This is a genomic window from Paenibacillus solisilvae (genome assembly GCF_042656405.1).
Taxonomy (GTDB): Bacteria; Bacillota; Bacilli; order Paenibacillales; family Paenibacillaceae; genus Paenibacillus_Z; species Paenibacillus_Z solisilvae.
Genome location: NZ_JBHSOW010000005.1, coordinates 1 through 56,550 on the forward strand (window position 1 = coordinate 1; position 56,550 = coordinate 56,550).

At 48.4% G+C, this 56,550-nt stretch carries 54 protein-coding genes, 8 pseudogenes and 1 riboswitch (1 of these 63 only partly in view); of the genes and pseudogenes, 19 read left to right on the plus strand and 43 right to left on the minus strand.

Annotated elements, in window-relative coordinates; all coding sequences use genetic code 11:
• Nucleotides 1-3,296, minus strand: a 3,296-nt coding sequence (locus ACFPYJ_RS00400; protein ID WP_379186057.1) for a DNA polymerase III subunit alpha, incomplete at its 3' end; no start/stop codon positions are given.
• 132 nt (nt 3,297-3,428) lie between these two features.
• On the opposite strand from ACFPYJ_RS00400, the gene ACFPYJ_RS00405 reads away from it, so the two are divergent.
• The 3 genes from ACFPYJ_RS00405 to ACFPYJ_RS00415 all read left to right on the plus strand — a co-directional run bounded on the left by ACFPYJ_RS00405 (nt 3,429) and on the right by ACFPYJ_RS00415 (nt 4,715).
• Nucleotides 3,429-3,755 (plus strand): YtrH family sporulation protein, encoded by a 327-nt coding sequence (locus tag ACFPYJ_RS00405; protein ID WP_379186058.1) that lies wholly within the window; start codon nt 3,429-3,431, stop codon nt 3,753-3,755.
• A gap of 3 nt (nt 3,756-3,758) precedes the next feature.
• Nucleotides 3,759-4,274 carry a hypothetical protein gene (locus tag ACFPYJ_RS00410; RefSeq protein ID WP_379186059.1) on the plus strand — a complete coding sequence of 172 codons (516 nt, stop codon included), beginning with the start codon at nt 3,759-3,761 and terminating at the stop codon, nt 4,272-4,274.
• 147 nt (nt 4,275-4,421) lie between these two features.
• Entirely contained in the window at nt 4,422-4,715 is a 294-nt protein-coding gene (locus ACFPYJ_RS00415; RefSeq protein ID WP_379186060.1) for a YtpI family protein, read from the plus strand.
• Between the two features lie 32 nt (nt 4,716-4,747).
• Here ACFPYJ_RS00415 and ACFPYJ_RS00420 read toward each other — a convergent pair whose 3' ends face one another.
• Both ACFPYJ_RS00420 and ACFPYJ_RS00425 read right to left on the minus strand, forming a co-directional pair.
• A complete protein-coding gene (locus ACFPYJ_RS00420; RefSeq protein ID WP_379186062.1) occupies nt 4,748-6,073 on the minus strand; it encodes a DRTGG domain-containing protein in 1,326 nt (441 codons plus the stop codon).
• Nucleotides 6,074-6,206: 133 nt separating this feature from the next.
• A complete protein-coding gene (locus ACFPYJ_RS00425; protein ID WP_379186064.1) occupies nt 6,207-6,542 on the minus strand; it encodes a YlbF family regulator in 336 nt (111 codons plus the stop codon).
• A gap of 232 nt (nt 6,543-6,774) precedes the next feature.
• Between ACFPYJ_RS00425 and ACFPYJ_RS00430 the strand changes: the two genes are divergently transcribed.
• The 6 genes from ACFPYJ_RS00430 to ACFPYJ_RS00455 are packed head-to-tail and all read left to right on the plus strand — an operon-like array spanning nt 6,775 to nt 13,498.
• Complete coding sequence (locus tag ACFPYJ_RS00430; protein WP_379186065.1) at nt 6,775-8,142, plus strand: YheC/YheD family endospore coat-associated protein; 1,368 nt, start codon at nt 6,775-6,777, stop codon at nt 8,140-8,142.
• A gap of 20 nt (nt 8,143-8,162) precedes the next feature.
• Nucleotides 8,163-9,374, plus strand: a complete 1,212-nt coding sequence (locus ACFPYJ_RS00435; RefSeq protein WP_379186066.1) for a YheC/YheD family endospore coat-associated protein — start codon at nt 8,163-8,165, stop codon at nt 9,372-9,374.
• Nucleotides 9,371-10,744, plus strand: a complete 1,374-nt coding sequence (locus ACFPYJ_RS00440; RefSeq protein WP_379186067.1) for a YheC/YheD family endospore coat-associated protein — start codon at nt 9,371-9,373, stop codon at nt 10,742-10,744. Before ACFPYJ_RS00435 ends, ACFPYJ_RS00440 begins: the two co-directional genes overlap by 4 nt.
• Nucleotides 10,744-11,898, plus strand: coding sequence for a YheC/YheD family endospore coat-associated protein (locus ACFPYJ_RS00445; RefSeq protein WP_379186068.1), 1,155 nt, complete (start codon nt 10,744-10,746; stop codon nt 11,896-11,898). Before ACFPYJ_RS00440 ends, ACFPYJ_RS00445 begins: the two co-directional genes overlap by 1 nt.
• Before the next feature lies 1 nt (nt 11,899).
• Nucleotides 11,900-12,337 (plus strand): GNAT family N-acetyltransferase, encoded by a 438-nt coding sequence (locus ACFPYJ_RS00450; protein WP_379186070.1) that lies wholly within the window; start codon nt 11,900-11,902, stop codon nt 12,335-12,337.
• Nucleotides 12,338-12,349: 12 nt separating this feature from the next.
• A complete protein-coding gene (locus tag ACFPYJ_RS00455; RefSeq protein WP_379186071.1) occupies nt 12,350-13,498 on the plus strand; it encodes a YheC/YheD family endospore coat-associated protein in 1,149 nt (382 codons plus the stop codon).
• Nucleotides 13,499-13,540: 42 nt separating this feature from the next.
• Here ACFPYJ_RS00455 and ACFPYJ_RS00460 read toward each other — a convergent pair whose 3' ends face one another.
• Nucleotides 13,541-14,194: an HAD family hydrolase gene (locus ACFPYJ_RS00460; RefSeq protein ID WP_379186153.1), complete on the minus strand. Its 654-nt coding sequence runs from the start codon at nt 14,192-14,194 to the stop codon at nt 13,541-13,543.
• A 489-nt stretch (nt 14,195-14,683) separates the two neighbouring features.
• Nucleotides 14,684-14,788, plus strand: a riboswitch (guanidine-I (ykkC/yxkD leader).
• 98 nt (nt 14,789-14,886) lie between these two features.
• Between ACFPYJ_RS00460 and ACFPYJ_RS00465 the strand changes: the two genes are divergently transcribed.
• A complete protein-coding gene (locus ACFPYJ_RS00465) occupies nt 14,887-15,210 on the plus strand; it encodes a hypothetical protein (protein ID WP_379186072.1) in 324 nt (107 codons plus the stop codon).
• A 1-nt stretch (nt 15,211) separates the two neighbouring features.
• Here the strand turns inward: ACFPYJ_RS00465 and ACFPYJ_RS00470 are convergent, their stop codons facing one another.
• From ACFPYJ_RS00470 to moaA, 11 genes are all read right to left on the minus strand, one after another.
• On the minus strand, nt 15,212-16,339 hold the full coding sequence (locus tag ACFPYJ_RS00470; RefSeq protein WP_379186154.1) for a phosphodiester glycosidase family protein: 1,128 nt from the start codon (nt 16,337-16,339) through the stop codon (nt 15,212-15,214).
• 600 nt (nt 16,340-16,939) lie between these two features.
• Nucleotides 16,940-17,509, minus strand: a complete 570-nt coding sequence (locus tag ACFPYJ_RS00475) for a manganese catalase family protein (RefSeq protein ID WP_379186073.1) — start codon at nt 17,507-17,509, stop codon at nt 16,940-16,942.
• Between the two features lie 65 nt (nt 17,510-17,574).
• On the minus strand, nt 17,575-17,835 hold the full coding sequence (locus ACFPYJ_RS00480) for a spore coat protein CotJB (RefSeq protein WP_379186074.1): 261 nt from the start codon (nt 17,833-17,835) through the stop codon (nt 17,575-17,577).
• On the minus strand, nt 17,835-18,062 hold the full coding sequence (locus tag ACFPYJ_RS00485) for a spore coat associated protein CotJA (RefSeq protein ID WP_379186075.1): 228 nt from the start codon (nt 18,060-18,062) through the stop codon (nt 17,835-17,837). The genes ACFPYJ_RS00480 and ACFPYJ_RS00485 overlap by 1 nt, the downstream gene beginning before the upstream one ends.
• A 390-nt stretch (nt 18,063-18,452) precedes the next feature.
• Nucleotides 18,453-19,805, minus strand: a complete 1,353-nt coding sequence (locus ACFPYJ_RS00490) for a hemolysin family protein (RefSeq protein ID WP_379186076.1) — start codon at nt 19,803-19,805, stop codon at nt 18,453-18,455.
• A 27-nt stretch (nt 19,806-19,832) separates the two neighbouring features.
• Entirely contained in the window at nt 19,833-20,969 is a 1,137-nt protein-coding gene (yfkAB, locus tag ACFPYJ_RS00495; RefSeq protein ID WP_379186077.1) for a radical SAM/CxCxxxxC motif protein YfkAB, read from the minus strand.
• Between the two features lie 172 nt (nt 20,970-21,141).
• Entirely contained in the window at nt 21,142-22,257 is a 1,116-nt protein-coding gene (locus ACFPYJ_RS00500; RefSeq protein WP_379186078.1) for an HD-GYP domain-containing protein, read from the minus strand.
• A 138-nt stretch (nt 22,258-22,395) separates the two neighbouring features.
• Nucleotides 22,396-23,244, minus strand: a complete 849-nt coding sequence (locus ACFPYJ_RS00505) for an undecaprenyl-diphosphate phosphatase (RefSeq protein WP_379186079.1) — start codon at nt 23,242-23,244, stop codon at nt 22,396-22,398.
• Between the two features lie 39 nt (nt 23,245-23,283).
• Nucleotides 23,284-24,741, minus strand: a complete 1,458-nt coding sequence (locus ACFPYJ_RS00510) for a bifunctional metallophosphatase/5'-nucleotidase (RefSeq protein ID WP_379186080.1) — start codon at nt 24,739-24,741, stop codon at nt 23,284-23,286.
• Between the two features lie 24 nt (nt 24,742-24,765).
• The gene (locus tag ACFPYJ_RS00515) at nt 24,766-25,245 is read right to left on the minus strand and encodes a hypothetical protein (RefSeq protein ID WP_379186081.1); all 480 of its coding nucleotides are present in this window, start codon (nt 25,243-25,245) and stop codon (nt 24,766-24,768) included.
• A 17-nt stretch (nt 25,246-25,262) separates the two neighbouring features.
• A complete protein-coding gene (gene moaA, locus ACFPYJ_RS00520; RefSeq protein WP_379186082.1) occupies nt 25,263-26,264 on the minus strand; it encodes a GTP 3',8-cyclase MoaA in 1,002 nt (333 codons plus the stop codon).
• A gap of 107 nt (nt 26,265-26,371) precedes the next feature.
• Here moaA and ACFPYJ_RS00525 point away from each other — a divergent pair, with 107 nt between their 5' ends.
• From ACFPYJ_RS00525 to ACFPYJ_RS00535, 3 genes are all read left to right on the plus strand, one after another.
• Nucleotides 26,372-27,109: a molybdenum cofactor biosynthesis protein gene (locus ACFPYJ_RS00525; protein WP_379186155.1), complete on the plus strand. Its 738-nt coding sequence runs from the start codon at nt 26,372-26,374 to the stop codon at nt 27,107-27,109.
• Nucleotides 27,110-27,215: 106 nt separating this feature from the next.
• Nucleotides 27,216-28,244, plus strand: a complete 1,029-nt coding sequence (locus ACFPYJ_RS00530; RefSeq protein WP_379186083.1) for a ThiF family adenylyltransferase — start codon at nt 27,216-27,218, stop codon at nt 28,242-28,244.
• Between the two features lie 201 nt (nt 28,245-28,445).
• Nucleotides 28,446-29,501 (plus strand): HD-GYP domain-containing protein, encoded by a 1,056-nt coding sequence (locus ACFPYJ_RS00535; RefSeq protein WP_379186084.1) that lies wholly within the window; start codon nt 28,446-28,448, stop codon nt 29,499-29,501.
• A gap of 87 nt (nt 29,502-29,588) precedes the next feature.
• On the opposite strand, the gene sufB is transcribed toward ACFPYJ_RS00535, so the two are convergent.
• The 6 genes from sufB to ACFPYJ_RS00565 all read right to left on the minus strand — a co-directional run bounded on the left by sufB (nt 29,589) and on the right by ACFPYJ_RS00565 (nt 35,525).
• Nucleotides 29,589-30,986 carry a Fe-S cluster assembly protein SufB gene (gene sufB / locus ACFPYJ_RS00540; RefSeq protein ID WP_379186085.1) on the minus strand — a complete coding sequence of 466 codons (1,398 nt, stop codon included), beginning with the start codon at nt 30,984-30,986 and terminating at the stop codon, nt 29,589-29,591.
• A gap of 38 nt (nt 30,987-31,024) precedes the next feature.
• Nucleotides 31,025-31,453: a Fe-S cluster assembly sulfur transfer protein SufU gene (gene sufU / locus ACFPYJ_RS00545; protein ID WP_379186086.1), complete on the minus strand. Its 429-nt coding sequence runs from the start codon at nt 31,451-31,453 to the stop codon at nt 31,025-31,027.
• On the minus strand, nt 31,440-32,666 hold the full coding sequence (locus ACFPYJ_RS00550; protein ID WP_379186087.1) for a cysteine desulfurase: 1,227 nt from the start codon (nt 32,664-32,666) through the stop codon (nt 31,440-31,442). Before ACFPYJ_RS00550 ends, sufU begins: the two co-directional genes overlap by 14 nt.
• On the minus strand, nt 32,663-33,973 hold the full coding sequence (sufD, locus tag ACFPYJ_RS00555; RefSeq protein WP_379186088.1) for a Fe-S cluster assembly protein SufD: 1,311 nt from the start codon (nt 33,971-33,973) through the stop codon (nt 32,663-32,665). Before sufD ends, ACFPYJ_RS00550 begins: the two co-directional genes overlap by 4 nt.
• Before the next feature lie 20 nt (nt 33,974-33,993).
• Nucleotides 33,994-34,773 carry a Fe-S cluster assembly ATPase SufC gene (gene sufC / locus ACFPYJ_RS00560; protein ID WP_379186089.1) on the minus strand — a complete coding sequence of 260 codons (780 nt, stop codon included), beginning with the start codon at nt 34,771-34,773 and terminating at the stop codon, nt 33,994-33,996.
• 146 nt (nt 34,774-34,919) lie between these two features.
• Nucleotides 34,920-35,525 carry a DUF1802 family protein gene (locus tag ACFPYJ_RS00565; protein WP_379186090.1) on the minus strand — a complete coding sequence of 202 codons (606 nt, stop codon included), beginning with the start codon at nt 35,523-35,525 and terminating at the stop codon, nt 34,920-34,922.
• Between the two features lie 169 nt (nt 35,526-35,694).
• Here ACFPYJ_RS00565 and mtnK point away from each other — a divergent pair, with 169 nt between their 5' ends.
• Nucleotides 35,695-36,912 (plus strand): S-methyl-5-thioribose kinase, encoded by a 1,218-nt coding sequence (gene mtnK, locus ACFPYJ_RS00570; protein WP_379186091.1) that lies wholly within the window; start codon nt 35,695-35,697, stop codon nt 36,910-36,912.
• 21 nt (nt 36,913-36,933) lie between these two features.
• A complete protein-coding gene (gene mtnA, locus ACFPYJ_RS00575) occupies nt 36,934-38,001 on the plus strand; it encodes an S-methyl-5-thioribose-1-phosphate isomerase (RefSeq protein WP_379186092.1) in 1,068 nt (355 codons plus the stop codon).
• 86 nt (nt 38,002-38,087) lie between these two features.
• Here the strand turns inward: mtnA and ACFPYJ_RS00580 are convergent.
• The 11 genes and pseudogenes from ACFPYJ_RS00580 to ACFPYJ_RS00630 all read right to left on the minus strand — a co-directional run.
• Nucleotides 38,088-38,288 (minus strand): annotated as a pseudogene (locus ACFPYJ_RS00580) (YunC family protein); the annotation flags it as partial.
• Nucleotides 38,289-38,364: 76 nt separating this feature from the next.
• Nucleotides 38,365-39,477, minus strand: a complete 1,113-nt coding sequence (locus tag ACFPYJ_RS00585; protein ID WP_379186093.1) for a site-specific integrase — start codon at nt 39,475-39,477, stop codon at nt 38,365-38,367.
• Nucleotides 39,478-39,588: 111 nt separating this feature from the next.
• The gene (locus tag ACFPYJ_RS00590) at nt 39,589-39,771 is read right to left on the minus strand and encodes a helix-turn-helix domain-containing protein (protein ID WP_379186094.1); all 183 of its coding nucleotides are present in this window, start codon (nt 39,769-39,771) and stop codon (nt 39,589-39,591) included.
• Nucleotides 39,772-40,427: 656 nt separating this feature from the next.
• Nucleotides 40,428-40,825: pseudogene (locus ACFPYJ_RS00595) on the minus strand (transposase); the annotation flags it as partial.
• Between the two features lie 202 nt (nt 40,826-41,027).
• The gene (dnaB, locus tag ACFPYJ_RS00600) at nt 41,028-42,395 is read right to left on the minus strand and encodes a replicative DNA helicase (RefSeq protein WP_379186095.1); all 1,368 of its coding nucleotides are present in this window, start codon (nt 42,393-42,395) and stop codon (nt 41,028-41,030) included.
• The gene (locus ACFPYJ_RS00605; RefSeq protein ID WP_379186096.1) at nt 42,361-42,732 is read right to left on the minus strand and encodes a replicative helicase loader/inhibitor; all 372 of its coding nucleotides are present in this window, start codon (nt 42,730-42,732) and stop codon (nt 42,361-42,363) included. Before ACFPYJ_RS00605 ends, dnaB begins: the two co-directional genes overlap by 35 nt.
• A complete protein-coding gene (locus ACFPYJ_RS00610; protein ID WP_379186097.1) occupies nt 42,719-43,462 on the minus strand; it encodes a DnaD domain protein in 744 nt (247 codons plus the stop codon). The genes ACFPYJ_RS00605 and ACFPYJ_RS00610 overlap by 14 nt, the downstream gene beginning before the upstream one ends.
• A 54-nt stretch (nt 43,463-43,516) precedes the next feature.
• Nucleotides 43,517-43,750, minus strand: coding sequence for a hypothetical protein (locus ACFPYJ_RS00615; protein ID WP_379186099.1), 234 nt, complete (start codon nt 43,748-43,750; stop codon nt 43,517-43,519).
• Nucleotides 43,751-43,764: 14 nt separating this feature from the next.
• Nucleotides 43,765-44,097, minus strand: coding sequence for a hypothetical protein (locus tag ACFPYJ_RS00620; RefSeq protein WP_379186100.1), 333 nt, complete (start codon nt 44,095-44,097; stop codon nt 43,765-43,767).
• A gap of 133 nt (nt 44,098-44,230) precedes the next feature.
• Entirely contained in the window at nt 44,231-44,560 is a 330-nt protein-coding gene (locus tag ACFPYJ_RS00625) for a DNA-binding protein (RefSeq protein ID WP_379186101.1), read from the minus strand.
• Nucleotides 44,561-44,686: 126 nt separating this feature from the next.
• A complete protein-coding gene (locus ACFPYJ_RS00630) occupies nt 44,687-44,923 on the minus strand; it encodes a helix-turn-helix domain-containing protein (protein WP_379186102.1) in 237 nt (78 codons plus the stop codon).
• 173 nt (nt 44,924-45,096) lie between these two features.
• Here ACFPYJ_RS00630 and ACFPYJ_RS00635 point away from each other — a divergent pair, with 173 nt between their 5' ends.
• Nucleotides 45,097-45,495, plus strand: a complete 399-nt coding sequence (locus ACFPYJ_RS00635; RefSeq protein WP_379186103.1) for a helix-turn-helix domain-containing protein — start codon at nt 45,097-45,099, stop codon at nt 45,493-45,495.
• Nucleotides 45,473-46,063 (plus strand): ImmA/IrrE family metallo-endopeptidase, encoded by a 591-nt coding sequence (locus tag ACFPYJ_RS00640; protein WP_379186104.1) that lies wholly within the window; start codon nt 45,473-45,475, stop codon nt 46,061-46,063. The genes ACFPYJ_RS00635 and ACFPYJ_RS00640 overlap by 23 nt, the downstream gene beginning before the upstream one ends.
• A gap of 545 nt (nt 46,064-46,608) precedes the next feature.
• Here ACFPYJ_RS00640 and ACFPYJ_RS00645 read toward each other — a convergent pair.
• Nucleotides 46,609-46,758, minus strand: a pseudogene (locus ACFPYJ_RS00645) (group II intron reverse transcriptase/maturase); the annotation flags it as partial.
• A 316-nt stretch (nt 46,759-47,074) separates the two neighbouring features.
• On the opposite strand from ACFPYJ_RS00645, the gene ACFPYJ_RS00650 reads away from it, so the two are divergent.
• Nucleotides 47,075-47,644, plus strand: a complete 570-nt coding sequence (locus ACFPYJ_RS00650; RefSeq protein WP_379186105.1) for a site-specific integrase — start codon at nt 47,075-47,077, stop codon at nt 47,642-47,644.
• A gap of 291 nt (nt 47,645-47,935) precedes the next feature.
• Here the strand turns inward: ACFPYJ_RS00650 and ACFPYJ_RS00655 are convergent.
• The 9 genes and pseudogenes from ACFPYJ_RS00655 to ACFPYJ_RS00695 all read right to left on the minus strand — a co-directional run bounded on the left by ACFPYJ_RS00655 (nt 47,936) and on the right by ACFPYJ_RS00695 (nt 54,005).
• A pseudogene (locus ACFPYJ_RS00655) lies at nt 47,936-48,316 on the minus strand (relaxase/mobilization nuclease domain-containing protein).
• A 260-nt stretch (nt 48,317-48,576) separates the two neighbouring features.
• The gene (locus ACFPYJ_RS00660; protein WP_379186106.1) at nt 48,577-48,732 is read right to left on the minus strand and encodes a plasmid mobilization protein; all 156 of its coding nucleotides are present in this window, start codon (nt 48,730-48,732) and stop codon (nt 48,577-48,579) included.
• 194 nt (nt 48,733-48,926) lie between these two features.
• Nucleotides 48,927-49,072, minus strand: a pseudogene (locus tag ACFPYJ_RS00665) (excalibur calcium-binding domain-containing protein); the annotation flags it as partial.
• A gap of 54 nt (nt 49,073-49,126) precedes the next feature.
• Nucleotides 49,127-49,552, minus strand: a pseudogene (locus ACFPYJ_RS00670) (stalk domain-containing protein); the annotation flags it as partial.
• Nucleotides 49,553-49,654: 102 nt separating this feature from the next.
• Nucleotides 49,655-49,837 (minus strand): annotated as a pseudogene (locus ACFPYJ_RS00675) (stalk domain-containing protein); the annotation flags it as partial.
• Nucleotides 49,838-50,535: 698 nt separating this feature from the next.
• Entirely contained in the window at nt 50,536-51,489 is a 954-nt protein-coding gene (locus ACFPYJ_RS00680; protein ID WP_379186107.1) for a carbon-nitrogen hydrolase family protein, read from the minus strand.
• On the minus strand, nt 51,486-52,319 hold the full coding sequence (locus tag ACFPYJ_RS00685; protein ID WP_379186108.1) for a uroporphyrinogen-III synthase: 834 nt from the start codon (nt 52,317-52,319) through the stop codon (nt 51,486-51,488). The genes ACFPYJ_RS00680 and ACFPYJ_RS00685 overlap by 4 nt, the downstream gene beginning before the upstream one ends.
• Nucleotides 52,312-53,664, minus strand: coding sequence for an NADPH-dependent assimilatory sulfite reductase hemoprotein subunit (locus ACFPYJ_RS00690; RefSeq protein ID WP_379186156.1), 1,353 nt, complete (start codon nt 53,662-53,664; stop codon nt 52,312-52,314). The genes ACFPYJ_RS00685 and ACFPYJ_RS00690 overlap by 8 nt, the downstream gene beginning before the upstream one ends.
• On the minus strand, nt 53,637-54,005 hold the full coding sequence (locus tag ACFPYJ_RS00695; RefSeq protein WP_379186109.1) for a hypothetical protein: 369 nt from the start codon (nt 54,003-54,005) through the stop codon (nt 53,637-53,639). Before ACFPYJ_RS00695 ends, ACFPYJ_RS00690 begins: the two co-directional genes overlap by 28 nt.
• A gap of 380 nt (nt 54,006-54,385) precedes the next feature.
• On the opposite strand from ACFPYJ_RS00695, the pseudogene ACFPYJ_RS00700 reads away from it, so the two are divergent.
• A pseudogene (locus ACFPYJ_RS00700) lies at nt 54,386-55,797 on the plus strand (aminotransferase-like domain-containing protein).
• Nucleotides 55,798-55,875: 78 nt separating this feature from the next.
• Here the strand turns inward: ACFPYJ_RS00700 and ACFPYJ_RS00705 are convergent.
• Nucleotides 55,876-56,550, minus strand: the 3' portion of a protein-coding gene (locus ACFPYJ_RS00705) for an HAD-IIB family hydrolase (protein WP_379186110.1). 69 nt of this gene lie beyond the right edge of the window; 675 of the gene's 744 nt are visible here — the last part of the coding sequence; its start codon lies beyond the right edge, outside the window — the gene reads right to left on this strand; it ends in the stop codon at nt 55,876-55,878.

Here is a 56,550-nt window from a genome sequence, read left to right on the forward strand (position 1 = left end):
GGCGCGGACTGCGCCGCCGGCGCCGCCGGCGCTGCGGCGCGCGGCGAACGCGCGCGCGCCTGCCGCTCCAGCCGCCGGACCTGCTCCGCAAGGTCCTGGTCCGCGCGGTCAAGCGGGACGACGTCTTCGACGAGCAGCTTGAAGTCGTCGTCCTGATGCTGCACCGTTGCCTGAAGAATCACCAGGCTGCCGGGGCTTAGAAGCGCCGCGTGCCGCTTCCACGATGTCGGGAAGCTGACAGCCTCCACACGCAGGATGCGGTCCTCCACTTCGAGGAAGGCCATCGCCTGCCCTTTGCGTGTCGTAAACGGCTTCAGTGAAACGACCATCCCCGCAACGAGCGCATTTCCGCCTTCCGGCGCCTCAGCAAGATCCACAATACGATCAAGCGGCAGCGACTCCAGCAGCGATTCATAATCATCCAAGGGATGGCCGGACAGGTACAGTCCGATCAGCTCCCGCTCCAGCGCGAGCAGCTGTCCTGTCGTGAAGGGCTGAACCTGCGGCATTTCGATGTCCCAATTCCGAACTTCATCAAAGCCGAACAGCTCAATCTGAAGCTCTTCCCGCTCCTTGCGCCACTTGAGTGCCGCTTCAACGGTTTCATCCAGAACAGCCACGAGCTGAGCGCGGTGCTGTGCAAGATTGTCACAGGCTCCAGCTTGGATAAGCGACTCCAGCACACGTTTGTTAACAACGCGCAGATCAACCCGCCGGCAAAGATCGAGCAGGCTCTCAAAAGGCCGCTCCGCCCTCTCCCTCAACATAGATTCAATCGCTTGAGCGCCTACATTTTTGATTGCAGCAAGGCCGAACCGAATCGCCTCGCCAACCGGAGTAAACGTAACATCGCTCTCATTCACATCCGGTGGAAGCACATGAATGCCCATCCGTCTGCATTCATCGACATACTCCGCCGTCTTCCTCTGATTCCCCGTCACCGATGCAAGCATCGATGCCATGAACGGAACGGGATGATTCGCCTTCAGCCAAGCGGTCTGGAACGCAAGCACGCCATAAGCGGCCGCATGCGCTCTTGGAAACCCGTAATCGGCGAAACGCACGATCATATCATAAACGCGGTTTGCTTCCGCCGCCGTATAACCCTGCTCTATACTTCCTTGCACAAAATGAGCGCGCTGTTCATCGAGCACCTCGCGCTTCTTCTTCGATACGGCCCTGCGCAGCAAATCCGCTTCTCCCAGCGAGAAGCCCGCCATGGCAGATGCAATCTGCATGATTTGCTCCTGGTAGACGATAATGCCATACGTATCGGCAAGAATCGGCTCCAGGGACGGATGCGGATATTCAATCTCCACCGCGCCATGCTTGCCTTGAATATATTTCGGAATAAACTCCATCGGACCCGGCCGGTACAGTGCAACGACGGATACGATATCCTCGAAACCCGTCGGCTTCAAATCGCGCAGCACACGGCGGACGCCGGTCGACTCAAGCTGGAAGATTCCTGTCGTATCGCCCCGCGTGAGCATGTCATAGGTTGCTTTGTCGTCATCGGGAATATAGCGGAAGTCAACTGTAATGCCATGCTGACGCTTCACCCAGTTCAATGCCCGCTCTAGAATGGATAACGTGCGAAGCCCGAGAAAGTCCATCTTAAGCAGGCCGACGGCTTCCAGATTCTCCATGGAATACTGCGTTAGGGCCGTATTCTCCCCTCCCGCCTGCAGCGGGACATAATGGGTCAATGGCTCACCGGATATAACAACCCCTGCCGCATGCGTCGAAGCATGCCGCGCCATGCCTTCAACCTTCATCGCCATCCGAAGCAGCGCCCCGGTCTTGGGCTGACGTTCCGTCGCTTCCCGGAGCTCGGCACTCGTGCGGAGCGCTTCCTCCAGCGTGATGCCCAGTTGATTCGGGATTAGCTTAGCGGCACGATCCACTTCCGCGAAAGGCACCGCCATTGCTCTGCCCACGTCACGAACGGCAGCCTTCGCAGCCATCGTACCGAAAGTAATAATCTGTGCGACATGCTCCTCGCCGTATTTGGCCGATACATAGCTGATAACTTCATCACGCCGTTCATCGTTGAAGTCGATATCGATATCCGGCATGGAAATCCGCTCCGGATTGAGGAACCGCTCGAACAGCAGCTTATATTTAATCGGATCGACATCCGTGATATTCAGCGTATAGGCAACCAGGCTTCCTGCGGACGAACCCCGCCCGGGTCCCGTGCGAATCCCCTGTTCATGGGCAAAACGAATGAAATCCCATACGATCAGGAAGTAATCGCTGAAGCCCATTTTCTCAATAACAGACAGCTCATAGACCAGCCGCTCTATCGTACGTTCACGAAGGCTTGGATCCGCTGTCCACTCCGGACTTCCGGCATAACGGGCCTCCAACCCTTCATGACAAAGCGCGTTCAAATAAGCAGCAGAGGTCATTCCCGCTGGAATGGGACCGAATGAAGGCAGCAGAGCGCGGCCAAACGTCAGCTCCAGCGTGCATTTCGCTGCGATTTCTGCCGTACGGGAAACCGCCTCCGGCGCCTGACGGAACAGGAGCTCCATCTCTTCGCCGCTCTTGAGATACATCTGGTCGCTCATCATTTTCATCCGGTCATCATCTTCGATCGTTTTTCCTGTGCCGATGCTGATCAGCACATCCTGCATGTCAGCGTCAGCCGGCTCCAAATAATGAACGTCATTGGTCGCCACAAGCGGGATACCGGTCTCGCGGGATAGCGCAATCGTACCGATCAATACTTTCTTCTGCTCCAGCAGGCCGTGATCCTGAAGCTCCAGGTAGAAGTCGTCCCCGAACATGCGCCGGTACCTCAAGGCAGCGGCCCGCGCCTCCTCTGCCTTGTCATGCAGCAGATGCTGCGCAATTTCGCTGCCGAGGCAGGAGCTTAGACAGATCAAACCCTCCGCGTGAGCCTCCAGCGATTCCAGATCGATGCGAGGTTTGTAGTGGAAGCCTTCCAAATGTCCGATGGAACTCAGCTTCATCAAGTTCCGGTAGCCCGTCTCATTCTTTGCCAGCAGAATAAGATGATAGGTTGGATTATCTTTTCGGGCGCCCTTATCGAACCTGGAGCCCGTTGTAAAATAAACTTCACAGCCAATAATCGGTTGAATACCCCGTTCAAGGCAAGCTTTATAGAAAGGCACGGCGCCGTACATGACCCCATGATCCGTCAGCGCAAGCGCCTTCATTCCGTGCTCGGATGCCCGGGCCACCAGGTCCCGGATTCGAACGGCTCCATCAAGCAAGCTGAATTCGCTATGAACGTGTAAATGTACAAAATCGTGACCGCCGCTCATCGCTCTCATTCCTTCTTTCCGCAAAACCATCATTTTATACTAGTTTATCATATTGGCCCCCCGCAAGCCCATAGAATGAGTAATGGAGAGGACGGGCTTCTCTTCTAATCTTCCAGGCAGGTGATCCTATCGATGGATTCTTTTATCTCTAAGGCTGCGCTTGATTTCTTTATTGCCTTCGGGGTCGTATTCGGCGGCGCCATGCTGGCTGGAATCGGTTCCGTATTCGTATTCGCCCCCCCAGCCTACATGATGATAGATACAGCATCCAGGCTGAAGATCTGGGCGCTTGCAGCGGCAGTAGGCGGCACAATTGACCCGATGAGAGTGATTGAGAGCAATATGATAGAAGGGCAGCTCTCCCCGGTTGCCCAGCAAATCGGCTTTATTATCTGTGCTTTTCTGGGGGCCCATACGGGTACCGAGCTTGTAAAGTGGCTCTGTAAGGGGGCGGTATGACCGATGCGCGTCCCCCCTTTCGAGCGCTACTCGAAATTAACGCAGGCTGTTGCTTTCATGGTGGTCGGCGGTATTATCGGATCGATCGTCTACCATTCTTTGTTCTTTATGAATTTCAATGCGCTTGTTAATATGAACCGGGAGCTCGAGGATACGATTATCGAATATGAAGAGCGTATTCAAAAACTGAATCAATTTAAGGATCAGCATACCGTGATCAAAATTGTCCTTCCGGTTCTGCTGGATAACAAAGAGGAGAAAGAGGAAAAAAGCCTGATGAGCGAGCTGACCAAATCCGAGCTGAAGAAACGACTCAAAACGGAGCTGGGCGTCTTCGTCGGCTCTAGTATTTATAAAATCGACTCTAATGCCGAGATGGCCAGGCTGCTGCTGAATAATAAAATATATACCGATGTGAACGGCAAGGATTACCGCATTGAAATCAAGACGATGCTTATGGTCGAAAACGTGCTCCGGGTATGGTTTAAGGCCGTGGAGCTGAAGCTGAGAGTGAACTGAATTTACCCATTGTCCGTTCTTACCAAGGCAGCCGCGGTTGCGCAGCGATCCCCTCAAGCGGAGCCTTAAAGCGACTTCGCCTATCGCTTCCAAACATGGTACAATGGGTGCTGAAACTTTCACTGTGAAGGAGCTGCATCGCAGACTATGTTAATTGTATTGCACTGGATATTGGTTGTTCTCATTGTTGCCGCTTCGCTGGTTTCCGTCACCTTCAGCTTCAAATCCCGCAGGTCCTCCGACGGGCGCATGCGTGGAATTTATGCAGCACGCATGAATATGAGCATGGGTGCGATGCTTATCCTGGTTGCCGTCTTCATGATGCTTGCTTACAGCGGCTCAACGGTAAAAGTCATCATCGGTGCACTGTTTATTGTGCTCGGACTGTTCAACCTGTTTGCAGGCATGCGCAACCACAGCGTGTATACCGCTATGAAGTAAACGGCAGCTCTATCTCCCTTGCCATTCGAGATTTAGAAAGGATCAATGAGCTGCACCGTAAGCATCGCTTTGGCGGCAAGTCCGTTCGGATCGGCAAGCTCTATCTCGAGCTTGGCGCTTTTGCGGCTCATTTCCAGCAGTTTCGGATGAATCGCAACTTCGCTTTCCAGCTGCACGGGGCGCACGAAATACGTCGTCATGCTTTCAATGACATGGTCCCGCTTACCAATCTCCCTTACGAGTCCGCGTGCAGCCTGCGTCATCAGCGTCACTAATACCCCTTCGGAAATAATGCCGAATATCCCCGACATCTGCGGTGTAATCCGCCCCTTGTACAGCCATTCGCTGCTGTGATGCGCCGGTACCTTCGCAAATCCCGCACTGATTAAGTTATCAAAGGTTTCGCCGCTCTCCTGCTGCTTGCCCGCATACCGCAGCGCTTCCAGAACTTCTGCGCGGCTGATAGCCGCGAGCAGCTTCCTGTTCTTATCCACAATCGGCAAAAAATCAATCCCTTCCGCAGCCATCGTATGGGCCGCCGAGGCGATCGGGATATTCGGTGCCGCCGTAATGGGATGGCGCGTCATCAGCTTATCAATGAGCTGGGTATCCGGCGCGCCGGCCGCATCCTTCGTTGTCATCATCCCTACGACGCGCCCCCGATCATCAAGTACGGGAAAGACTGAGCCGCCGACACGGCGTGATAAATCCTTAAAATCGGCATTGGTTTCGCCAAGCCGCATCGTTTCGACAGGCCTGCTGTAGGTAACGATATCTTCAACAAGCATAATTTTCTGCCTGATCAGCCGATCGAACATGGCCCGGTTAATCATCGAAGCCACGGTAAAGGAATCATGCTTGGAAGAGATGATCGGCAGTCCGAGCTCATTCGATAGATGCTTCACCTCTTCATTGGTCCCGAACCCTCCCGTTATAAGAACGCCGGCGCCTTGTTCAATCGCACAGCGGTGCGCGCCCTGCCGGTTTCCGACAATGAGGAGGCTGCTGGCATCGATATAGCGAACCATTGCATCCAGCTCCATGGCGCCGATAACGAATTTATGCAGCGTCTTATCCAGGCCGGCAGCGCCTCCGATGACTTCACCTTCAACGATGTCCGCTACCTCCCCGAAGGTTAACCGGTCCACAGAGCCCCTTTTCTTCCGATCGATCCGCACCGTTCCGATTCGTTCCTTCGTACTGACAAGCCCCTGCATCTCTGCTTCTTTAATCGCCTTGTATGCTGTTCCCTCGCTCACACCGAGTTCTTCCGCCATGGTTCGCACAGACAGCTTCGTACCGATCTTCACCTGCTGGATATACTGTATCAGCCGCTCATGCTTTGTTGGGCCCTCCATCTCTTTGCCTCCTGCAGTCATGCCCGTCACTCCTATCCGCGCCATCATTTATGATCTCATTCTAACAAAAGAAACGGCCTTCGTCCGCTGGTTTCGCGAATAAGGGCCGTTCTTGGCAAAGATGTATGAGCGGTTATTCCATAATCGTCCGCAGCGATTCCGTCACGATTTTGGTTACATCATCAAAAATCGTGCTGAACCGTCTCTCTGCTTCAAAGGTCCGGTTAAGCAGCGGATTCATCGTAACGACCTCATAGAGCTTGTTCATCGTCTCCATCTCTTCAGGGGACGGCTGCTCACCTGCCATCATTTTTTGCTGAAGCACGGTTTGCTTGTCGCGAAAATCATCCATCATCCGCTTTGCCTCAGGATCATTCCTGGCAGCTGTGAGCGCTGCCTTCAGCTCCTTCGCTTCTTCCGTTTCTTTCAGTGCGTTTGTCAGCTCATAGGCTCTATCATATACGTTCATTTGTCGGTTCTCCTTCTGCAGCTTAGGGTGCTGTTCGCCCAAATATTGGATGGCAATTATGCATTGCATCAATGAAGTACATCCCTGCTCCGTTTCTTTTCTGAAAAAGAGGCCGTGTCCGCCAATCACCAAGGTATAGATGTCCTCATATGATGAAGTAATTCGTGTCAAAAACCTAGAGGCAGCTACAGGCTTTACGTCGTCATCCTCCAGCTTGGAAGGAGATTCGTCGATGCTGAAATCGAAAGTCGCCGTTCAGGTGGTCAGCTCAGGCATCTTGCAGGATGATGTGATCATGCTCGGCGAGGCTTATTTGAAACAATGGAAAATTCCGCAAGGGCAGCCCCTAACGCTCAAGTTCGGAGCCCTTCGCCAACCGGTCAAAGTGGTGCCAGTAGAAAAGTTTGACGGCATGCGGATCGGCCAAAGCTTAGCCAGAAGAATGGGTCTTTATGCAAGCACCACTCTGCGCATTCAGTATCGCAGCGAAACCTCAATACTCGCGCTGGGTCCTTTAATTGGCGTCCTCATCAGCCGGGATGATCCGGGGATGAAGGAGCGGCCATTCGGGTCCATCACTATGTTCTGCAAGGAACTTGTCGACGCCTGCGCGGTACAAGGGGCTCACGTTTATTTCTTCACCCCAGACCATATAACGGGCAACAGTAATACCGTCGAAGGTTGGGTTTATTCCGGAGGCTGGCGCAAAACGGCGGTGCCGGCTCCAGATGTTGTCAACAACAGGCTTACATCACGTAAGCTCGAGAATAAACCCAGCGTACAACATTTTATCAAAGAAGTAAAATCACGCCATAACACCGCCGTTTTCAATGAAAAGTTCCTCGATAAGCCGGAAGTATTCGAAGCTCTGGTCAAGGACTCCGCAGTCGTGAAATATTTGCCAGAGTCTCATGTCCTGCGTAATTTCACGATGCTCAAGTCGATGTGCTCCAAATACCCAAGCGTGTTCCTCAAACCGGTTCGCGGCAGCCTGGGCAAGGGAATCATCCGTATTTCCAGGGCTGAGAACGAATCGTTTCATGCGTTTTATACGACCGACGGCGGAACACGCAGACAGAATTTCTCCAGTCTGCTGAAGTTATTCTCTTCCATCTCCGGCAAAATGAAAACGGTGCGCTACCAGATTCAGCAGGGTCTTTATCTCATCGATAACGGAGGAAGGCCGGTTGACTTTCGGGCTCTCGTGCAGAAGAACGAAGCCGGAATATGGAAGGTGACCTCCATTGTCGCCCGTACCGCAGGCAGCCATCATTTCGTATCCAACCTCGCCCGCGGAGGAACACTCAGCACCGTTCGGGAAGCCGTAGCCAAATCAAACCTTACGAGCGTCACCGGCACCGAAACCGCAAATCGCTTAAACCGTGCGGCGCTCGAAATCGCCAAAGGGATTGATACCCATATCCCTGCTCACTTCGGTGAGCTCGGCATTGATTTAGCCGTCGATACGGGCGGCCGGGTATGGCTGCTTGAAGTGAATTCAAAGCCCTCCAAGAACGATAACACACCGCTTCAAGATCAGAAAATAAGACCGTCCGTCCGCAATATGATTCGATATTCCCGGCATTTAGCCGAATTTTAAAGCAAAGGGGGAAGCGGTGAATGCCCTCATATCGATGTATCCTCGGCATTATGGTTAGCGATCAGGCAATCAGCCCGGCGGGGCGTACGGATGCTCCTCTAATCATGCCTGAAGACGCGTTCTGCCGCGGGCTGTGCCGGCTCGGACGGACACTTGGGCTGCTTGTTTATTTGTTTGATGGATCAAGCCACATATCGGGCGGAGCCATCACCGGCTTCTCACTGCGGGCAAATGACTGGTCGGCGGGAAGCTTCCCGCTCCCTGATGTCGTATACGACCGTACGCTTTCTCGGAACGCGGAACAGTATAAACGGCGAAATAGGAAGCTGGCAGAACTGAAAGAGCTGCATCCTTTTACCCCGCTGAGCGGGGGCTTACCCGGCAAATGGGATGTATATGCTGCGATGCAAACTGACGAAGAGCTGACGAAATCACTGCCGGCGACTTATCGCTATGATGGACCTGAGCAGCTGCATGCTCTTATGCATCACTATCCCAAAGGTCTATTCATCAAACCTTCCGCCGGCATGCACGGCAAGGGGGCTCTGCGCATCCGCAGTGACTTAAAGGGTTATGAGCTGGATGGCAGAAATGCAGCCAATCAGCCCATCAGCAGGCGGTTTGCAGAGCCGCAGGACGCCTCAGATTTCATCGCCCGTTTCATCCGCTCAACCGTTTATATCATTCAGCCTTATCTGGAATTATCTGATGAAGAAGGCCGTGCATTCGACGTTAGAGCGCTCATCCAAAAAGATGACCGCGGTGTATGGGTATATACAGGCTCTGCACTTCGTGAAGGCCAGCAGGGCAGCGTTACGGCTAACCTCTGCGGAGGAGGCAAAGCGGTAAATGCCGAGGAGTCGCTTGTGGACCGGTTCGGCCTGGCTGCCGCAAGCAAGCTGTTGGCACGTATTCGCCGCATTTGCGAGAGGGCAGCACCTCAGCTGGAACAGCATTTTGGCCGGTTAGCCGAGCTTGGCTTTGACTTTGGCATCGAACAAAGCGGCAAGCTTTGGCTATTGGAGGTTAACGCCAAGCCGGGCCGGCTGTCGATGAATACCGATAAGAAGCTCGCACAGATTGCGCTCCGGCGACCGCTTCAATACGCCATTCTTCTGGCTTCTCGCCGCAAGCCGATGTTTCATTCAGAATCGCAACCGATACAACGCCACAATACCGCTAAAGCTGCTCAACGAATCCAAAGGAGATACGTCCAGGAGGTTCATCCATGAGTTTGACATCGTGTCACGTACACTTTTCGCCTCAAAGCGAACGAGTCGTCTACTTGTCGGGTTCACTCCTTAAATCGTTAAAACTAGCCGGCAAGAAAACGATTCATGTGAAGCTTGGCAAAGAAACGATTACAGCAACTGTGAAACCGATTGAACGGCAGGGTAACCATCTCTACTTGTCAGCAGGTGTCCGCCAGATGATTCGAGTACCGAAGGCTGGCAGCATTTCACTGGTGCAAGGCACCGAAGACGAGGTTCAGATCGGACCTCTGATCGGCGTGCTGACCGATTCCGGTCTGAGCTCAGGCGACTCACCGTTCGGAAATCGTACCGGTTATCTCAAGCAGCTTCTTCGCATGGGAGAGAAAAAGGCTTATTTCTTCGCCTTTACCCCCCGCGACATTAACTGGCAGCAGGAAACCATCAACGGTTATTTCCTGAACAGCAGCAATAGCTGGTACCGCAAAGTCGTGCCGCTTCCCGACGTTGTATATAACCGCCTCCCGAGCCGGCGCGCAGAAACAACCGCCACCATTATGTCCTTACGGGAAAAGTTTATTCGCAAAGAGGTTCCCTTCTTTAACTGGAGCTTCTTCAATAAGTCAGATGTCTATAAGCTGCTCGACCAGGATGTTGAAGCGCTCCAGCATCTGCCCGAATCCGTTAATAATCCACGGCCCGAGAAGATCAAAGAAATGCTTGAGAATCATCAATTCGTCTATTATAAACCGACTGCGGGAAGCCTCGGCATCGGTATCTACAGACTCACCTATCATCCGAAACGCGGCTACTTCGCCCGTTACCGGCGGGGCAACACCAATGTTCTGCTGCGGTTCACCAACTTCAACAGCCTGATGCGGATGCTGCAATCAAGGCACGGAAATGCACTGGGCCGCTATGTCAGCCAGCAGGGCGTACGTTTAATCGAAATCGACGGATGTCCGATTGACTTCCGTTTCCATATGCACAAGAACGGTAAAAATGACTGGGTGCCGGTTGGGATCGGGGCGAAGAAGGCAGGACGCGGCAGCGTCACGACCCATATCAAAAACGGCGGTTCGCTGCTGACGCCGGAACAGGCGCTGAGCCGGACCTTTGGAAGCCGCGCTGACGAGATGCTTGTGAAAGCGAAGGAAGTTTCCATCAAGCTCTCCGAAGCAATCGAGCGCAACTTCCCTCATACCTTAGGGGAGCTCGGCCTCGATATCGGGATCGACAAAGACGGCGATGTCTGGATGTTCGAGGCTAATGCCAAGCCGGGCCGTTCGATCTTCAGCCACCCTGCTCTGAAGGCACAAGGGCGTGAGTCGCTGTCGCATATCCTGGAGCATTGCATGTATCTTAGCCGGTTCCAAGGGGGGACCAGTTAATGGGGATCGTACTTCAGGCGGACACGGCTGAACTTGAGATTCAGAGCAAGCAGCCGGTTCTTGCCATCCTCACCGTTGATGACGAAATCCAAATGTTCCGGGGAAACCGCAGTAATTTTGCAGACCTGATTCAAGCCGGGGGCGAGCACGGTTTTATCGTCTATGTCGTAACGGTGAAACAGCTGAAGCTCACCCGCAAGCAGCTGGACGGCTTTACCTTCGACGCCTCAACCGAGAGCTGGGTCATGCAGAAATTTCCGTTTCCCGATCTCATTTATAATCGGATTCCGCTTCGGGAGGATGAACTCCTCCCCGAGGTGAAGCAAAAAATTGCAGCCTGCATGAAGAATCCGCGCGTCAAACTGTTCAATCCCGCCTTCTTTAACAAATGGAGTTTGTTTAAATGGCTGCGCATGTCCAAATCCACACAGCCATTCATTCCGACAACCCGCCGGATGCTCACTCAAGGCGGTCTTGGAAAAATGATGATTAAGCATAAGTTTCTCTATCTGAAGCCGATCAGCGGCAAAGCGGGCAAAGGCATCATGACCATCCAGCTTCAACCCGAGAAGCCGCTGCCTTACCGGCTCAAAATTCAAGCCGACAAAAAAAGCATCACCTACAACTGCGGAACAATCAACAAGCTCTGGGTCCGGATCAAAAAAGAGAGCACGGGCGAACGGTATATCGCGCAGCAAGGGATCCAGCTGGCCTCCTTTAACGAAAGATCCTTTGACCTGCGTGCCCTCGTACAGAAGAACCAACGCGGTCAATGGGATATTAGCGGTATCGGCGCGAGGGTCGCAGGTTCGCTCAGCATCACGACGCATGTTCCTCGCGGCGGCAGCATCGATGATCCAGAGAAACTGTTAATCAGTGCATTCGGCCATGAGGAAGCGCGTAAGCTATTAGTAAAGACGCACAATACAGCATTAACCATAGCTAAACAGATTGAGCGCGGTTCCAGGCGCAGGCTGGTGGAAATGTCCCTGGATCTCGGCGTTGATCAAGAAGGGAATATCTGGTTCTTTGAAGCCAACGCTAAGCCGATGAAATTCGATGAGCCCGATATCCGCAAGCGTTCATTGGACCGCATCTTTCAATACGGGCATTATGTACTGAATAAGAAAGCAGGGAAAAAGGGAGCCGTTTAACATGAAGGTAAAGCTGCTGTCCGGAGCTGAATGGATGAATGTCAAAGAAAAAATAATCACATTCGCCGTTCGATTCGGCGACAGCCGCTTAACCCCTGCGGGGATAGCCGTCCTGCGGGAGCTATCCCCTTCCCTGTTGATCAACGATAAATCGGAATCGGCGGTCGCCGTTGCACTGGAAGACGGCAAGCTTGCGGGTTTTGCGGCCGCTGTCGAAGCCGGTGAACGCGCATGCCTTATCGTCGTGCATCCGCAGCGGCGGGGACAAGGCCTGGCAACTTCTTTGCTGCTCGCTCTTCAGATCCGCTGCAGCCGTCTTACATGCAGCGTGGCTGCTGATAATCCAGCCAGCATGCAGGCTTGCTTCCGGGCACACATGAAAGCTGTCAGCATGCATTCAGGCCCAACCGGCAAGCCGACGCTGCGATTTGAAAGCTAGGAGGATTGACGCATGGGCCAGCCTGTGCTTGGTATATTAACCCTTTATCTTAACGATAACGGCTTACTCGAAGAGAAACCTATCTATCAGAAAATGACGGTCGCCGGGCGTAAACTGGGACTCGACGTTTATGTTTTCACACCTCAGGATGTGAATTATAAGCAGAATCGGATTCATGCCCTCATGTTCGATCCAAGCACGAAAAACTGGACGCGCAAATGGCGCTCGTTTCCTAATATGATCTTCGACCGGTGCCGTATCCAGCAAAGTCACCGGTTCCAGGAGCTGCAGCAGTTCCGCAAAAAGTATGGGCACTTGACGTTTCTTAACCGCGTTCTGCGAAACAAATGGACGGTTTATAAATTAATGCGCAAGGATGAACGTTTCCGCCCCCATCTTCCCTTAACGAGAATGTATGAGAGTCCAACTGACCTGACCGAAATGATCCGGAAATACCCGCTTGTCTACTTAAAGCCGGTTAACGGAACGGGCGGACGCGGCATTCTGAGAATCGAGAAGCAGCAGAACGGTACGTACCTGATCCAAGGGCGTGATCAGTCCAGGAAAATCATCAGTCCCCAGCGAGTCCCGCTCTCCGGACTTCATGGCCGCCTCGAGGGCTGGAACTTGAAAGCCAACCGCTATCTGGTGCAGCAGGGCATTCAGCTGAAACTGCCCAATGGCCGTGTTCACGATTACCGGATGCTTGTGCAGAAGAACGGAAGCGGCGATTGGGCGGTTACGGGCTGTGCAGGCCGGATCGGCGCATCAGGAAGCATCACTTCCAATCTCCATGGCGGAGGGGAAGCCATAACGATGCAAGCCCTGCTCAAGCAGTGGATTAAAAACGAGGATACCGTTGAAGAAGTTACGCAGAAAGCCGAAGAGCTTGGGCTGCAAATGGCTGCCTTCCTGGAACAGAGCTATGGCCGTTTATGTGAAATGGCGCTTGATCTTGCCATTGATCGCAAGGGACAGATCTGGCTGCTGGAAGTTAATCCAAAACCGGCCCGCGAGGTATTCATCCAAGCAGGCGAACGCGATACCTATCGCAGAGCGATTGTCAGACCGCTCGAATATGCGATATGGCTGCATGAACAGAAGAATCGCCGCAAGAATATAACAACGCCTATCGAAGAAGAACTCCCGACACCGGAATGACCGGTGGAGGGAGTTCTTGTTTTGGGATAAAGCGGATGGAGGTCAGGTTTGTTCTACACCGCCGAGCTCAAGCAGCTCGCGAAAGTCGCTTATAAGCGCATCGGCGCCTGCGAGCTCTTCTTTACGTCCATATACTGCATATGCGCAGCCGACGACCTGAAGCCCGTTCTCTTTACCGGCTTCTACATCTGAGGAGCGGTCTCCGATCATCCACGCTGATTCAATGTCATGATCCGTAAGCAGTCTTCTGACCAAATCGATCTTTGTTGCTGTCTCGTACTCTCCTGCGCTGTATAAACCATCAAACAAGGAAGTAATTCCTTTGTGCTCTGCTACTCCCTTTACATAGTGCTCCAAGCCATTACTGGCTACAAACAGCTTAATTCCGCGGTCATGGAGCTCGCGAAGTGTCTGCGCTACATGCGGATACAGGGAGCCCTCGCCGGCTTCCAGACCTTCGAGCTCATATTGCAGCATCAGCTCATCCGCTCGTTCCCTGGCAGCAAGCGTGCTATCCGGCATCACTTGATTCCAAATATCGTGGAGCAGCATGCCCAAGCATCCAAGCAGTTTCTCGACTGGCGGCGTTGGCTCCAAATACAGCTTCTCATCCCGTAAAGTCTGAAAAATGCGTTCATGTACGCCAACTAGAAGCGTATCCGTCTCGAATAACGTTCCATCCATATCGAAGATCATCGCCTGAGGCGATTTGAGTCGTTTAGCCAAATTCTGTTCTCTCCCCTTCCGGAATCTGTCCTTATGATAGCGGAAAAGGTCGTTTAGGCGCAAGATAACCCGGTCTCAAGGATGAAAAGTTAGTTATTCTAACAAATAGAAAAAAGAATCTATCCCTTCTCCAGATTGTATGTTATATATAGTAACATTAAGATAGAAATTGATCAGAAGGATGAGGAGATATCATGCGCATGCAGAGCTTATCTAACACCAAAATAAACGTTTATCTCCTTCCGATCCCCATCATTTTGACCCTCATTCTTGTTTGGTTAGCCATTTTTCATTTCCAGCTTTTTTGTTTGAGTTTGATCGTATTTTCCTTCGGGATCCGAAATACCTTCCTTAAGAAGCTATTCACCGTTTCCGTTGACAAAAGAAAAAATGAATGGCAGTAAAATACAGTTGCTTTCCTCCATCCGATCCGTTATAGTGGTCGTAACGTAACTTAATATGTAAGGTTTCTAGGGTTCCGCAGCTGCCTGCAGCCGGTCTGGCCCGAGGGAAACCCACAGGATAAATGCTGTGATTACACGGAGGGATAAAAGCCCGGGAGGTATCGGTTAACGATATTTCCCAGGCTTTTTTTTCTGATGTTAAGCTGTGTTTTGCACCATGCTAGAATAACGAAGATAGGAAAGAAGGAGAGAATTGCGATGGATTTTATTCTGGAGAACAAATGGTTTATTTTATTGGCCCTTGAGGTGCTCGCTTGGTCATCCACTTTCTTTATGATGTTCACGCGTTATCGTTTAGGGTCAACGTTCTTATTTCGAATTGGCGCTCTGCTCACTGTTCTGACTGGCGTGATCCCGCAGGTCGTGCTGGGCATTATCAATCTCGTGGTCGAACATAAATTCGATCTATTCACCTTTATCATTGTTTTCCTGATTATTTATGGGGCTACACTAGGCCGCAAAAAAATCAAGCAGCTGGATGTTTGGGCCCAGCGTAAATTCGCGAAAGTGAAATCGGTTTAGCTTACCATATTGACGGGTCAATATCCTGAGGACGAAGTCCTTCCCATATATTGGGCATGTCCACCTGCTCCGGATGCTCAAATACCAAGAAGGCGGTTGGCAAATACCGTCCTTCTTTGCTCTTCGTCGACGGTCTGTTTAATACTTCCCCATCCTTGACGAGAACCGTAGACGAGCCGCCGTCCAAATTTGCTGCAATCACCGCACCATGCTCAAGCATGATTTGCTGTACGTCATACAGGTTCGCTCCAATGCTATGCGCCGGCTGGCGGCCATCAATAACGACGAACAGAATTGCACCATCCGCACGCTGCCCCATAGCTGTCCTCGGGGCGATTCCCCATCCGTCTGCTGCGTTCTTAATTAATCCTTTTCCGTTCACAATAATTCTGGGCTGAAAGGTCACGGCTTCCTGCACGCCCATATCCTCAATTTCCTTCAATGTATAACGCCCAGCCACAAGCTTGCCTTCCTTGTCGATTCCGACAACCTGGGTCGATTTCTTGCCGCCTAGATCATTATAGTAAATCTTCCCCTGCGACATGACGATGCCGATCGGCTGAAAGCCGTTGCCCTGCCAATTCGGATCGGCGAATCCGCCGCCATTCACACCCGCGATCGCACCAGTTCTCTTCACCATGCTGGATACGCGCTCGCCTCTGCCAGGTTTGCCGGGGAGTCCGAGTCTTATTTTTGTAGGGTCATTGACCGTCATCACATATCCGCTGTAGCCCTTGCCTGAGATCGGCTCGATTTCAACTAAATCCTTCTTTACTTCTGCTGCGCTGCCTTCTGCTTGATCTCCCGCCGCTGCAGGAAGCTTAATCGTGTGATTGTCTCGTTCTTCCCCCATACCATCAAAGCTCTTCTGATACGCTTTGACCCGGCTGTCCAGCTCTGCTTGACCGATAATATATTTGGCCCACTCCCGGTGCTGTGTCGTAATGATCGTATCTGCTATCAAATAACGGAGATTATTGCCAGAAGGGGTTAGAAATAAATAACCAACCGCCAGTGTACCCACTAGCATAACGGCTGTTACCGCGTACAGCACGGAGCGGATGATTCTCTTTCTCCAGCTCTTCGGCCGTTTCGCTTTTCCATTCTTGGGCGAAGTCCGCGGCATGATCGTCTGCTGTAAATTCACTGCTTCAACTTTCGTTTCCATGCTGTTTCCTCGCCTCGCTTCTATATTCAGATCCGCTTCCTTAATACTGTGACGAAAGGCGGATCTTAAAAGTTTCAGTCGAAACGTCGTGTGACAAAACTAGCGGTTATTGCGATGGATTCATCCTTCTGCACCAACTAACACAAAAAGGGGCTGTCCCAAAAGCCTTAACAATGGCTTTAAGGATGGCCCCGTCTGGTTTTAATTCAGGTGAAAAAGATGGCTACTCATGCGGAAACGTCTTCCGATCGCTGTTGTACCTCTGAATTTTTGAACTTGGAGTGCTTTATCGGTGAAATTCAGGGTACAAAGGCGAACGCTAACGCTTCTTCAGACTGTTTCCGCCTGCTTCGCCACTAGTCTTGAGGTCAGATGGCTTTCCCTTGCCCGCAATTTACTGAAAAAGCGGTAGTGGACCAAAAACAAAAAATGGTTGAGCAGGTATAATACCCTGTTCAACCAATTTTCATTTAAAACAACGAATTTCCCTTGTAAGAGGTGACCTTAATTACTAATTGGGACAGCCCCTTTGGCAAATTCATAGGAGCTTCATTGGAATGATTAGTACACTTTCTTCGTATCGCGGTCCGCCTTGATGATCTCAACCGCTTCTTTAAAGCGCATCGCATGCACAATCTCGCGTTGACGAAGAAACTTCAAGCTATCCTGCAGGTCTACATCATCTGTCATGTCAATAATCCATTGATAAGTCGCCCGCGCCTTCTCCTCAGCCGCAATGTCTTCATAAAGGTCCGCAAGCGGATCACCCTTCGAAGCGATGTAAGCAGCTGTCCAAGGCACCCCGGAGGCATTGTTGTAGTAGAGTGCATTATCGTGATTCGCATAATGTGCGCCTAACCCCGCCGCCTCCATCTGCTGCGGCGAAGCGTCCTTCGTAAGCTTATAAATCATGGTTGCAATCATCTCGAGATGAGCAAATTCCTCAGTGCCGATGTCGGTAAGTAAACCAACAACCTTATCAGGAATCGTATACCGTTGGTTCAGATAACGAAGCGCTGCCGAAAGCTCGCCATCAGCACCCCCATATTGCTCCACGAGATATTTGGCTACCCGCGGATCACATTTACTGACACGAACCGGATACTGCAGCTTTTTCTCATAAATCCACATTTGAACTCATCCCTCCCAATGCGGTTGATCACTTCGCGTTTCGGCCAACTAACCTCTTCATTTAGTTACACCTGCCAGGGCCAAGGAGTCTCCACCCATTGCCATGGATATCTGGAGAAGCTGTGCCCAAAATTCATAAGCGGTCCATATTGCATCTCAAATTCATGAGCGCATTGCTGCCGCTGCTGGGCAAGCTGATTATACTGCTGCAGTGCCCCAAGATCATTGGGATGCGTATCTAAGTATAAATTTAATTCAACAAGCGCAAAATCAAGCTGCTGAAGCTCCAGTAATTTTCGATAGTAATTCTCATCCAGTTTGCTCATCAGCTCTCTTCCCTCTTTTCGCATTTGGACTCATAAGGGCTGTAAAGCGCAGGCCACAGCGTTCCGATCCTTAGCGCCTCCTGAAGCGAGTACTGGGGCAGGTTCATCGGTTGAAAGGGGATATATTGGTTAGGCGGTACAGAATACGTCTTCACATATTTGGGCGGACAAGGATCAAACGGTCCTACGAACGGATACCAATCTCGATACGGCTTGGTGATGTTCATTTTCGTCCCTCCTAAAAATTTTGTGGCTACGCCCGAATGCCGAGGTTTCGGCAGGGGTTTAAACAAAAACACTCTTCGGGAGCATTAACCTAAGTTTTTGCAAAGGCTATGCTTACTGCAGTCGGTGTGGTTTATTTGACCTCTTTATCTGATCTTTAGGATGCATTAGCCGCATTTCGACTGGTCAGATCGATGTCTACATGGTTACTCCTTCTACAAGCATATGACATCCGCCCAGATTTTGTGCCCCTTCCGCCCAATTAAATATTTGTGATTTCCCGGGTAATAGAATTTCCTTTTTTTACATCCAGAAATGATGCCGAACAAAAAAAGACCACCTGGAAGATCTGATTGAGATCCTCCAACTAGTCCTGCTTGCAACTTAACTGCTTAAGGCTCGAGAACGGTTTCCACTTCCGACTCCTCGATTACATGCTTATAGATATTAACCCGCAGCACGCGAATACGTTCACTTTCTGCCACTTCAAAAATATAACCGCTATGTATAATCTTTTTGCCTTTGACCGGATTCCCTTCCAAACGAGTAAACAGCCATCCCCCGATGGAATCGACATCATCATCCTCAATATCCAGATTAAACATGTCATTCACATCTTCAATAAGCATACGTCCATCTACGGAAGTAACATCGCCTTTAACCACGATGCTCGGCAGCTCAGTATCGAACTCATCATGAATTTCACCGACGATTTCCTCCAGAATGGATTCAGTTGTCAGCATGCCCGCCGTTCCGCCATATTCGTCAACCACAATAGCGAGCTGTGAATGTCTCTTCTGCATAAGCTTAAGCACATGACTGATCTCCATGGATTCCGGAACGTTGAGAATGGGTCGAAGATATTTGCTCAAGGTCGGTTTCTCATCAGGATCTGCCGTCAGAAGATCCGTAATATGTACAAATCCGATTAATTGATCCTTATCTTCCACACATACCGGATAACGGGTATGCTTAGTAGAATAGACGATTTTCATATTCTCCTCGAACGACAAATCGTCATACAGACAGTCCATGTCCGTTCGAGGCAGCATGATCTCACGAGCCAACCGGTCTGAGAATTCGAAAATATTGTCAAATAATGTAAGCTCATCTTTGTCGATAATACCGCTCTTGGCGCTTTGATCCATCAAAATACGAATTTCTTCCTCCGTGTGGGCGGAATCATGCTCGCTCGCAGGTTGAACCCCAAATAGACGAAGCAAACGATTAGCCGAGCCGTTAAGCAGCCAAATGACCGGCAGAAACAGACGGTAGAAGTACAGCAGCGGCATGGACAGCCACAGCGAGGTTGCTTCTGATTTCTGAATGGCTAATGACTTGGGAGCAAGCTCGCCGAGCACAATATGCAGGAATGTTATCACAAGGAAACCGATCAACACCGAAACAGTCGTAACTACGGTACCGTCTTCCATTCCTAATTGGCGAAGCAGCGGCTCAACGATGAGATGCGAAATGGCTGGCTCACCGACCCACCCAAGCCCCAATGAGGCCAGTGTAATGCCAAGCTGAGTCGCTGATAAATAAGAATCCAATTTCCTGTTAACGGTTAGGGCATATTTTGCTCGCTTATGTCCTTCATTGGAAAGCTGCGTTAACCGCGATTGTCGTACCTTAACAAGGGAAAATTCCGCAGCGACGAAAAATCCGTTCAGAAAAACAAGGAAGATTACGACAATTAAATTCCAAATAATGCGACCTGTCTCAAAATGTTCCAACCGGTTCATTCGCTCCTCTCATCCAACAACTGCTCTCTATAAAATTGCTTGACGAACGGTAAAGTCGATATCCCGGTAATACATGTCTTTCACGAGCAGGTTAGGCCCACAGCAGTTCACGGCCGGACAATGACAATCAACCCCGCGTGCGACTGGATGCGCAAGCCAGCGATCAAACAGGTGATCCAGACGGTCTGCATCAATGTTCCCGAAGGCTGGAATATCCGAAAAGTCAGTGACAAACACTTCGCCTGTGAATAAGTTAACATTCAACCGGTTTCTGCCATCAGGATCATTGCGAACTGTCACATTTGGCTCTCCAGCCAGCCTTGCGAGAAGCTTGCGATCCTCTTGATCCTCGCTGCAATGAAAGAAAGGCAGTGTTCCAAACAAGATCCAAACCGATGGATCTCGATGGTCGAGTAAATGCGCAATGGAACCACGCATCTCTCTCTTACTTATAACCGGTAAATCCGCTGCGAAAGCACTTGGGTACATAGGATGCACTTCATGCCGCTGACAGCCCATCTCTACAATAAGACGGTGAATTTCCGCCATCTTCAAATGGGTGCGGTAATTAATCATCGATTCTGCAGATATATACAAGCCGCCAGCGCTCAGCCGCTTCGTATTATCGATCATCCGTTCATACATTCGGGCAGCTGTTTCGAATGCAACAGGATGTCCGCTCTTTGCAAAACCCACCTGATGAAAATCCGCCGCTTCCGTGTAATTGAATGAAATATGCATAACATCCAGATAAGGCGCTATCGCTTCATATCTGCTGTAATCCAGCGTTACATTTGAATTGATTTGGGAACGCACGCCACGGCTCCGCGCATATTTGAGTAGCGGAATGAGGTACTCCTTCACGGTTTTGTCCGAAAATGAAGGCTCACCGCCTGTAATGCTTATCGTTTGTAAATGTTCAACCTCATCCAGACGGCTAAGCATCTTGGCTAACGGAAGCTTGTCAGGTTCAGTCATAACTAGCGTATCACCAACCGCACAGTGCTCACATCGCATATTGCATAAATTAGAAATCGTCATCTCTACGCTGGTCAAGCGATGGCGACCGAATTGTCGAATCGAGGAAATCGGATCCCACGGATCATATGATGGGGAGAAAGATGGGCCAGCCTGTTTTTGAGATAAAGATATGGCGTTTTGCATGAATTCAGCACCTGACTTTAGACTTAGTTACAAATCATTTTCTTTCATTGTAATATCCGAGGACGTTCGTTGCAAATCCGTTCTTCATCTTACTCCTGTAATAAGGTGCTTGTTTCCGCAAAAAAGGAGCCTCATCGGCTCCTTCGTTCGCTTGTATTCGGGCATGAACTGCTTAAGCGCCGGCTGCTTCAGCCAGCGACTGATCCTCATTCACACTTGCAATCATCGTTGTCAAACTCGTGGAGAGATCAATTTCGTAAGGGATCTTGAGATCCTCACCCGACTCGCCGTTAAGCACACGTACGACTGGACGATGAGGACAAGAAGAATTGATATTTACGACGACTCCAGATTCTCCGGTCTGCAGCTTCACAGTGATACCTAACGGATAGATGGCCACTTTGTCACGGAACAGCTGGAGCATACGCTGCTCATAGAGCATTCCTGTCCCCGCATACAAGGACTCAACTGCTTGATGCGGCAGCATCGGGTCACGATAGATACGAGTGGTCGTCATGGCATCATAAGAATCAACAATTCCGATCCACTTGGCATATTCATGAATCTCGTCCCCTTTGATCCCCCGGGGATAACCGCTGCCATCAAGCCGTTCGTGATGCTGATAAGCACAATGAGCAGCAAGAAGTGGAATATTCGGCTCATCTTTTAATAAGTAATAGCCGCGTTCCGCGTGCGTCTTCATTTCTTCATACTCTTCACGGGTAAGCGAGCCTGATTTCTTTAGGATGCTAGTACTAATTTGTGTTTTCCCGATGTCATGAAGCATAGCGCCTAACCCCAGTGTCATTAATTCATCCTGTGTATAGCCGCTTGCTATACCAAGCACTGTTGAGTACACACAAACGTTCAATGAATGCTGAAACAGATAGTTATCAACCATCCCCATATTCATCAGCATGATCATAGCATCCTTCTGATTGGTAAGATCATCGATAACCATATTCATCACTTGGCGGAAAGACTTCCCGATATACGGATAGGTTACCCCGGTTTTCCGGTTCGGCCGGTCCATCATATCACGGAAATTCAACCGGATTTCCGATAAAGCCCGATGTCTGGTCTCATCACTTATAAGGTCGGGAATGATCACATCCGCAGTTCTTGGATCATCAATATAGACATAGCTGATACCGCATTCCGTTAGACGTGTGATCAGTTTGGCGGTTAGTTCCACTCTTTCGCTGAGCAGCACGAGACCTTCTTCGGAGTATATTTTTTTAGCTAATTTCATTCCAGGTAAGCACATATGTATGGGCAATAATCGCATCGTTTCGACCCCTGCCTTGCATCTATTTTCCTATTTATAGAGGGTTAGGAAAAAGACCTCGTAATGTTAATGTAAGGGATTTTAGGAAAAAGAGCAAGAATAGTTTCGCCAAAACTCGACAATAAGCCGCATAATAATCTATCTCATTACGAAAATCCAAAATAATGCCGCCAACACGAATCTATAAATGGCAAAATGAGTTAATTTTACTTTTTGAATATATTTTAGGAAGAGGACGATAACGATCCAAGCTACGACGAACGAAACGAGGAAGCCGACAATGAAAAACATCAAATTATCGCCCTCGATGTATTTGTAATTATCCAGGAGCTCATATCCGGAAGCCGCCATCATAATCGGGATTGCCATCAAAAATGAGAAATCCGCTGCAGCCTTGTAGCTTGTGCCAACGAGCATACCGCCTGCAATGGTTGAACCCGAGCGTGAATATCCCGGCCATAAAGACAGGCATTGAAGCAATCCGATTAGAAAAGCTTGCTTATATGTAATATCATCCATCGTTTCGGATACCGTGCGGATACGGCCTGATTTAACCAGCCATTCGGCCGCGATCATATAGATACCGCCAACTACGAGAGAAACCAGCACAGGTGCTTGATTGAAGCCTTCTCCTTTAATAATGTCCCGCAATAAAAAGGCAAGCAGCAGTGCCGGCACGATTCCGAGGGCCACATGGATCAGATTCAACTTGCGCTTTGATGATCTGCTCATCGGGTTGATTGAACCTACCGATTCTGTTTGACGGGACAAACCGAACAAATTCGCTATCCGCTGCCGGTAAATGAGTGCAATTGCTAAAATAGCCGCCAGCTGAATCACAATTTCGAACGTAATAATCCTTTGATCGTCAGATGCGATGTCAAGCAATCTGTTCGCCAAAATCATGTGTCCTGAAGAGGATACAGGTAAAAACTCCGTCAACCCTTCAATAATTCCTAAGATCACTGCATTTAATAAATCTCCCATAGGCTCTCCACTCTCTCTCTCTTTCGTCTAATTTTTCTGTCATCGGCTTCCGGCGTCCGAATGAATCCATCGCAAGCGATGGCTATCGGACAGCGCTTCGCTATCCTGAAGTTCTCTCTCTAATACATCTCGAATAAACTCCGGCAAATAATAACGGAATTCTGTTCCGCCTTTGATTGTCTCATAACCCACGCCGAACGTAAACATGTCAATCGTCCCTACCAGATACTCCCGTTCGTCGTCAAAAGGTTGACCGTTTATGAGTATGGATGTGATTTTGTTATAGGGCTCCGCTGCATCATCCCAGTGGATCTCCGCCCCGTCCACGGCTAGTGTGCCAAGCAGCGTGCCGCGAAAACCGAAGCCGCGGATCGGCTTGTCAATGAACTCGCCGAGCAGCGATTGTTCCATTGCGAGGCGGATGGCCGTGCCGCGAAGCTTCATGCGGCATGGATTAATTGGTGACGGGCATAGGGCGTGGATATCGCCCGCCGTCACATCGCCTGCGGCGAGGCCGCCAAGCAGCTGCCCTGCGTTGACGATGCCGATCTCGGCATCCGTCCAGCGCCGAAGGCCGGCGGCCAGCAGGTTGCCGAGCGGCGATTCCCGCTCGGCACGGGCAGGCAGCGGCGCGCTCAGCCGGGCGATGACCCGGCTGAGGCGGCGCTCGCCTGCCGCTTTGAAGCCGCTGATAATCGCGGCGGCTTCAGCCTGCTCCTCAAGCGCGGCTACCGGCACGCACACCGCGCGAAAAGTCGGCCGCGTGGAGATCGGATCGATGCCGATCTCCACGCGACCGATATATTCGCCGAACTTGCCTGCTGCGCAGACGCAAGTCTGGCCAATGTATTCCGGCTCCTCCAGCAGATGATGGGTATGCCCCCCCAGAATCAGATCAATACCGGAGATTTCCTGCGCCATCCGCCGGTCCATCGGCAAACCGAGATGCGACATTACTACAAGCACGTCGACCTGCTCTCTCAATAAAGCAGCTTGCTCCGCTACCGCCTTCAGCGGATCGGTAACATCCCAGCCGAGCAGCTTATAGAAATCCGAAAAAGCAGCCGTAACCCCAATTAGACCGAGGGTAAGGCGTGATTTTTTGATAATCGTGCTCGGCATGAGCCACTTCGGCCTTTCACCGGTAGTACCGTATCGAAAATTGGCACATATCGTTTGAAACTTGGCCTGCTCTCCATAAGCCGCATCCAGATGCTCCGGGGTGAATGTGAGTCCTTCGTTATTACCGATCGTAGCCACTTCATAACCGGCTGCATTCATTAGAGCGATATTAACGAGACCATCGCTCCCCTCCGTCTCCACCCTCATCCGATCCATATGATCACCAATGTCAACGGCTAGAACATGATCGCTGCCGTACGTACGTCGTGTATCTGCGATGTAAGCAGCCATCTTAGCTGCTGGCTCTAAGCGGCTGTGAATGTCATTGCTGTGCAGCAGCACAACTTCTGGCGCAGCCAAAGATGATTCGTTCATGCTTGCCTCCCGGGATTTGATGAATTAACGCTTGAATTGCATATCCTGCGGAGTAAATACGCTCTTAAAGCCATAGGATACATCTCCTCGGCTGGCCTCTTCATGAATGAAACGGCAAGCAACAACGCTTTTCACGTTCAAGCATTCGCTTGATCCGTTAGGCACATAGAGACGGACCGGCCCTTTGGGAAGAGGCTCCCCATCAATCGTGAATTGTACAGCGGCATCCGTTAACTGCTCCCAAGGAATAAGCGCTTCAAACGTATCCGCCGCTTCCACTTTAAGATGCGTAGGCTGAGGAAAATCTTCATGTATGCCCTGTTTGGTTCTCCATGCGGAGTACCACTCTGAAAAATCAAATGCCTCGCCGGCTGCCCCCGCCACAATTTCCGATAGCGGAAACACAGCACCAGCCAATTCTGCCATGATGTCCGGGAATGTCTCCTGCGTTTGTTGACCAAAATGATCAATTATAATGGGCTCACTAAATAGTCGATCTGACATGTCGAGCTCCTTCCTGTTTATCCGCCGATCTGCGACATCCGTCTGGCTGTCGGTTCATGCGTTAAGCTTTCATCAAGCAGTTTGGCAGCCATCTCATGGTTAAGCGGCTTAATATCCATCGCCCGCAAATATAAGTCACGCAGCGCTGCCGGATCGCCCAGAGCAGGCTTCACGCTGAGCTCATCCACCCAATAGAGGCATGGCTTAATGTTGCCGTCCGCGGTCAATCTTAGGCGGTTGCATCGCTTGCAGAAATTATCGCTGATCGGATGGATCAATCCAAATGATCCTGCCCCGCCTTTGATATGATAATCATCGGAAGGTCCATTCCCAAGCACATCGTCTTTTTTTTCCACTTCAAGCTGCTGCTCCTGCGCGATTTCCAGCACTCTGGACAGCGGTAAATAATGAGCTTTCCAGTTATCGTCTGCATGTCCAATCGGCATATATTCAATAAAACGAACATGAAGCGGCTGCTCGTATGCCATTTTTAGAAAAGCAGCGATCTCGTCTTCGTTAATCCCTTTCAATAGAACACAGTTGAGCTTTATCGGTGCAAAACCAACGCGTGCGGACGCTTCGATGCCTGCTAATACACGCTTCAAATCGCCGCGCCTTGCAATGAATTTGAAACGGGTAGGATCCAGCGTATCCAAGCTGATATTAACGCGGTTAAGTCCAGCATCACGCAGCGCTTCTGCTTGATCTGCAAGCAGTACGCCATTTGTCGTTAACGATATATCACGAATCCCTGGAATGTCAGCAAGTCTGCGGATCAATCCTGCTAATCCAGGGCGGACGAGCGGTTCGCCGCCTGTGATGCGAAGCTTCGAAATACCAAGCTCAGCGCCAGCTTTGACAACTTCTACGATATGATCATAGCTAAGAAGATCCGAGGAGGGCGCGAACTCCATCCCTTCTTCCGGCATACAGTACAGACAACGCAGGTTACAGCGATCCGTGACGGAAATACGCAAATAATCATGTTCTCGACCGAATCGATCCGTCAAATTAGACATAGCCCGCACTCCTTTCCAACTACTCTTAGCATAACATTTTCAGATTGAATATGGTATGCTTAAGAGATCATTCCCTATCTACTAGTGAGAGGTTTGTTACCATGACAATGAAGATAAAATGGACGGTTCACCTATTTGCAGGTTTGGCTGATCGGTTCGGCCAGCCCGCAATTTCTTTGGAACTCATGCAGACGGAACTTACCGCAGCTGAATTAAAGCAGGCGCTTATTGAAGCATTTCCTGTTCATGAACCTTTAATTAAGGTCTCGTTTCTCGCTTGTAATCACGCTTATGCCGCAGATGACAATAAAATTACTGCTCAAGATGAGCTGGCTCTCCTCCCACCGGTTTCCGGAGGCGAGGAAACCGGCTCCTCACAAGAAGACGAACCGGCTCAAGCTCCAAGCAGGTACCTGATTACAGACGAGCCTTTATCAGTGGAAACCATCACCGCACAGGTAATCGTCGCAGCTAATGGCGCAGCACTGACCTTTACCGGCACAACAAGAGAATGGACCAAAGGACAGCGCACTGTAAGACTTGAATACGAGGCTTACGCTCCCATGGCGCTCAAAACACTCGAGCAAATCGGAAATGAGATCGATGAACAATGGCCAGGTACATTATGCGCAATTGCTCATCGCATCGGCGTAGTTGAAATCGCCGAAATTAGTGTCGTTATAGCGGTATCCGCTCCTCACCGTGACACCTGCTATGAAGCCAGCAGATACGCAATTGAACGATTGAAACAAATTGTTCCGATATGGAAACGCGAAATATGGGAAGACGGCTCCGAATGGAAGGGCCATCAGCAGGGACCTTGGAATCCTGCTGCCCCTCTGTGATCCGGTTAAAACGTAGACGGGGGCTGCAGTGTAAGTTTTTTGTGCTTCCGTTAGTTTGTGCTTCCGAAGTCCGTTTTCCTTTGGAATCTTAAAGGAGGTTCTATTTTTGACTGACCGTTATTCACGACAAAGCCGTTTTGCTCCTATTGGAGCAGAAGGTCAGAGACAACTGGGGACAAGCCGCGCTGTAGTGGTCGGGATGGGCGCTTTGGGCTCTGTTGCAGCTCAGCACTTGGTCCGCTCCGGCATCGGGTATGTCCGGATCATTGACCGTGACATCCTGGAATGGAGCAATCTCCAGCGGCAGGTGCTCTATACGGAGGAAGATGTTAAGCAGTTATTACCAAAGGCCCAGGCCGCATCTCAACGGTTGAAGAGCATAAACAGCGAGGTTACGATTGAGGCTGTTGTCGCTGATCTGACTCCGCATAATGCTGAAGCATTACTTGGCGGCGTTGATCTCATTATTGACGGTTCAGACAACTTCACAGTCCGCTATCTAATCAACGACGTTAGTCAAAAGCTATCTATTCCTTGGATTTATGGCGGTGTAGTGGGTGCAGCTGGCATGTCCATGACAATCCTTCCCGGTAAAACACCTTGCTTTAGCTGCATGTTTCCCTCCCCTCCTCCTGCCGGTTCTGTTGATACCTGTGAAACTGCAGGCGTTATTTCACCAGCGGTGGATATCATTGCGTCCATCCAGGCTGCCGAAGCTCTCAAGTATCTCAGCGGCAATCAGGGCGCTCTCCACGGAACCCTTTTTCAAATTGATGTATGGTATCATCACTGGATGCCTCTTAAGGTTGGGGATTCTCTTCGGAAAGACTGTCCCGTCTGCCAGCTTGGATCCTATGCTTACCTGGAGCAGAGCTCGACAGAAACGGCTGCAGCTAGTTTATGCGGACGCAATACCATTCAGCTCACGCCGGGGCGGCCCATCACCTTATCCTTAGATGAGCTTGGAGCAAGGCTGTCCAGAGTCGGCGATGTTCAGCGAAATCCATTCCTGCTGCGTTACCGCCGAGACAATGTCATAACCGCTGTTTTATTTCCGGATGGCCGCGCCCTCATTCAAGGAACCGAGGATCCCGTTATTGCTAAACGAATTTACAGTGAAATATTCGGATTATAGTCCAATATAGATTTGAAATAAAAATTAAGGTCTGGGAATTATTTATTTTAATTCAATGTAACCTGCGTCGAATTACCTATTTCTTCACTTTCTGGAAGGTTACCGTTTAATTCTAATAGACTGATATTGCCATTTTATCAATTTGTTGCTACCATAAGCTTATCGTAATGGCAATTGATACTTAGCCGCTTGAGGTGGAACATGCGTATACATATAACCGATCTTATTGATGGCGATATATTGAGTACCGATACTTTTAATACCTATGGATTGCATGTTCTCTCCAAAGGTACTCCCTTATCGTCCTGCGAAATTTCGAAGCTGCTTCAACATCAGATTGACTACGTCGAAATACATTCACGCGTTGCTGAGCATGTACCTATGCGCACAATTGAATCCGGCCTTAATCCCAAATGGCTTCCAACCGTTGAACCCATTTACCAGAATGCGGTTAATGGATGTGAACAATTGTTTCAAGATGCCCTTCACAACGGCAGGATTCAAGAAGCTGACGTCATTCAATCCTTTCAACCTCTCGTCGACAACTTCAAAATGGAACGTGACGTCGTCTCCATGCTGCTGCTGCTGAATACCAAAGATGATTACACTTATCAGCATTCTGTACAAGTTGGTATGCTTGCTTATTATTTAGCCTCGTGGCTCGGCTATGAGGAGAAGCAAGCTGTCAAAATCGGTCAAGCCGGATTCCTTCATGATATCGGCAAATGTAGAATTGAGGATTCCATTCTCAACAAACCGGAACGTCTCACGGAACAAGAATATGAATTAGTTAAGCAGCACACGGTTTATGGGCATGATATCATTCAAAGGTCCTTTGGCGATACACTGCACGCAACTGTTGCACTTGAGCATCATGAACGAACGGATGGTACCGGGTACCCTAACCGAATTAGCGGAGATGATATGCATCCCGTCTCCAAAATCGTTGCTGTCGCCGATGTGTACAGCGCGATGATTTCTTCCCGTGTCTACCAGAAAAAACGTGATCTATTGTTTGTCCTTAGGGAATTGTACCGAATGAGCTTCTCTGAACTGGATCCATTCACAACGCACACGTTTATCAAGCATATGATTCCGAACTTTATCGGTAAACGCGTTGTGCTGACCACAGGAGAATCCGGAACAATCGTTATGACTCATCCTTCTGAATTTTTCCGGCCCCTTATCCAAATTGATGATCAATTTTTCGATTTGACAGTCGATCGAAACCTTGAAGTGAAGCATGTCTATATGTAGGATTAATCTAATTTGAACAAAAACTCCGGAACACGGCATGATGCCGAGTTCCGGAGTTTTTTAATGGCTCTAAACTGCCTATAGGGATTAACCGATGGAGCCTTCCATCTCGAATTTGATGAGACGGTTCATCTCTACCGCATATTCCATTGGCAATTCTTTTGTAAATGGCTCGATAAAGCCCATAACGATCATTTGCGTCGCTTCCGCATCTGTCAGACCACGGCTCATCAAGTAGAAGAGCTGATCCTCGGAAACTTTAGAAACGGTCGCTTCATGCTCAAGCGTAATATTGTCGTTCATGATTTCGTTATATGGAATCGTATCAGATGTTGACTCATTATCTAGAATGAGCGTGTCGCATTTGATATTCGATTTAGAGCCTTCGGAGTTACGGCCAAACGATGCCAAACCGCGATAAGTTACTTTACCGCCATGCTTACTGATCGATTTGGATACGATTGTTGATGTTGTATCAGGTGCAAGGTGAGTCATTTTCGCACCTGCATCTTGATGCTGCCCTTTGCCGGCTACAGCGATGGAAAGCACCATCCCTTTAGCTCCGCGTCCTTTAAGCACAACCGCTGGGTATTTCATCGTTAATTTGGAGCCAATGTTACCATCTACCCATTCCATTGTTGCGTTTTCTTCGGCAACAGCACGTTTCGTTACAAGGTTATAGATGTTTGGCGCCCAGTTTTGAATCGTTGTATAACGAACGCGGGCATTCTTCATACATAGAATTTCTACAACTGCGCTGTGCAGTGAATTCGTGCTGTAGATTGGAGCTGTACAGCCTTCAACGTAATGAACCGTGCTGTCTTCATCAGCCAAGATAAGAGTACGTTCAAACTGACCCATATTCTCCGAGTTGATCCGGAAGTAAGCCTGCAGCGGAACTTCACATTTTACGCCTTTGGGCACGTAGATAAAACTGCCACCCGACCATACCGCACTGTTCAATGCAGCAAATTTATTATCTTCAGGAGGGATGATCGTACCGAAGAATTTTTTGAACAGCTCAGGATGTTCCCGAAGCGCAGTGTCGGTATCTGTAAAGATAACCCCCTGCTTCTCCAAGTCTTCCTGCATGCTGTGATAAACAACCTCAGACTCGTATTGCGCCGATACACCGGCAAGAAACTTCTGCTCTGCTTCAGGAATGCCCAGCTTATCAAAGGTTTCTTTGATCTCTGTAGGCACTTCTTCCCACGTTTTCCCTTGTCCTTCGGAAGGTTTAACATAATATTGGATGTCATTGAAGTCCAAGTCATCCATGTTGCCGCCCCAACGAGGCATTGGCATTTTATTAAACGTCTCCAAAGCTTTCAAACGAAATTCGAGCATCCAATCCGGCTCGTTTTTCATTTCAGAGATTGTACGCACAATCTCGGGAGTTAACCCTTTACCGGATTGGAAAATCGATTTATGCTCGTCTCGAAAGCCGTATTTATAATCTTCTATTTCGGGCATTTGCTTCGCCATAATGAAAGCCTCCCATCTTCTCCTACGCTCAAAAGCGTTTATTGTTGTTTATGATGCTCTATTCCTTTGCGAAGTGCATTCCACGATAATGTCGCACATTTGATGCGTGCCGGAAACTTACTGACGCCTGACAGCGCCTCGATATCTTCCAGCTCTTCAAATTCAACATCTCCGCCTTTTACCAAGGAAGAGAATTTGTCAGCCATCGCAACTGCTTCATCCACAGTCTTGCCAATTACGGCTTCCGTCATCATGGATGCGGAGGACATGCTGATGGAGCAGCCTTCGCCTGTGAACTTAGCTTGTTTCACAATTTCGTCTTCTACTTCAAGCTGAAGGGAAATCCGGTCGCCGCACGTTGGATTGTTCAGGTTGATCGTTAACGCATCATTATCCAACGTACCGCGATTACGCGGGTTTTTATAATGATCCATAATGACTCTGCGATACAAATCATCCAATTGCATAACCGAAGAACTCCTTTGTCTGATGGAGGGCGTCTAATAGCCGATCGACGTCCTCTTCGGTGTTATATACATAAAAGCTTGCCCTTGCAGTAGCCGAAACTTCCAGCCAACGCATAAGCGGCTGGCAGCAATGATGCCCAGCACGTATAGCAATTCCCTTCGTATCCAGAACGGTCGCTACATCATGAGGGTGAACATCCTCCAAGTTAAAGGTTACAAGTCCAGTGCGACCCTCCTCAGGGCCGTAAATGGTAATTCCATCAATGGTGCTTAGACGATCATAAGCATAAGCCGCCAAGACCTGTTCATGCTTCGTTATTTCATCCATACCGATTTCATTCAGGAAATCGATAGCCGCTCCAAGACCAACCGCACCGGCAATGATCGGTGTGCCTCCTTCAAACTTCCAAGGAAGCTCTTTCCATGTGGATTCATACAGGTCAACGAAATCAATCATTTCGCCGCCGTATTCGATCGGTTCCATGGATTCCAGCAGCGCCTTCTTGCCGTACAGGGCGCCTATTCCGGTCGGACCGCACATTTTATGTCCGGAGAAAGCATAGAAGTCGCAATCCAAGTCCTGAACATCAACTTTCATATGCGGCGTGCTTTGCGCTCCGTCAACAACCATTTTAGCCCCATGCCGATGCGCAATGGCCGTAATTTGCTTGATCGGATTAATGATGCCGAGCACGTTTGACACATACGTAGCCGATACGACCTTCGTCCGGTCTGTAATGGTATTCTCAACATCCTCCAAGCTGATGGAACCATCTTCTTGAAGCGGAATATATTTAATAGTCGCACCAGTTGCTTTTGCTGCTTGCTGCCAGGGGATGAGGTTAGAATGATGCTCCATCGGAGTAATGACGATTTCATCACCTTCACCGCAAACGGAACGGGCATAGCTTGATGCAACCAGATTGAGTGCGGTTGTCGTGCCCCGCGTAAAAATAATCTCCTGCGTGCTTGCGGCATTTAAGAAAGCAGCCACTTTCTCGCGCGCGCCTTCATAGGCATCAGTAGCACGTGAACCAAGCGTATGAACACCGCGGTGCACATTGGCATTGTCCAGCTCATAATACCGATTGACTGCATCAATGACGGAACGCGGCTTCTGTGAAGTCGCCGCGCTGTCCAGATAAACGAGCGGATGCCCGTTTATCTCCTGATGCAATATCGGAAACTGCTCCCGAATCGCTTTTATGTTCATCCTTCCAGCTTCCTTTCAAGCAAACGCTGAAGCTGCTCCTGTACCGCCTCGATTGGAATTTCCGACACGACAGGCGCCAAGAAACCGTGAATAATTAAACGCTCCGCGTTCTTTTTCGTAATACCGCGAGACATTAAATAATACACTTGTTCAACATTTACTTGACCTACGCTAGCCGCATGTCCGGCTTTAACATCATCTTCATCTATGAGAAGGATCGGATTGGCATCTCCGCGCGCTTTCGGGCTCAGCATCAGAACTTTCTCCGTTTGCACGCCGTTTGCTTTCGTAGCGCCTTTCTCGATCTTTGTAATTCCATTGATGATCGCTGTTGCCTTATCTTTCATAACGGCACGTGTCACCATGCTGCTCTCCGTACTGCGGCCGATATGAACGGCTCCAGTCGTCAAGCTCATTTGTTGGGAATTGTTGCCAACAGTAATCGCTTTGGCATCTGAGGTCGAGCCTTTTCCTCTGAGGATAGATTGCGTATCCGACAAGACATTGCCATCATTCAAATCACCGACGATCCATTCCATGCGGCCATCATTCTCAATGACTGCGCGGCGGATCGTCAAATCGATAATATTGTCAGCCATATGCTGGATCGTCGCATAACGAACCTGCGCACCCGGCTTAACGAATACTTCGACGATCATTTGCTTAGCAAGCGGCTGCTGCTCTCCAGCGCCATAAGCAGTCGTTACGTTATCTACATAAGTAACGCGGCTGTGGTTGTCTGCAATGACAAGAATATGCGGCACGAATGCGGCAGCTGAATCATCGCTGTAAAGCAGTCCCTGCAGCGGCAGCTCAACTTCCACGTTCTTGGGAACATAAACGAAGATGCCGCCATTCCATAACGCAGAATGAAGCGCAGTAAGCTTGTTCTCGTCTTGAGCAACCGCTTGGAACAAATGCTTCTGAACCAGATCGGCATGCTCGCGGGCTGCAGTCTCTAAATCTGTGAAAATAACACCCTTCGCCTGAAGCTCAGGTGAAAGTTGTTTCAATGCATTGCTGGAATTTCGCTGAACGACCAGCCCAGCCGATGTTTGGGCAAGCAATTCACGAACCGTTTCAGGCAGTTCGTCTGGTGATGCTAAAGCATCCTGCTGCTGATGATTGCCAATCGCATTCAAGTTCCAGCGGTCAATTCTGACTTTTTCCGGTTTCGGCCACTCCAGCGTTTCCGCCAGCTCAGCGCCTTTAGCCCGCAGTTCCGCAAGCCATGCCGGCTCGCCTTTACTAGTGGACAACGCTTCAACAGATTGGCGATTTACCGGAGTCGATAGTTGTGTACTCATTTTCGATGCTCCTCCTCCGCTCAAACCTGTCCGACCGTTTCATCTTCGATGCCTAATTCTTCTTTAACCCAATCATAACCTTCGTTCTCCAGACGTTCTGCAAGTTCTGGCCCACCAGACTTGACGATGCGGCCCTGCATCATAACATGGACGAAATCCGGTGTAATGTAGTTAAGCAGACGTTGATAGTGAGTGATAATAAGGAAGCCGCGATCCTCAGAGCGCATGGTGTTCACACCGTTTGCTACGATTTTCAAAGCATCAATATCAAGACCGGAGTCAATCTCATCAAGAATGACCAGCTTAGGATCAATCATCATCATCTGCAAAATTTCATTCCGTTTCTTCTCTCCGCCGGAAAAACCTTCATTCAGGTAACGGTGAGCAAATTCCGTGTTCATGTCGAGCTCTTTCATCTTGCTCTCCATTTGACGGATAAACTTAATCAACGAAATTTCGTTGCCTTCGCCGCGGCGGGCATTAATCGCACTGCGCAGGAAGTCGGAATTGGTTACGCCGGTAATCTCACTTGGATACTGCATGGCCAGGAACAAGCCGGCACGGGCACGCTCATCAACCGCCATTTCCAGTACGTCTTCGCCGTCCAATTGAACTTCGCCTTCAGTAACTTCATATTTGGGATGCCCCATAAGAGCCGAAGCAAGAGTACTTTTACCCGTACCATTCGGTCCCATGATTGCATGTACTTCGCCGCCTTTTATTTCCAGGTTAATCCCTTTTAATATCTCTTTACCCTCGATCGAAGCTTTTAAGCCACCGATTTTGAAATGTGTTGCCATGTCGAACTGCTCCCTCCAACTATTCGGTTATCCCATATTGAGACTTCCTCTTTTATAATCATACTGAATTGATTCTCATTGATTCTCAATACTTATTTTAATATAAGTTTCTTTATAAATCAATGAGCCGGATGTCCGAAAGCCCCTTAATTATTGGTCTTGACGGTTAAAAGGCGCTTAATATTTTTTATTTGATCATTGAAAACGCTATCGCTTAAAACCTCTTGCGCAGCTAGTTCCGGCATGCCGTCTTCCAGTCTGACCCAAGATTTACATCCGGTGTAAGCCGGTCGATTCGGAATACGGACAGGCTGTTCCAGAGCTCGGACACGAAGAAGCAGTAAATGCAGCGGCTTGGCCCGCTTCCATTTCAGTCTTTCTTCAGCAAAGGCATCCGTCCAAATATGGTATTCCCTTAGGCGATCCAATGATTCTTGATCACGAATCTCAATATCCTCAGCTACCTCGGCAAAAGCCCGGATTTCTATCTCTTCTGCCTCCGGATTCCACTCTTCCATTATTTGCTTTATTTCCCCTTGATAAACTTCCTTTAATAATTCCGGTTTCTGGTGCTCATAGGCAGGAAGCAGATAGAATACCGGGCTGACTAATTGAAAATCGCGAGTCTCCTCAGCAATCCCGCCTTTGCGCAATACCATGATTTGCTTGCCTTCCGTTAAAGCTTTAACCGTGACTGCCCATTCTTTTAGCGCTACGGGCTCTCCATGGGTTAAGAATTCAAATGATTTCATCGTTATCCGCCTCCTTAATTATTTGCCTCTCACATGGTACGCTCATCGCTATTTAGAACGATTATAACAAATGGAGGTATTCCAACGCGAAATAATATTCGTTATAATTATCTTTAGGTCAAGCGTACGAACGATCGAACCTATATCAACTACCGGAGGTGGACAAGTTATGTCTACTTATCATCCATTAACCGAACGGGAAGCAATTGAAATTTCCCTCACTCTGAAGGAGCTGTTTCCGGAAGGTGCAGAGCTTACAAGCCGTGAAATCGGCGACGGGAACTTAAACCTCGTCTTTCATATTTCTGATCCAGCCAGCGGCCGCAGCATCATTATGAAGCAGGCTCTCCCTTATGCCAAAGTTGTCGGCGAATCGTGGCCGCTCACACTGGACCGTGCGAGAATCGAGAGCGAAGCGCTGATCCTTGAAGGCGAGCTTGCGCCGGGTCTTGTCCCGCAAGTATACCATTATGATGCGGAGCTGGCTCTTACGGTCATGGAAGACCTCAGCAACCACGTCATCATGCGCCAGGGTTTAATGCAGAACAATCGTTATCCCCTGTTTGCCGAACATATATCCACTTTTCTGGCGCAGACGTTATTTTTCACTTCCGATCTAGGCATGAACCAGCAGGAGAAGAAACTGCGTGCCCGTAACTTTACGAATCCGGAGCTGTGCAAGATAACCGAAGATCTTATCTTCGACGATCCCTATCGCGATGCGGATACGAACAGCTTTGACGAAGCCATTCGCGATGAAGCGGCTGCTCTATGGAACGACGGGGCTCTTCATCTTGAAGTTGCTCTGCTGCGGGAGAAGTTCCTGACCCATGCTCAAGCTTTGCTTCATGGGGATCTGCACACGGGCAGTATTTTCATTACCCCTCAATCGACGAAGATCATTGATCCGGAATTTGCTTATTATGGACCGATGGGCTTCGATATCGGCGCTGTAATCGCGAATCTTCTGCTTAATTACACGAGCCGTGACCATTGGAACAGCGATGCCGCATCAGCTCATGATTATCGCACCTATCTGCTGGATTCCATCCGCGAGCTTTGGACCAAATTCGAGCTGAAATTCCGCACGCTATGGACAGAACACGGAAGCGACCGCATCGCCAAATCCGCACCTGGCTATATCGATCTTTATCTGCAGCGTTTGCTTCAAGATACAATTGGTTTCGCCGGGTGCAAAATCGTGCGCCGCGTCGTTGGACTTGCTCATGTTGCCGACATCGACAAAATCTCGGACAGCTCGCAGCGTGAACATACACAGCGGCTTGCGCTCTCAATCGGCAAATCGCTAATTAAATTAAATCGCCGGGCTAAATCAATCGATGAGCTGATTTCAACTGTACAAACTGCTTCTGCAGTAAAGGTCTAAATCGAAGGGAGCTTACGCATCATGAAATCGAATCAACCTGCGCTCCAATCCGTTATTTGGGCGACAGATCATCTGGATCTGCTCGATCAGCGCCTGCTGCCCGAGGAAGTCGTTTACCTTCCGCTTCAAACTGCCGAAGACGTATGGGAAGCGATCCGGCATCTGAAAGTCAGGGGAGCACCCGCAATCGGAATTGCTGCCGCTTACGGTGTCTTTCTAGGAAGCCGCCATGCAGGTGAAGGAAAAGAACAATGGCTGCAGCTTGTCCTGCAGGCTTGTGAATATTTAGCTACCTCGCGTCCAACTGCTGTTAATTTGTTCTGGGCGCTGGACCGCATGAAGGCACGTGCAGAGCAGCTGGCAGATACTTCAAACGACTATGCTCTTGATGCCTGCAAACAATTCCTGCTTGACGAAGCGATTGCCATTCAAAGTGAAGATGAGGAAACGTGCAGAATGATCGGCGTTCATGCGCTTACCTTGTTCAAGGACGATATGGGCGTCCTGACCCACTGTAACGCCGGCGGACTGGCAACCGCCAAATACGGTACCGCTCTTGCTCCCTTCTATCTTGCTCAAGAGCAGGGGATGAAGCTTCGTGTTTTTGCCGATGAAACCAGGCCGGTACTTCAAGGTGCAAGGCTGACGGCATTCGAGCTCCAGCAGGCGGGTGTTGATGTCACTCTGATCTGCGACAACATGGCTGGAATGGTCATGAATAAAGGCTGGATCGATGCAGTCATCGTTGGAACCGACCGTGTTGCGGCTAACGGTGATGTCGCTAACAAAATTGGCACCTACAGTGTTGCCGTTCTGGCAAAAGCACATCATATTCCGTTCTATGTAGCTTGTCCGCTCTCAACAATTGACCTGAATACACCTTCCGGTGATTTGATTCCAATCGAGGAGCGTAATGCGGAAGAAATTACAGAGGGCTTCGGTAAACGGACTGCGCCGCATGGCGTGAAAGTATTTAACCCTGCCTTCGATGTAACGCCGCATTCTTATGTAACGGCCATCATTACCGAAAAGGGAATTGTTCACCCTCCGTTTGACGTTAATTTGAAGAAGCTGTTTGAACAGCTCTAAGCACTCTCGCTTAGGAACAAAATAAGGTTGCCCTTATCCGCAGTAACAACTCTGCAGCTAAGGGCAACCTTTATTTGCAATTCGCTCTATACCATCAAGCGGAGCGCATCCGCGCCTCTCATACCCGTTGTGATACCAAGCGCCTCCGCTGCACCTGTGACTGATTCAAGCGGAGCCTCCATCAGCTCTTCTATCGTCCGAACTCCAACCGCACGGCCGGCGATGATACCTCTATCCTTCAACCGGTCATTGAGAAGAGCTACATCCAACGCTCCGCACATAATATGATGATCACAAATCCCTTTATATATCAAGGCTTTCAGTACATACGACTGATTAAAGTCACAATGCGGTCACAACAGCTCAGTTTATAGAAATAATGTTATCCAACCGCTCTGCGACTTCTTGCTGCATGCTCGGCAACACATGACTATAAACGTCTAAAGTGACTCCGACCTTCGAATGACCAAGCCTTTCAGAAATTACTTTAACGTTGATGTTTTGTTGAATTAGCATCGTGGCGTGAGAATGCCGAAGATCGTGAAATCGAATATGAGGTAACCCCGATCGTTCAACATCTTTCATATAGCTTTTTGTTAAGTTGCTTGGGAACACTGTTGATCCATCTTTGAGGTTAAAGATGACTAGATCCATGTCGTTTATGTTCATTGTATTTTTTTTGAATTCAATGTACCTTTGCTCCTGTTCCTTCAACACAATTATTAATTGTTCGGAGATGGATATATTTCGTTCTCCTGAAATTGTCTTAGTGCTGTCTTTTATTTCTTTCCCGTAATGAGTCAACGTCTGACGCACAGATATGATTTTCTTTTCATAATCAATATCTTTCCAACGTAAACCTAGGATTTCACCTTGTCTCATTCCAGTTAACAAGGCAATTGCATAGACACAGTAGTATCTTCGTTCCTTGGTGAAATTTAAGAACTGGTTTATTTGATCTACCGTCCAAACCGTAATCTGCCTTTTGGTCTTCTTTGGGAGGGTAACATTCCTCATTTTATTTTCTTTCACTAATTTGTACTCGATAGCTTTGTCTAATGCTAATTTTACGAGTGTACAAACTCTATCTATGGTGTTTCTTGCGAAACCATCATCATGCAAACTCTTAACAAATTCTTGGCATTGCATTGCAGATAGTTCTTGAAGCTTAGTACTGCCAATTCTTGGTGCAATGTGGTTTTTCAAATATAAAGTGTTGTTATAATAACTTGTTGCTTCACATTCCAACACTCGAATATTTTCTAACCAGTAGTTCATGAATTCAGCAATAGTCTTATTGTTTTGCTTGATATATTCATCGTCATGAACTTCTCTCTGTAAGAGCTGTAAAGAATCATTCGCTTCACGCTTTGAATTAAACCCTCGTCTTCTGATTTGTTTTCTTTTACCTTTAAAATAGTAATCAAATACAAATTCCCATTTTTTTGTTACAGGGTTCTTTGTTGGTTCTGCCATTGTAAAACCTCCGTTTATTTTTAGTAGTGACCAACTACAAAAACGGAGCCAATCTGTGATTTTTAAAATTATATCACATAATATAGCCCCATTTGTACTTAATACAAATTCCTATTCAGTTGTCCCTTTCAACCATTTTTCAAAAGTTTGTTCATGCACGAGATATCTTCGTCCTACCTTAATTGTCTTAAATTCACCTTTTTTTATAATTTCGTATGCTCTATCCCGACCGATGCCCATTTTCATCATAATTTCATTTACACCAATCATTACTCTTTGGTTTTGAACTTCCATGGCAACCACCTCTCTCCGCGGTTTATAACAGTCACGTATTATCTTACATTTAAGTTTACGCAAACAACGGAGATGGACTACCCCGTTATTTAATCACAATCTTTTTTCATTAACTCCAACGCCTAAAACCTTAGCTAGCTTAATAAGTGCACGCCATCGAATTTTATCGAACGTTGCAAAGCTAACCGGAGGACTCACTTCTTACTTCGACTTGCGCCATGATCGCCGTAACCTTGATTGTAAACAGCAGCATCTCTCCGACCGACTTTGCAAATACCTGCTTGCATAAATCAAGGGGAAGATAGCGCCATACTTTTCTGCGTGGCCCCAGCCCGGTACGCAGGTTCCGTCACCAGGGCTTTCCCCTTTGATCGCGAACACCCGCCTGACTAGCCGTTCCTTACAGAATCGATATATACTTCATTCGTAATTCGGCCAGTTTCCCCCAGTTTTTGTTAATCACACTTCAGTAAATTACTGTGTAGAATGATGTCGTTTTATGTAAGTCTTTAATAGTTGAATGGACAATGTCAGAGTCACGAGGATTTTAATCTCTTGACTCTTTTAACATTATTTACCTCTGTCTTTATAGAGGGGCAGTCAATAATTTTGTGTAAACTCTTTTTCAAGGTATTTCCCCGAGGAGGAATACCTTCTTAACGTAGATGCTGTCCGACCCGATCTGGGAAGAAATCGGTGGAGGAGCATCTGACCCCAGTTCTGGACACGGCCTTTCCATTTGCGAATGACGTCCATGGTGAGAGATAGAGCAATTTAAGAAGGGCCTCATCAGAAGGAAATATGCTCTTTCCCTTCGTCACTTTACGAAGCAGGCGATGGTGGCTCTCGATGATGTTCGTCGTGTAGATGAGCTTACGGATCTCAGGCGGGTACTTAAAAAAGGTCGCCAAGTTATCCCAATTATTACGTCAGGAATTGGACGATAAGAGGGTAACTTCGTGCCCCATATTTCCTCGAAGCAATCGAGCTCTGCGAGAGCTGCTTCTTCAGTTGTTGCTTTGTAGATAAGCCTCAGGTCGGCTGTCACTTTCTTGAACCAGCACAAATAGTAACTACGATCGCCTCAATCCATGCCAAATATAAAGAGTAGTCTCGAAAACGCATCAGCCGTCCCCTTTACAGCGGATTAAAGTTCTTCTTCGATCAGCTTAACGATTGTATCGAAGTCAAACGTATTCGTGACCATGACGTCATTGACCATAATACTCAGTGTCAGCCGGCGATTTCTTCGTCGTCTAATTGTGATGACTTCTTTCCAACGAAACGAACTTATTAAAATTCTTAAGGAACACTAGTTCAACCGTTCCAACCGGGCCATTCCGCTGCTTAGCGATGATGAACTCGATGATGTTCTTCTTTTCTGTCTCAGCATTGTAATAATCGTCACGGTAAAGAAATGCAACAATATCCGCGTCCTGCTCGATCGAGCCTGATTCCCGTAAGTCCGACATGATCGGTCTTTTGTCTTGTCTCTGCTCAACATTTCGGCTTAGCTGAGATAGCGCAATAACCGGCACCTCAAGCTCCCGAGCTAGTTGCTTCAGCGTACGAGATATTTCGGATACTTCCTGCTGACGATTTTCTTTCCGACCATGACTGGATATGAGTTGTAAATAATCAATCATGATAAGTCCGATTTCGCCTTCCTGCTTCATAAGTGACCTGCACTTTGAACGGATCTCCGAAACCGTAATCGCCGGTGTGTCGTCGATGTAAATATTGGCTTCAGAAAGTGCACCGATTGCCATTGTGACCTTCTCCCAGTCTCCGAACTCCATGTATCCCGTTCGAATGTGACTGGCGTCGATATTTCCTTCAGAGCTGATCATCCGATTTACAAGTTGAGCGGCAGACATCTCCAAACTGAAAACGGCGACCGTTTTTTTCGACCTTATCCCGACATTTTGTGCTATATTCAAGGCTAATGCGGTTTTTCCAACCGATGGCCGCGCCGCAACGATGATCAGATCATTTCGTTGAAATCCTGCTGTCATCTTGTCAATGTCATCGAACCCCGAAGAGATTCCAGTAACTCCGTTTTCTGAATGGTTGTGATACCGATGCTCCAACTCTTCGTAATTATTTAGACATATATCGGCAATGTGTTTGAACGGCTTTTCGCCTCCGGAAGCGCGATACGCCAGCGCTGCCCCAACCTTCTGCATGCCTTCAATAATTTCACCGGCATTCCCTGACCGCACAGCATCTTCTATCCGATCCTTGTACTCCAAAATAGCGGCTCTCTGCAAATATCGATCCAGGACAATTCCTGCGTAATGTGAGACGTTCGCCGCTGTCGGGACCGCATTCGCGAGCTTTGTTAAATAGCTAACACCTCCGACCTTTTCCAGTTCCTCGCGATCCTGCAACGTAGTTGTGAGGGTCACAATATCGATCGGCTGACCGTCTTCGCGCATTTGAGTCATTGCGCGAAATAATCGGGCATGCGGCTCATAATAAAATTCATCGCCTCGAAGCAGTTCAATGAGTTTGTCCAAAGCTTCAACCGAAATTAGCACCGATCCGAGAGCAGCTTGCTCCGACTCTATGCTCCTTGGTAACTGGCCCTTATTGATTTCTACGAGCGGCGATTCGTTCTGCAATCCCCCTCATCCTTTCCCTTACGGAATCCTGCGGAGGCGCTGCCGCGCCCTTCGATCTCTTCAAGTTATTCATGTGTTGTCCAGCTCCTGAGCGCAGCTGGTCATGGTAAACGGTTATCGAGTCCTTAACAGGCTCCAGCCGTTTGTTCAGATCAGCGACTGTAGGCGGCCAATTCGCAACACTCGCAGCATACCGCTTAAGATTGGTCATCGCTGTTTCAAATGGGATATCGTTCAAAAGCTCAAACCAGGCATCTACTTTCTGTTCGTTGCCGCTGAATGAAGGATAGTACTGCAATATCTGGCCAAACAGTTTCCAAACGTCAGCCTTCCTCACGCTCTGTTTCCCTCGCCTTCTGTGCAAAGAATGCCGCCCTTTCGGTTTGGCTGCTTCCACCGGTTCTTTGTGCTTGACGACGTGTTTGCCCTGATTCAAACGCCTCAAGGGTGTATATTCCGCGGCCGTCGCAATTCTGAAGGATGCCCCAAAGATACCGGATATCCTTGCCCGCCTTCCTCGTTAATTCAACTGCACGAATGACAATCGAAGGGTTCATTCCTTTGGTTATGTAGTCTGAAAGCGACTTTGACTGGATGGGGCTAATCCTTGAAGGAAACTGAGCATCAATCGCTCGGATCGCTTTTGCAAAATTCAGATCGACTATTTCGCGTTCACCACCACCATCTTTTTTCGTTTCGTTTTGTTTAAATAATGCTGAACCTTTTACCTCATGGTCTACCTCACCTTTTACCTCAGCTTTTACCTCATGGTTTACCTCATTTATTGAGGTAAAAGGTATTAGCCGATATTTTCCTGCTTGCTGCTTTCCAGAGTTTTTATATTCGATACGGCCTTTCTGGACCAAATAATTTCGGTGTTTGGTAAGGGTGTTTTCTGAAAAGCCTACTTTTGCCTGTAACAGGAGATTGGCTACTGCAAACCACTCTGGCCATCCACTCTTATTTGCAACCGCCATAAGGTGGAACCACAAAGTTTGTGTAGATGCTTCCAACGGATTTGTTTCGAGCCAATCAAAAAAGGCGTTCATCTCCCGCAAATAATTCACATTTATTCACCACCTCAAAGCAACGCCGTGGTTGCTGCCTAGCTTATTCAGTTGTCAAACGACAAAGGAAGTTGAAAATGGCATTTTCTCGAAATAATCTCCCTGCCCGGAGGTCATTTTCTTTTTAGCTTCCGCAATCTCGGCTTCAATCTCTTCAATTTCATTCCACAATATCCAATCCCATGTTCCAACCGATTCCTGTGTATGTTTTAATCTACGGTATATCAATATCAGGTTCTCAATTCGTTTCCGTCCTGCGCTAAAGTCATAAATGGCATCTTGTCCCATAGATTCACCCCACTTTATATGTTTGCCTGTTTCCGAAAGAACCGAAGCCGAATTGCATCCATGGCTAACGCCCTATTTCTGTCATCCAAATAATCCATGTCAGACAAGTTGACTATATGCTGCTCGTTGTACAGGTGAAACGCTAAATCTAGCATGAAACGCTCGCTTTTGGACCACGGCTTGGCAATTCGTTTCAAGGCGGTAACCTCGATGCTCCCTTCTTCAAAATCGAAATATTTTGGAGTTAGGAAGTGTTGCAACTTGCTGTGATTCATGAACAGGTACAGTGTGGAGCGCCAATATCGATCAATCAATAATTGTGCAGGAATTGAAGATGATATTATCAATTCGTATCCCTCCTAGAAATGAATTTTGTCAAACGTAGCTTCCCATTCAGGGGTATCGTTTTCAGGCTCAAGGCGATCTCCATCATCAAACGGTTTTAGCACTAGCACATAGCCGACATTGCAATAAGTGTCACTATGCGCGCCATATTTTTGAGGAGCCATTCCGTTTTTCACTGTAGGCCGGACCTGCGTTCTTGCCGATCCAATCCGTATACGTCTCGCACCATTGGAGAAATAGATGAGTCAGAACTCGCGGATGGCCAAGTTCACGAATGACCGGAAAATCCTCCCGATTCAGCAGTTCTGCTGCCTTCGTCGGTCCAATATCCAACAGTTCCATAAACTGTGTTCTGTTGAAGATTGGTGGAAGACTGCTCGCCAGCGAATGCTTCTCGAGCGCCGAATCGACAGCGGCGTTGATCATTGCTTGCATTAGTTCATTATCGATCTCAAATTTCAGCAATTGATATCACTCCTTAACTGCTCTGTCTTTCGTTTCAATTGTCCGCCAGTGCTTTGATATTCACTATGACCACGCGACCTCCGCAGCAACCTTTTATTTCACTATCATCAAACTTAAGTCAGGCAATTAGCTCACCTCTTTTGAAAGTTCATTCCACTTTACGTGGAACTGATCTTCAAAAAAAAGTGTTGCGGTAACCTCTAAAGCAGCTGCTATCTTTTCAAGCTCATTTGTTACGATTGGTCGCTTGCCATTTTCTTTCATGTTATAATTTGAAATGGTCATGCCGATTTTTTCAGCAACGAACTTTTGAGCTATACCTTTTGATTTTCGTACGATTCTAATTTTCTCATGGACTTTCATTTAATCACCACCTTATTCCACGAAAAGTGAAGTTCATGTATTGAATATATTCCACGATTTGTTGATTGTCAATATAAAATTTAACTTTTAGTGTATTTTATTAAACAAACAGTGTAATACTGCTATGATAGGTGTGTAATTGAGCATTAATACTCTTGAATGGGCGTGAAATCATGAGTTTGGGCAAGCGTTTGAAAGCCGAGCGAGAAAGACACGGATGGTCGCAGATATTTGTTGCCTCCAAGATAGGCATTACGAATACAGTCCTATCTAATTACGAACGTGATTATCGTGATCCTGATACAGAAACCTTAGGGAAATTAGCAGACCTTTATGAAGTTACGACTGATTGTCTTTTGAAAGGTACATTGAAAAATGTTGATACTTCAGTAAGATTTACCGTCGAACCAGCAAATCCTGACCCTGAGAAAGACTTCCATTTTTACAATACTGATGGCGTTCAATTCATAGCCCGTTCAAAGCAAAATCTTTCTCCTGATGCCTTCAGAAAGATGCAAGAGCTCGCGAAAAAGGCCAGAGAAATATTTGATGATGACGAGGACCAGGACTGAATCAACCGGCTCCGCAATCATTCGTCCGGAGTTCAAGCGAGCGATCAACACGGCGAATCAAATTCTGCAAGAGCTGGGAAATCCCGAAGCTCCGATCTGCCCATATTTTATTGCAAATAAATATGGATGGAAAATTAGACATGAACAATTAATGGGCCCTGATGGGCTTACCGCAAAGGATATTCGTAACGGCAAAACAAAGTTCGTCATCTTCGTAGCTTCGGATATCAATCAATTATATTCAGAAGGTACTTTGAAAAGGCGGCAACGGCATACCATAGCACACGAAATTGGTCATATCCTTCTTCACTCAGAATATGATTGGTTTGATTTAGAGCCAGAAATAGATCAGAAACTCGAGGTCGAAGCTCATTGGTTTGCAGCTCAAATACTAATGCCAGATTATGTTTTTAAGTCGATTAGAGATCTAGATCCAGAAACTCTCTCGGATAAATGTGATGTCAATTACACGTCTGCCAAAAAGCGGATAGAAAAAATTGATGACAAAATAGCCAACAGATTAATACAAGACGCTTCAACATTTTTTACTAGGGGACCCGCAGGATGAAATCGAGGAACATTTAAACGTATTTTTACAAGGCAAGATTATTGAAGTCTGGCAGGACGGCGAGCTGCAAGATTACGGCGGACCGATAGAGCGACATACGAAATACGAAGTCGTTATCAACGGTAAACATTATATGAAACATGCTTATGAGTTTCGCATCAAAGCCCTGTAACCTGTAGGGCTCTTCTTACACTTTCTCCCGAACAAACATTCCCACTGGAGGGACAAAGCATGGCTTCTTTTATGAAAATTGACGCAAATAATAAGCAAGGCTTTAAATGGATCTGCATTTAGGATGGCCCGCCCGATCCGGTCACCGGCAAAAGGAACCAGATTAAGCGCCGCGGTGATACGAAGAAGGAATCGGAAGTTCATGTCGATAAAGCGATCGCAGATCTGAACGATTACGGCATTAACAGCAAAGTTGTGAGGAATATGCCTTTTGAGAAGGTCGCAGCTGAATGGCTGGAGACCTATGCCCGTGGGAAAGTTAAGAAAATCACTGTCAGATTGTGTAAGAATTCTGTCGCAATTTTAAACCGCGTTTCCCAGTGTGTTTTCAGGTAAGCTTGTAGATGCGCTACCGTTACACTGTCCACGCCGGGGACTCCTCCGTTCTGCACCACTCGCTTGTAAGCGAGCCGAAGGTTGTCTCCTTCGAGCATCCGCTCCAGCAGGTCGTTCTGGACTTTGCGAAAGGTATATAGCCGCGGTTAATATCGACAAAATAACGCATCGATCACATCAGAAGATTCTAAACGATCTGGACGATCAGAATCTATCAAGGTCGCATATTGAAGGTGTGCACGTCACCGCAAACTTGATCTATAAATACGCGATGAAGGAAAATATCGGAAGGACAACCCGGCGGCGGGCGCAACAATCCCGACGAGGACCAGGATGGTTGAGGAGATCGAGAGTAATCCGATCGAGGAGAAATATTTGGAGAAAAAGGAGTTGGCTGAATTTCTCGATGTGGTCCGTAAACATGGATTGCCGGATGACTAAGAGATGTTCTATCTGATGGCCTTCTCTGGAATGAGGTCAGGAGAGATGATCGCGCTCAAGGAAACAGATTTCTTTTCTGACACGAAGAGGGTTCGTATTACAAAGACCCCGTACAACCCGGACAATAACCTACTGAAGTATGAACTGACTCCGCCGAAGACAGAAGGATCATTCCGTACTTTCGACCTAGATCCAAGCATCATGGACCTTATCCAAGACCGGATAAAGCGCCAGAAGAAGCTCAGAATGAGTATCCTGAACTTTAACAAATGCAATGACTATGGATATCCTTACATTCAGAAAACCGTTATCCGCCGGATGGAGAGACTGATGAGGAAGACATCCATCAAGAAGAAGGCGACGCCTCACATCTTCCGGCACACTCATATCAGCATGCATGCAGATTCCGGTGTCCCTCTTACTACGATCATGAAGCGAGTCGGCCTTGATGATCCTAAGACGACGTTACAGATTTATACCCACGTTACGAAGAAGATGCAGAAGGATGCAATCGACAAGGTTAATACCTACTTTGCGGACATCTTGAAGGTCTCTAATTTGCAAGAAATGTGACTTTACCGTGACTTTTAAACAAAAACGGGACCTCGAAAGATCCCGTTTTTCTTGATATATCAGGGTTATGATGCAGTAATTACATCATTCCGCCCATCTTTTAGCCGCTTACAGAAGCTTTCGGAAATGCTCTTTTAAAGAGATTTGACCGCTTCAATGGTGCAAAACAGAATAATGACTTTGGCTTTATTTCATTTTCGAACGAAGTTTTCGTGACTTTTACCGTTACCTTTTTCGCATTTGTGACTTTCTAAGAGTAAACCGTTAGCCCCTATCAGCTAGCGGTTAAAATCAGCCATAAATATAATCCTCTTTTATCCTCTTCATTCTCGCTGCATTCTTTGTTTCTATGAACGGAATGACATTTAGGTTATACGCCTTCTCATCCTCATCTGAATAATCCCTTGCGTCTTTCAAACTCTGCTTACAAGCGTTAAACTTCTTACCATCCAGCGAAACAGAATTAATAATGATGTGGTTATGGTAATGACTTTTATCTAAGTGAGTGCTGATGATAAATTAATACTTGTCGCCAAACAATTTCTCGGTCCACTTCAATCCGATTTCATGTGCTTTATACGGATCGGTAACCTCATTCTCCTTGAAGGATTGAATGAAATGAAAACCAAGCGTTCCTTTTTCTTTATTGTGTTTTTTCTTATTCCCGATCATCTGCTTATAGGCGAGCTTATCATTCGTTGCACAATTACGCCAGTAACTAAGCAGCCGTAATCTGTTTTTTTATCGTTGACGATGTATTTTAGAGAACGGTTCAGTGTCGTTCGTATAGTAATCTGTTTTACGTATGGCACAATGAATCATCCCCCATCGAAAAATTTTTCGATCTGACTATAGATGCCGTCTCGCTGCTTCTTCAAGTATTTAATATCATCCAAGCTAACATACTCCACTTAATTTGCACGGCGGGCAACTTAGTTAATGTTGTTACCGATCTTGTTTACCTCATAAACCAATTGCTCCACCTGTGTATAATCACGCTTTATGATATAACCCTCTAATGCCATTCTTCGAAGGTACTTGCTCCGATCCAGCTCTGCGACCGCTGCCTTTTGGTCAATCATTTCCATCTCGCGTTCTGTAATAAACGAGCCTGCCCATAGACCTGTAAAATCCTTATTAAACTTTCGTCACTTATTATTGTACCAAAGTTTTTCTTCTTTCCTGGTTCCCTGATCCCGTGGGAAATCTAATAACGTTCTTTCACAAGACGGTAATGGAATAAAATTCGACTTCTAATTAACTAACGTAATTAATTAGCAATTTATGATAATTCACACGCGACACCGTCCCGGTCACGATCGAGCTTTGTGCTATAGCCGGGACTCCTTCGTATAACGGGGCTTTACCGGACGCCTTAACTGTGGTGCAATTTGCATAAGTAACGTTAGTTATATTGGCAGGAGGAGTTGTCGGCGTTATTTCTGGCTCCGTTTCTTTTACGTTTCCACTGGTCTTACCGCTAATTACGAAGAGGACTCTCGTGCCATCTTTGTAATCTTCAAGCTGATTGCCGACCCACGCGCCGGCTCCGCGATTGTCAGATGAGGGAACGTAAGCAACGTCAGCTCCATTTCCACCCTCTTCGCACATCGCCATTGGCCATTCATCACGGTCATCGCCGTCTTTTGTTGGAATACCTGTGAGTGACTGTTCGCGGTTAGCGTCCGCACCTCGATCAATTGTACAGATCGCTGACTTACCATTCGCCATTGCCGCTTTTATGTGCGCCGCTGTCTCCGGATATTTATCGGCAGGGAATCTTAGCGTTACGTCATACGTTACGTTTCCACTTGTGATCGTAACTGTGAACGTTATCGAGTCATAGTTAACATTTGCGCCGAGCAATTCCGCAGCCGCACGTACAGGTACGTATGTCGTTTCGCCCATCACTATTGGTTCAACTTTGGCGATCATTCCGTTTACGATGAGCTTCATTTTCGGTTTTGACGTTACTTCTTGCGCTGCAGCCTGCGGTGAATCACCGGACGTAATCGTCACGGTTTTAGCCTTCGCGTTGTAGTTAACATCCGCGCCTAGTAATTCCGCTGCAGCTCGGACTGTAACGTATGTAGTACCGCTAATAACCTTCGGCTCGACACTCGCAACCACACCGTTAACAATAAGCGTCATTTTCGCTGCTGCATTTGCCATTGTGGTCAAGGATAGAAGCATTGAAATGACTAATATTAGCGTTATCTCCAGCCTGTTTTTCACTCTCTTAACTCTCCCCTTTAGTTTTCAGACTCAAAGACCGGAACCTTATCCGTTCTGGGCTTCTCATGGATTGGATTTAAAAAATATATATGTATTAAGCGATTTCTAGTTATGAACGATAGTAGGGACCAGCATCGATATAAAAATTAGCAAGATAAACCCCTTTTTTCGACCGAAGCGTAAAATCAACCCATCTGCTGCTTTTACTGCCGATTTGGCTGAATTACGGAGAGTAGGAGCAGTTTGTGAATCATTTCACATCTTAAGATATTAAAAAAATTGTCGTGGCATCTTGTGTCACAATAATAATTCTTTTCTTGCTCTTCATAGACAAACCTAAAATCGATGAGTTCTTTGATCCGCCACAACAGATTTTCTTTCGAAACTACTAACATGTATAGATATATATATAGAATTGCAATCATGGACTTTACTTGGGGAGATCATCTGAACTACCTGCTTACAAGACACACCTTCATCATATCGAAAAAAGGCACAATCTCCTTTTCTATTTTGGAGGATTACGCCTTTTTTCGATAAGATGGACTTTCTCAATGGCTTCCTCGAAAGGCAGTGTGCTTAGATGAGCGGGTCGGCGATCATGACCTTTTCAAGTCGAAGATCAGTAGATTGCGTCACTGCCACTTTTACCGATTTCATTTAAATTTTTTTTGAACGATCTCTTGCTTTTTATCGTTCACGATTAATTGAAAGATATCCGGTCGACTGTAATGTCCGACAGCGTCAAAATCAAACCGGCTTTGTGTGATCTCGGAAAGATCCAAAGTCGCCATCAGAATCCCTTCTTCATTATAAAGTGGCGGGACTACATAATCGCCTAGCGGTCCGACAATGGCGCTGCCGCCCCGGCTGAGTATATCGTCATCCTCCTGAATGTCCGCATAGTAAGCTAGATCGGCGGGATAGGACGCTTTGGTTGCAAACTGATTGCAAGAAATGACATAACATCGGCCTTCGCAAGCGATATGCCGGATGGTGGATTGCCACGTATCGCGGGCGTCCGCCGTTGGCGCAATATAGATATCGATGCCTTGCGCGTACATGGCCGTTCGAGCCAATGGCATATAATTTTCCCAACAAATCAAGCCGCCTATTCTGCCGAACGGCGTATTTATGACGGTTAGTGTGCTGCCGTCGCCTTGTCCCCACAGGAGACGCTCGGAGCCGGTGGGCACAAGCTTGCGATGCTTGCCCAGAAGGCTCCCGTCCGGCCCGAGATAGATCATGGAATTAAATAAGGTTCCCGTACTGAACTCCTGGTCCCTCTCTACCATGCCGATGACCAGATAAACCCCAAATTCCTTTGCTAGTTCGCCCAGCATCCCGGTTTCGGTCCCCGGAACTTCGATCGCGCTTTCCCAGTAGCGCTGCCAATCCTTTCTCCCTTCGACCGTACGGCTACCGACACGCGCGCCGAAGCTTAATCCCCTTGGATAACCTGGCAAGAATACCTCGGGGAACACAATCAGATTCGCGCCTTGTCCTGCCGCCTCCTTTGTCATGCTTGCGATCTTATCCAGGGCAGACTGCTTATCAAATAAAATAGGCGCGGACTGAACAACGGCAACTTGGACACGTCGACTTTTCATTCCACCATTCCTCTCTGGGTCGATGCATTTTGATAGTAATGAGCGAGCTCCACGATCATTGCGCCCATTCGTTCGTTCTCGGGCGCCAATACCCGTTTCACTCCCTCTTCCTTCAACGCTTCAGCCGTTACTCTGCCAACCGCAACCGCGAGCACCCAATTGCGAAAGCTTTCATTGATCTCCAAATAATGGCCATGATTATTCGCATATTGGAAGAAGTAGCGGACCTGTACGGCTGTTGTAAAACAAACCGCGTCCACAGACCCCTCTTCTATTTCACGGCTAAGCCGGCGTGAAACTTCCTTAACGGGAGCCACATGCTTATAGGGCAGGATGGCCCGGACAACAGCGCCTCTCCCTTCAAAAAACGAAACTAGTTCAGGCATCGGTTCGCCATGGAGTTGAATGGCGACGCCTTGACCAGCATACTCGTATCCTTGCAGCGCATGGATCAACCCTTTTGTCGTTCCATCTTCGTCCATAACGATTGGCTGAATGCCATGCTGCTTCAGCAAAGCAAAGGTCTTGTAACCTCTCGCACCAACCTTGGAGCATCGCAGCATGTCCAGCAACCGGTCGCGGATCCCAATTCGTTCGGCTTGTTCCAATAAGGCTTCGAGACCTGTTCCCGTCGTGAATATCGCCCAATCGGTTCCGCTTTCGAGCAATTGGAACAGGTGACATTCCACATCCTGTTCTTGCAGCACGAGCAAGCCCTGCTGCGAACGAACGATCGGTTCGCCACCTTGCCGCGCAATAATCTCGCTGAGTTCCCGTATTTTGCGGGAGCCGGTGATCACAACTCGTTTCCCTTCCAATCCTTTAGCCACGGTGTCCTCCCGAACCGGTACGGCGCCAATACGTCCCGAAATCCTCGACTGCTTCCCGTTCCCGAATAAAAGTCTCCAGTACAGGGCGGACTGCATGCACCAGTTGTTCGAACGGTACGGTTTCCTGAAACCGCTCATTCAAAGCCGTACCCCGTGCGCTTCCTCCTAGAAAGATGTCATACTTCCCGGGAGCGCGACCGATAAAAGCGATATTGGCGTTGTACGGACGCGCGCAGCCGTTCGAGCAGCCGGTCATTCGAATGGTGATGTCCTCATCGGCAAGTCCCAGTTCATCGAACAATTGCTCAAACTGCGGCATCAACTCCGGAAGCGCTCGCTCCGACTCGGCCAAAGCAAGCCCGCAAGTCGGCAGCGAAACGCAGGCCATCGTATTCTGCCGGACCTTCGACAGTTCCTCCGGCAGCGGTACGCCTGCGGCACGCAGCCGTTCTTCAATGGCGAGTCGATTCTCGTCCGTAATTCCGCTGAGAATGACATTTTGCTGCGAAGTGAAACGAATCGTCGGCTGGAATGCCTGCACGACATCGCGGAGCGCCGACTTGAGTCGCATCGTCTCCGAATCCTTGATGCGACCGTACGGAATAAACAAGCCCAGATAACTTATCCCGTCGCGTTCCCGATGCCATCCGAGATGATCATTCCCGTTACTCCACTCCAGTTGCCGCGGCGGTTCCAGCCTCCGGCCGAGCCTCGCCTGGACTTCTTCCCGGAACCATGCCAAACCCCGTTTGTCGATCAAATATTTCATACGGCCAAAGCGCCGATTCGTGCGGTCGCCGAAATCCCGTTCAATCGTGACGATGGCTACGCAGGTATCTAGAATTGTTCCGACCGCCTCGTCTCTGGCTACATAGCAGAGCGGACTGGCGATCCTCGGGTAGGTGTCCTGATCCAGCGCCATTCGTCCCATGCCGCCGCCGACCAACACTGTATACCCTTCGACATGGCCATCATGAATATGCGCCACCAGTCCAAGATCGTTATCGTACACATCCAGACAGTTGTCTCCCTCCGGTACGATGGCGACCTTGAACTTGCGAGGCAGGTAAACTTCCCCGTACAGCGGCTCCTCCGTTTCGCCTTCCGTGAGTTGAATGGGCTCGCCGTCCACCCAAATTTCATGATAAGCATTCGTTTTCGCGCTCAGCCGATCCGCAAGCGCAAGCACATCGTGGCGCATCTCCGCGCGAAACGGTTCGTCTCCCGGTTCCGCGCAGCAGATCGTATTGCGGCCGGAATCGCCACAAGCCCCGAGTGTCGTCACCAGTGCTTCATTCAGTGTCTTGATTGTCGTCTTCAGGTCGCCTTTGAGAATCCCATGCAGCTGAAGCGTTTGACGAGTGTGATGCGCATGTTTTTATAATCCGTATACTCGTCCGCCAGCCGGTCAAAGACCAAGTATTGTTCCGGAGACAGCACGCCGCCCGGAATGCGGGCGCGGATCATCATGCTGTAATGCCGCTCCTTTCCCTCTTTTCTAAGCTCCGCTCGCAGGTCCCGGTCATCCTGCTGATAAACGCCATGAAACTTGAGCACTTGAATATTATCTTCGGAAAATTTGGGCTCACCGTCCTGCAGCGCTTCTTTAAGCGTGCCCCGCAGGTGGCGGCTCTGCCGTTTGATAATCTCGACCTTGGATAGTTTTTCATCATTTGTGGTTGCCATTATACTGAACTCACTCCCCATTGAATTCCGACTTAACCACTATGATAAAAGAAAAGAGCAAAAAACAAACCATCCAAAAGCAGATGAATTACAGCCATCCACTTATCATGAGCCGTGCATTTTTAAACGGATCCCTACGGGACAAATACAACCAGTATTCGCCCGCTGTATTCACAACTTACAATATTTCTCTCCAAAAAATAGCCGTATGATCTCTTCTAATGAACAACCCAATTGATTAAAATAAATACCATCTATGTCAACAAATGGATAAAAATTTTCCAAGGTTAAGATGAAATTAACATCTTTATTTTCAAAAATCAGTGTTATGATAAAAATCACATTCATGTTTTATTTTAAAAATGAGGGAGGTGAATACCATGTGGAAGCCCGACCGCCAAAGCAAAAGACCTCTATATGAACAAATTGCCGACCATTTGGAACAGCGAATTTGATACGGCGAGTTTCCGCCGGGCAGCTTGCTGTCATCCGAACGCAAATTGGCCGACCTGCTGGGCGTGAACCGAAGCACGGTCATTCTGGCTTTCGCCGAGCTTCGCTCGCTCGGTATCATTGAAAGCAGAACAGGCAGCGGAACGCGCGTCAGCACGACCAAATGGGGGGCTACGCCCAAACATACGCCTAACTGGAAACGGTATGCCTAAGGGGGCAGATTTCTGCCCAACCTGCCTTTTATGCGCAAAATCCGGGAAGCGCTGACGCAGCATTCCCTGATCGATTTTGCCAGCGGCGAGCTGTCGGCGGATTTGGCGCCCATGGATGAAATCGCAAGTCTGATGAGTGAACACCGCTATACTTCTTATTTGGGCTATGATCATCCGCAAGGATACATTCCGCTCAGACAAGCGCTGGTTTCCTATCTGAGGCAGCATCGGGATATTCAAACGACCGAATCTTCCATCCTCATCACTTCCGGATCGCAGCAATCGTTGTATTTGATTACGCAATGTCTGCTGTCGCCGGGAGACGCCGTAGCCATTGAACCTTCCTACTGCTACTCGCTGCCGATGTTTCAATCCGCCGGCCTCCGGTTGTCCCGGCTCCTCGTCGATCGGCATGGCGTCCGTCCCGAGGACATTCGCGATTTATATAAAAAACATCGCATCAAAATGGTATTTCTGAATCCAAATTACAAAAATCCGACGGGCACTGTCCTGAGCGAGAAGCGGCGCAAGCAGTTGCTGGACATGGCCAATGAATTGGCACTGCCTATAGTGGAGGATGACCGCTTATGAGGGAACGCCTCCCTCACCGCTCAAATCGATGGATTCGCTAGGCTCCATCCTATATATTGGATCGTTCTCCAAAATCGCCGCCTCCGGACTGCGCATCGGCTGGATGGACGCCCCCCATGCCATTGTGGAAAAGACTGTCAGATGCCAGGCAGCAGATGGATTTCGGACTGAGCGTCATTCCCCAGCAAGTCGCCGCGCAGTTTTTGAAGTCGTCCCACTTTAAACTACGGATACAATTGCAGTTTAAATGGGACTTACTGATTGAATCGCTGCAGAAGGAGCTGCCGCATGATCTGGTTCGGTTCTCTATCCCTCAAGGAGGGCTGCATTTGTGGTGCAAGTTGCTTCCCAACGTCCATGACGGCAAGCTGCTGGAAGAAGCCATCCGAAGAGGTGTCGTTTTCGTACCGGGAAGCGTCTACGGAACGGACTCCAGCTTTGTCCGGATTACATTTACCAGACCAAAAATCGATGAAATCGGTCCGGGAATTTCAAGATTCGCAGAAGCGTTGCGGTCACTGATTGGCACAAGTTAACCGCCCCCCTTGAAACGAAACAACCGCCGAGTGTGAACCTCCGCGGTTGTTCTTTATATCATCGAACACAAGATCGACTTAACGGTGTTGTAACGACAGCCACAGCAATTTACTGGCGATCTCCCTTTCAAAATCGCCGTTTAAAGCAATACGTTCGCTCGCATACTTGCCGAGTCCTCTATGAGTATGCGCGGCTCCTTGAAACATGGTGACATCATTCGTATCATTGCCAAATGCGATATAATGACCATTTTGAATCCCCAACTGTTTCAAAGCTGTATATTTGTCCGTATTTTGTGGACTAATATCAACGATAGGATCGTTTTGATACCGGTGCACAGCCACGTCCATTCCCTTTAACTCAAAGACAAGCTGTTCAACGTTGTTTGCGGTTATAATCAAAAGCTTAACGATGAACGGATGATCTTCCACCGGAACATTCCGGGCAAGGTTCAAGGCATCCACGTAATTTAAAACGGGGTGCCCTTCAGGTCCTCTATACGAGTAATCCCACTCCCCATCGATTAAATAGGTCGCTTCATATTTTTCAATCAAACGCATGAGATGTTTTCGCTGATCCTCACGAAAAGCTGCGGAACGCATCTTTCCATCTTGAAATATAAGTGAACCATTGCCGCCAATCATCGTACAGTGATGCAGGCGTTTATCCAATACAGGTAACATATCGCGAATGGGTCGCGCCGAAGAAAATATAACGTGATGTCCAACCGACTGAACTTTTTCCAACGCATG

Excerpts from the sequence above, each read along its gene's own strand:
- ACFPYJ_RS00510 (WP_379186080.1), bottom strand. The coding sequence starts at position 24,741 with ATGAACGAATCATCTTTGGCTGCGCCAGAAGTTGTGCTGCTGCACAGC.
- ACFPYJ_RS00435 (WP_379186066.1), top strand. The coding sequence starts at position 8,163 with ATGCCCTCATATCGATGTATCCTCGGCATTATGGTTAGCGATCAGGCA.
- ACFPYJ_RS00420 (WP_379186062.1), bottom strand. The coding sequence starts at position 6,073 with ATGGAGGGCCCAACAAAGCATGAGCGGCTGATACAGTATATCCAGCAG.
- ACFPYJ_RS00635 (WP_379186103.1), top strand. The coding sequence starts at position 45,097 with ATGAGTTTGGGCAAGCGTTTGAAAGCCGAGCGAGAAAGACACGGATGG.
- ACFPYJ_RS00505 (WP_379186079.1), bottom strand. The coding sequence starts at position 23,244 with ATGGGAGATTTATTAAATGCAGTGATCTTAGGAATTATTGAAGGGTTG.
- ACFPYJ_RS00485 (WP_379186075.1), bottom strand. The coding sequence starts at position 18,062 with ATGAACATCACCAAGCCGTATCGAGATTGGTATCCGTTCGTAGGACCG.
- ACFPYJ_RS00410 (WP_379186059.1), top strand. The coding sequence starts at position 3,759 with ATGCGCGTCCCCCCTTTCGAGCGCTACTCGAAATTAACGCAGGCTGTT.
- ACFPYJ_RS00500 (WP_379186078.1), bottom strand. The coding sequence starts at position 22,257 with ATGCGATTATTGCCCATACATATGTGCTTACCTGGAATGAAATTAGCT.
- sufB (WP_379186085.1), bottom strand. The coding sequence starts at position 30,986 with ATGGCGAAGCAAATGCCCGAAATAGAAGATTATAAATACGGCTTTCGA.
- ACFPYJ_RS00535 (WP_379186084.1), top strand. The coding sequence starts at position 28,446 with ATGCGTATACATATAACCGATCTTATTGATGGCGATATATTGAGTACC.
- ACFPYJ_RS00585 (WP_379186093.1), bottom strand. The coding sequence starts at position 39,477 with ATGGCAGAACCAACAAAGAACCCTGTAACAAAAAAATGGGAATTTGTA.
- ACFPYJ_RS00425 (WP_379186064.1), bottom strand. The coding sequence starts at position 6,542 with ATGAACGTATATGATAGAGCCTATGAGCTGACAAACGCACTGAAAGAA.
- ACFPYJ_RS00650 (WP_379186105.1), top strand. The coding sequence starts at position 47,075 with ATGTTCTATCTGATGGCCTTCTCTGGAATGAGGTCAGGAGAGATGATC.
- sufD (WP_379186088.1), bottom strand. The coding sequence starts at position 33,973 with ATGAGTACACAACTATCGACTCCGGTAAATCGCCAATCTGTTGAAGCG.
- ACFPYJ_RS00475 (WP_379186073.1), bottom strand. The coding sequence starts at position 17,509 with ATGTGGATTTATGAGAAAAAGCTGCAGTATCCGGTTCGTGTCAGTAAA.
- ACFPYJ_RS00630 (WP_379186102.1), bottom strand. The coding sequence starts at position 44,923 with ATGAAAGTCCATGAGAAAATTAGAATCGTACGAAAATCAAAAGGTATA.
- ACFPYJ_RS00515 (WP_379186081.1), bottom strand. The coding sequence starts at position 25,245 with ATGTCAGATCGACTATTTAGTGAGCCCATTATAATTGATCATTTTGGT.
- sufU (WP_379186086.1), bottom strand. The coding sequence starts at position 31,453 with ATGCAATTGGATGATTTGTATCGCAGAGTCATTATGGATCATTATAAA.
- ACFPYJ_RS00695 (WP_379186109.1), bottom strand. The coding sequence starts at position 54,005 with ATGGCAACCACAAATGATGAAAAACTATCCAAGGTCGAGATTATCAAA.
- ACFPYJ_RS00480 (WP_379186074.1), bottom strand. The coding sequence starts at position 17,835 with ATGAGCAAACTGGATGAGAATTACTATCGAAAATTACTGGAGCTTCAG.
- ACFPYJ_RS00440 (WP_379186067.1), top strand. The coding sequence starts at position 9,371 with ATGAGTTTGACATCGTGTCACGTACACTTTTCGCCTCAAAGCGAACGA.
- yfkAB (WP_379186077.1), bottom strand. The coding sequence starts at position 20,969 with ATGCAAAACGCCATATCTTTATCTCAAAAACAGGCTGGCCCATCTTTC.
- mtnK (WP_379186091.1), top strand. The coding sequence starts at position 35,695 with ATGTCTACTTATCATCCATTAACCGAACGGGAAGCAATTGAAATTTCC.
- ACFPYJ_RS00490 (WP_379186076.1), bottom strand. The coding sequence starts at position 19,805 with ATGAACCGGTTGGAACATTTTGAGACAGGTCGCATTATTTGGAATTTA.
- ACFPYJ_RS00455 (WP_379186071.1), top strand. The coding sequence starts at position 12,350 with ATGGGCCAGCCTGTGCTTGGTATATTAACCCTTTATCTTAACGATAAC.
- ACFPYJ_RS00430 (WP_379186065.1), top strand. The coding sequence starts at position 6,775 with ATGCTGAAATCGAAAGTCGCCGTTCAGGTGGTCAGCTCAGGCATCTTG.
- ACFPYJ_RS00615 (WP_379186099.1), bottom strand. The coding sequence starts at position 43,750 with ATGGGACAAGATGCCATTTATGACTTTAGCGCAGGACGGAAACGAATT.
- ACFPYJ_RS00405 (WP_379186058.1), top strand. The coding sequence starts at position 3,429 with ATGGATTCTTTTATCTCTAAGGCTGCGCTTGATTTCTTTATTGCCTTC.
- ACFPYJ_RS00460 (WP_379186153.1), bottom strand. The coding sequence starts at position 14,194 with ATGATCTTCGATATGGATGGAACGTTATTCGAGACGGATACGCTTCTA.
- ACFPYJ_RS00525 (WP_379186155.1), top strand. The coding sequence starts at position 26,372 with ATGAAGATAAAATGGACGGTTCACCTATTTGCAGGTTTGGCTGATCGG.
- sufC (WP_379186089.1), bottom strand. The coding sequence starts at position 34,773 with ATGGCAACACATTTCAAAATCGGTGGCTTAAAAGCTTCGATCGAGGGT.
- ACFPYJ_RS00450 (WP_379186070.1), top strand. The coding sequence starts at position 11,900 with ATGAAGGTAAAGCTGCTGTCCGGAGCTGAATGGATGAATGTCAAAGAA.
- ACFPYJ_RS00550 (WP_379186087.1), bottom strand. The coding sequence starts at position 32,666 with ATGAACATAAAAGCGATTCGGGAGCAGTTTCCGATATTGCATCAGGAG.
- moaA (WP_379186082.1), bottom strand. The coding sequence starts at position 26,264 with ATGTCTAATTTGACGGATCGATTCGGTCGAGAACATGATTATTTGCGT.
- ACFPYJ_RS00445 (WP_379186068.1), top strand. The coding sequence starts at position 10,744 with ATGGGGATCGTACTTCAGGCGGACACGGCTGAACTTGAGATTCAGAGC.
- ACFPYJ_RS00640 (WP_379186104.1), top strand. The coding sequence starts at position 45,473 with ATGATGACGAGGACCAGGACTGAATCAACCGGCTCCGCAATCATTCGT.
- mtnA (WP_379186092.1), top strand. The coding sequence starts at position 36,934 with ATGAAATCGAATCAACCTGCGCTCCAATCCGTTATTTGGGCGACAGAT.
- ACFPYJ_RS00415 (WP_379186060.1), top strand. The coding sequence starts at position 4,422 with ATGTTAATTGTATTGCACTGGATATTGGTTGTTCTCATTGTTGCCGCT.
- ACFPYJ_RS00465 (WP_379186072.1), top strand. The coding sequence starts at position 14,887 with ATGGATTTTATTCTGGAGAACAAATGGTTTATTTTATTGGCCCTTGAG.
- ACFPYJ_RS00590 (WP_379186094.1), bottom strand. The coding sequence starts at position 39,771 with ATGGAAGTTCAAAACCAAAGAGTAATGATTGGTGTAAATGAAATTATG.
- ACFPYJ_RS00660 (WP_379186106.1), bottom strand. The coding sequence starts at position 48,732 with ATGGAAATGATTGACCAAAAGGCAGCGGTCGCAGAGCTGGATCGGAGC.
- ACFPYJ_RS00565 (WP_379186090.1), bottom strand. The coding sequence starts at position 35,525 with ATGAAATCATTTGAATTCTTAACCCATGGAGAGCCCGTAGCGCTAAAA.
- ACFPYJ_RS00680 (WP_379186107.1), bottom strand. The coding sequence starts at position 51,489 with ATGAAAAGTCGACGTGTCCAAGTTGCCGTTGTTCAGTCCGCGCCTATT.